This is a genomic window from Zooshikella harenae (genome assembly GCF_018837975.1).
GTDB lineage: Bacteria > Pseudomonadota > Gammaproteobacteria > Pseudomonadales > Zooshikellaceae > Zooshikella > Zooshikella harenae.
The window spans coordinates 1-57,671 of record NZ_JAGSOY010000030.1; the positions used below are offsets into that span (position 1 = coordinate 1).

45 protein-coding genes (1 of these 45 running past the window's edge) are annotated in these 57,671 nt (G+C 41.1%); 16 read left to right on the forward strand and 29 right to left on the reverse strand.

The window, feature by feature from the left end; all coding sequences use genetic code 11:
- Positions 1-231: 231 nt before the first annotated feature.
- The gene (locus KCG35_RS13400) at positions 232-579 is read right to left on the reverse strand and encodes a hypothetical protein (protein ID WP_215820278.1); all 348 of its coding nucleotides are present in this window, start codon (positions 577-579) and stop codon (positions 232-234) included.
- Between the two features lie 639 nt (positions 580-1,218).
- Here KCG35_RS13400 and KCG35_RS13405 point away from each other — a divergent pair.
- Positions 1,219-1,989, forward strand: a complete 771-nt coding sequence (locus tag KCG35_RS13405) for a substrate-binding periplasmic protein (protein ID WP_215820280.1) — start codon at positions 1,219-1,221, stop codon at positions 1,987-1,989.
- A gap of 216 nt (positions 1,990-2,205) precedes the next feature.
- On the opposite strand, the gene KCG35_RS13410 is transcribed toward KCG35_RS13405, so the two are convergent.
- Positions 2,206-2,787 (reverse strand): HD domain-containing protein, encoded by a 582-nt coding sequence (locus tag KCG35_RS13410; protein WP_215820282.1) that lies wholly within the window; start codon positions 2,785-2,787, stop codon positions 2,206-2,208.
- 1,152 nt (positions 2,788-3,939) lie between these two features.
- Between KCG35_RS13410 and KCG35_RS27090 the strand changes: the two genes are divergently transcribed.
- The 5 genes from KCG35_RS27090 (at position 3,940) to KCG35_RS13435 (ending at position 9,393) form a co-directional block, all read left to right on the forward strand.
- Positions 3,940-4,041, forward strand: a complete 102-nt coding sequence (locus KCG35_RS27090) for a DDE-type integrase/transposase/recombinase (RefSeq protein WP_373687353.1) — start codon at positions 3,940-3,942, stop codon at positions 4,039-4,041.
- A 140-nt stretch (positions 4,042-4,181) separates the two neighbouring features.
- Positions 4,182-5,360, forward strand: a complete 1,179-nt coding sequence (locus KCG35_RS13420; RefSeq protein WP_215820283.1) for an efflux RND transporter periplasmic adaptor subunit — start codon at positions 4,182-4,184, stop codon at positions 5,358-5,360.
- A 9-nt stretch (positions 5,361-5,369) separates the two neighbouring features.
- Complete coding sequence (locus tag KCG35_RS13425) at positions 5,370-7,334, forward strand: MacB family efflux pump subunit (protein WP_215820284.1); 1,965 nt, start codon at positions 5,370-5,372, stop codon at positions 7,332-7,334.
- Positions 7,335-7,382: 48 nt separating this feature from the next.
- The gene (locus KCG35_RS13430) at positions 7,383-8,774 is read left to right on the forward strand and encodes an efflux transporter outer membrane subunit (RefSeq protein WP_230409181.1); all 1,392 of its coding nucleotides are present in this window, start codon (positions 7,383-7,385) and stop codon (positions 8,772-8,774) included.
- 199 nt (positions 8,775-8,973) lie between these two features.
- The gene (locus tag KCG35_RS13435; protein ID WP_215820286.1) at positions 8,974-9,393 is read left to right on the forward strand and encodes a DUF1801 domain-containing protein; all 420 of its coding nucleotides are present in this window, start codon (positions 8,974-8,976) and stop codon (positions 9,391-9,393) included.
- 6 nt (positions 9,394-9,399) lie between these two features.
- Here KCG35_RS13435 and KCG35_RS13440 read toward each other — a convergent pair whose 3' ends face one another.
- Together KCG35_RS13440 and KCG35_RS13445 are read right to left on the reverse strand one after the other, a co-directional pair.
- Positions 9,400-11,337 carry a hybrid sensor histidine kinase/response regulator gene (locus tag KCG35_RS13440; protein ID WP_215820287.1) on the reverse strand — a complete coding sequence of 646 codons (1,938 nt, stop codon included), beginning with the start codon at positions 11,335-11,337 and terminating at the stop codon, positions 9,400-9,402.
- Positions 11,327-12,853: an ABC transporter substrate-binding protein gene (locus tag KCG35_RS13445; protein ID WP_215820289.1), complete on the reverse strand. Its 1,527-nt coding sequence runs from the start codon at positions 12,851-12,853 to the stop codon at positions 11,327-11,329. The genes KCG35_RS13440 and KCG35_RS13445 overlap by 11 nt, the downstream gene beginning before the upstream one ends.
- A 761-nt stretch (positions 12,854-13,614) precedes the next feature.
- On the opposite strand from KCG35_RS13445, the gene def reads away from it, so the two are divergent.
- Positions 13,615-14,205: a peptide deformylase gene (gene def, locus KCG35_RS13450; RefSeq protein ID WP_215820291.1), complete on the forward strand. Its 591-nt coding sequence runs from the start codon at positions 13,615-13,617 to the stop codon at positions 14,203-14,205.
- A gap of 38 nt (positions 14,206-14,243) precedes the next feature.
- Here def and KCG35_RS13455 read toward each other — a convergent pair whose 3' ends face one another.
- Positions 14,244-14,801 carry a hypothetical protein gene (locus KCG35_RS13455; RefSeq protein WP_215820292.1) on the reverse strand — a complete coding sequence of 186 codons (558 nt, stop codon included), beginning with the start codon at positions 14,799-14,801 and terminating at the stop codon, positions 14,244-14,246.
- 365 nt (positions 14,802-15,166) lie between these two features.
- Here KCG35_RS13455 and KCG35_RS13460 point away from each other — a divergent pair, with 365 nt between their 5' ends.
- Positions 15,167-15,703 carry an RNA 2'-phosphotransferase gene (locus KCG35_RS13460; RefSeq protein WP_215820294.1) on the forward strand — a complete coding sequence of 179 codons (537 nt, stop codon included), beginning with the start codon at positions 15,167-15,169 and terminating at the stop codon, positions 15,701-15,703.
- Positions 15,704-15,716: 13 nt separating this feature from the next.
- Here KCG35_RS13460 and KCG35_RS13465 read toward each other — a convergent pair whose 3' ends face one another.
- Positions 15,717-16,424: a pentapeptide repeat-containing protein gene (locus KCG35_RS13465; protein ID WP_507236965.1), complete on the reverse strand. Its 708-nt coding sequence runs from the start codon at positions 16,422-16,424 to the stop codon at positions 15,717-15,719.
- A 784-nt stretch (positions 16,425-17,208) separates the two neighbouring features.
- Here KCG35_RS13465 and KCG35_RS13470 point away from each other — a divergent pair.
- On the forward strand, positions 17,209-17,643 hold the full coding sequence (locus tag KCG35_RS13470; protein ID WP_215820298.1) for a SitI3 family protein: 435 nt from the start codon (positions 17,209-17,211) through the stop codon (positions 17,641-17,643).
- An 18-nt stretch (positions 17,644-17,661) separates the two neighbouring features.
- Here the strand turns inward: KCG35_RS13470 and KCG35_RS13475 are convergent, their stop codons facing one another.
- From KCG35_RS13475 to KCG35_RS13540, 14 genes are all read right to left on the reverse strand, one after another.
- Entirely contained in the window at positions 17,662-18,096 is a 435-nt protein-coding gene (locus tag KCG35_RS13475) for a hypothetical protein (protein WP_215820300.1), read from the reverse strand.
- Positions 18,097-18,131: 35 nt separating this feature from the next.
- Complete coding sequence (locus tag KCG35_RS13480) at positions 18,132-19,454, reverse strand: hypothetical protein (protein WP_215820302.1); 1,323 nt, start codon at positions 19,452-19,454, stop codon at positions 18,132-18,134.
- Between the two features lie 7 nt (positions 19,455-19,461).
- The gene (locus KCG35_RS13485; protein WP_215820304.1) at positions 19,462-20,328 is read right to left on the reverse strand and encodes an outer membrane lipoprotein-sorting protein; all 867 of its coding nucleotides are present in this window, start codon (positions 20,326-20,328) and stop codon (positions 19,462-19,464) included.
- Entirely contained in the window at positions 20,315-22,672 is a 2,358-nt protein-coding gene (locus KCG35_RS13490) for an efflux RND transporter permease subunit (protein WP_215820306.1), read from the reverse strand. The genes KCG35_RS13485 and KCG35_RS13490 overlap by 14 nt, the downstream gene beginning before the upstream one ends.
- Before the next feature lie 12 nt (positions 22,673-22,684).
- The gene (locus KCG35_RS13495; RefSeq protein WP_215820307.1) at positions 22,685-23,887 is read right to left on the reverse strand and encodes a CDP-alcohol phosphatidyltransferase family protein; all 1,203 of its coding nucleotides are present in this window, start codon (positions 23,885-23,887) and stop codon (positions 22,685-22,687) included.
- A gap of 21 nt (positions 23,888-23,908) precedes the next feature.
- A complete protein-coding gene (locus tag KCG35_RS13500; RefSeq protein ID WP_215820309.1) occupies positions 23,909-25,507 on the reverse strand; it encodes an AMP-binding protein in 1,599 nt (532 codons plus the stop codon).
- A 4-nt stretch (positions 25,508-25,511) separates the two neighbouring features.
- Positions 25,512-26,780 carry a GNAT family N-acetyltransferase gene (locus tag KCG35_RS13505; protein ID WP_215820311.1) on the reverse strand — a complete coding sequence of 423 codons (1,269 nt, stop codon included), beginning with the start codon at positions 26,778-26,780 and terminating at the stop codon, positions 25,512-25,514.
- Complete coding sequence (locus tag KCG35_RS13510; protein WP_215820313.1) at positions 26,777-29,620, reverse strand: PEP/pyruvate-binding domain-containing protein; 2,844 nt, start codon at positions 29,618-29,620, stop codon at positions 26,777-26,779. The genes KCG35_RS13505 and KCG35_RS13510 overlap by 4 nt, the downstream gene beginning before the upstream one ends.
- On the reverse strand, positions 29,617-32,043 hold the full coding sequence (locus KCG35_RS13515) for a hydroxymethylglutaryl-coenzyme A reductase family protein (protein ID WP_215820315.1): 2,427 nt from the start codon (positions 32,041-32,043) through the stop codon (positions 29,617-29,619). The genes KCG35_RS13510 and KCG35_RS13515 overlap by 4 nt, the downstream gene beginning before the upstream one ends.
- A 313-nt stretch (positions 32,044-32,356) precedes the next feature.
- Positions 32,357-33,289, reverse strand: coding sequence for a UbiA prenyltransferase family protein (locus KCG35_RS13520; protein ID WP_215820317.1), 933 nt, complete (start codon positions 33,287-33,289; stop codon positions 32,357-32,359).
- Between the two features lie 806 nt (positions 33,290-34,095).
- A complete protein-coding gene (phoR, locus tag KCG35_RS13525) occupies positions 34,096-35,382 on the reverse strand; it encodes a phosphate regulon sensor histidine kinase PhoR (protein WP_215820319.1) in 1,287 nt (428 codons plus the stop codon).
- Between the two features lie 20 nt (positions 35,383-35,402).
- The gene (phoB, locus tag KCG35_RS13530) at positions 35,403-36,092 is read right to left on the reverse strand and encodes a phosphate regulon transcriptional regulator PhoB (RefSeq protein WP_027707294.1); all 690 of its coding nucleotides are present in this window, start codon (positions 36,090-36,092) and stop codon (positions 35,403-35,405) included.
- Positions 36,093-36,225: 133 nt separating this feature from the next.
- The gene (gene ubiA / locus KCG35_RS13535; RefSeq protein WP_215820321.1) at positions 36,226-37,095 is read right to left on the reverse strand and encodes a 4-hydroxybenzoate octaprenyltransferase; all 870 of its coding nucleotides are present in this window, start codon (positions 37,093-37,095) and stop codon (positions 36,226-36,228) included.
- Between the two features lie 12 nt (positions 37,096-37,107).
- Positions 37,108-37,752: a chorismate--pyruvate lyase family protein gene (locus KCG35_RS13540; RefSeq protein WP_215820323.1), complete on the reverse strand. Its 645-nt coding sequence runs from the start codon at positions 37,750-37,752 to the stop codon at positions 37,108-37,110.
- 186 nt (positions 37,753-37,938) lie between these two features.
- Between KCG35_RS13540 and KCG35_RS13545 the strand changes: the two genes are divergently transcribed.
- The 4 genes from KCG35_RS13545 (at position 37,939) to KCG35_RS13560 (ending at position 40,074) form a co-directional block, all read left to right on the forward strand.
- Positions 37,939-38,115 (forward strand): rubredoxin, encoded by a 177-nt coding sequence (locus tag KCG35_RS13545; protein ID WP_215820346.1) that lies wholly within the window; start codon positions 37,939-37,941, stop codon positions 38,113-38,115.
- Positions 38,116-38,168: 53 nt separating this feature from the next.
- Complete coding sequence (locus KCG35_RS13550) at positions 38,169-39,293, forward strand: FAD-dependent oxidoreductase (RefSeq protein WP_215820325.1); 1,125 nt, start codon at positions 38,169-38,171, stop codon at positions 39,291-39,293.
- Between the two features lie 130 nt (positions 39,294-39,423).
- Entirely contained in the window at positions 39,424-39,699 is a 276-nt protein-coding gene (locus KCG35_RS13555; protein WP_215820327.1) for an HU family DNA-binding protein, read from the forward strand.
- A gap of 6 nt (positions 39,700-39,705) precedes the next feature.
- Complete coding sequence (locus KCG35_RS13560) at positions 39,706-40,074, forward strand: helicase (protein ID WP_215820329.1); 369 nt, start codon at positions 39,706-39,708, stop codon at positions 40,072-40,074.
- Here the strand turns inward: KCG35_RS13560 and KCG35_RS13565 are convergent, their stop codons facing one another.
- From KCG35_RS13565 to KCG35_RS13580, 4 genes are all read right to left on the reverse strand, one after another.
- Positions 40,075-41,457 carry an HDOD domain-containing protein gene (locus KCG35_RS13565; protein WP_215820331.1) on the reverse strand — a complete coding sequence of 461 codons (1,383 nt, stop codon included), beginning with the start codon at positions 41,455-41,457 and terminating at the stop codon, positions 40,075-40,077.
- Positions 41,458-41,666: 209 nt separating this feature from the next.
- On the reverse strand, positions 41,667-42,875 hold the full coding sequence (locus KCG35_RS13570) for a serine protease (protein ID WP_215820333.1): 1,209 nt from the start codon (positions 42,873-42,875) through the stop codon (positions 41,667-41,669).
- A 434-nt stretch (positions 42,876-43,309) separates the two neighbouring features.
- Positions 43,310-45,418 carry an ATP-dependent DNA helicase RecG gene (gene recG, locus KCG35_RS13575; protein WP_215820334.1) on the reverse strand — a complete coding sequence of 703 codons (2,109 nt, stop codon included), beginning with the start codon at positions 45,416-45,418 and terminating at the stop codon, positions 43,310-43,312.
- Between the two features lie 15 nt (positions 45,419-45,433).
- A complete protein-coding gene (locus tag KCG35_RS13580; protein ID WP_215820336.1) occupies positions 45,434-46,426 on the reverse strand; it encodes a hydrogen peroxide-inducible genes activator in 993 nt (330 codons plus the stop codon).
- Between the two features lie 210 nt (positions 46,427-46,636).
- Between KCG35_RS13580 and KCG35_RS13585 the strand changes: the two genes are divergently transcribed.
- Positions 46,637-47,485: an SDR family oxidoreductase gene (locus KCG35_RS13585; protein WP_215820337.1), complete on the forward strand. Its 849-nt coding sequence runs from the start codon at positions 46,637-46,639 to the stop codon at positions 47,483-47,485.
- 3 nt (positions 47,486-47,488) lie between these two features.
- On the opposite strand, the gene KCG35_RS13590 is transcribed toward KCG35_RS13585, so the two are convergent.
- The 5 genes from KCG35_RS13590 to gmk form a co-directional block, all read right to left on the reverse strand.
- On the reverse strand, positions 47,489-48,220 hold the full coding sequence (locus KCG35_RS13590; protein ID WP_215820338.1) for a substrate-binding periplasmic protein: 732 nt from the start codon (positions 48,218-48,220) through the stop codon (positions 47,489-47,491).
- A 244-nt stretch (positions 48,221-48,464) separates the two neighbouring features.
- The gene (gene ridA, locus KCG35_RS13595) at positions 48,465-48,857 is read right to left on the reverse strand and encodes a deaminase RidA (RefSeq protein WP_215820339.1); all 393 of its coding nucleotides are present in this window, start codon (positions 48,855-48,857) and stop codon (positions 48,465-48,467) included.
- Positions 48,858-48,915: 58 nt separating this feature from the next.
- On the reverse strand, positions 48,916-51,036 hold the full coding sequence (gene spoT / locus KCG35_RS13600; RefSeq protein WP_215820340.1) for a bifunctional GTP diphosphokinase/guanosine-3',5'-bis pyrophosphate 3'-pyrophosphohydrolase: 2,121 nt from the start codon (positions 51,034-51,036) through the stop codon (positions 48,916-48,918).
- Between the two features lie 208 nt (positions 51,037-51,244).
- On the reverse strand, positions 51,245-51,493 hold the full coding sequence (rpoZ, locus tag KCG35_RS13605; protein ID WP_215820341.1) for a DNA-directed RNA polymerase subunit omega: 249 nt from the start codon (positions 51,491-51,493) through the stop codon (positions 51,245-51,247).
- Between the two features lie 201 nt (positions 51,494-51,694).
- Positions 51,695-52,312, reverse strand: coding sequence for a guanylate kinase (gmk, locus tag KCG35_RS13610; RefSeq protein WP_215820342.1), 618 nt, complete (start codon positions 52,310-52,312; stop codon positions 51,695-51,697).
- 399 nt (positions 52,313-52,711) lie between these two features.
- Between gmk and tssI the strand changes: the two genes are divergently transcribed.
- Positions 52,712-57,004, forward strand: a complete 4,293-nt coding sequence (gene tssI / locus KCG35_RS13615) for a type VI secretion system tip protein TssI/VgrG (RefSeq protein ID WP_215820343.1) — start codon at positions 52,712-52,714, stop codon at positions 57,002-57,004.
- Positions 56,988-57,671, forward strand: part of the annotated coding region (locus tag KCG35_RS13620; protein WP_215820344.1) for a hypothetical protein (this coding region is incomplete at its 3' end). 6 nt of the annotated region lie beyond the right edge of the window; 684 of its 690 annotated nt are in view. The genes tssI and KCG35_RS13620, both read left to right, overlap by 17 nt.

Below are 57,671 nucleotides of genomic sequence, written 5' to 3' on the forward strand. Positions count from 1 at the left end.
ATACTCTATGAGAGTGTTGAAAAAAAATGACAAGAGATACTACGAATCCTACACCAAATAAAAGAAATAAATATTTTGTTATTGCTAGTTCGATCTCAGGAGGTTTGGGGATATAAGATAATCCAATGCCTAAGAGAATAGGTACTGCAAAAGTAGCCAAGAAGGCAAACCCACTCGTTTTATCAAATTTTGTTTCGTGGTAAGCATTTTCATTTAAGTATTGACCATGTATTAAAAATGGTTTCCTAACTGAAGAGAAACGTTTGAATTTTTTTTTAAGCTTTCATCCGCATGCCCTAACTTAGGATTAGTTATTCGTATAAGATCTTCTATCTGTTCATTGTCCTTCTTATCGATTGTTTCGTAATCAGTGATTTCAATGCTAAACTTCTTATTGCAGGAAGTACATGTTCCGTATGCTTCGACAAACTGTCCTCTACCAACAGGTACCCAGAAAAAATGACCTGTTAAACCAATCCGGTGAACTGATACTTTATTAACTGAGTTGCACTCAGGGCATATTTCAGCGACAAATCCAAGTTTTTGATCCGTTGGTTTAGTTCCCCAGATTAAAATCATGATCTTGCCTCCTATTTATCACCAATTTGCCCTAATGTCTGCTACACCGAGTGACTTGGAGTGTTGCGAAGATTAGGGAAAAAACAAATATCATGGAATAAGCTAACGAAATGGATAAAAATATTCATCTCTAGTCCACGTATATTACATCCATACCCCTCAAAATGCCTCATCGTTAATACTCAAAAAAGGAGTCGTATGCGTTAGTAGCGTATGTAGATATCTGTGCCGTAGGCCTGACTTATATCAGGTGGTTTAATGAATGAACATACATACTATTATCAGGCCTTATATCGTTTAAAAATAATTTCGTTAAGATAATTAAAAAAACACAACAAAACACGAGCCCATAATGAACGACTAAGCAGCAACTCTTTAAGAGTGCCAGATAAGGCTTCTCAGAAATCTATACCTCTTCCGTAAGCAAGCGCAACCAGACTAAGCTATAAGTATAGATACTACTTTTAGCAGTATATTAGGCTTTTGAAAAAAATCTAACGAATGAGCTTTTTTGTTAATATTTTCTTTGCAGTGTAAATAAAATGGAGCGCATACTATAATTAATGAAATTTACCGTGTTTAGAGTACAGCTTAGAAAAGTGTTACTGAATGATTTTTAGTTAACTATCAGGTAAAAAAATGCCTTTAGTGATCACCTGTTTTTGCATTACATTTCTGAGCTTAGTTTCAGTAGTGACTTTCTGCGCTGAAAGAAAAAATTTATTAATTGCTACAGGAGACTATCCACCCTGGACGTCTGAAGTAAGTAGAGGGCAGGGCTTTGTTAATCATGTCATTACAGAAGCCTTTGCACACCGAGGCTTTACGGTCTACTATCATTTTTTACCATGGGCAAGAAGTTACGGTGACACAGAAAGAGGAAAATTTTCTGCCCTTTCGTACTGGGCCTGTTCAAAGAAAACCCAAAAGACATTCTATTGTAGTGATCCTATGCACACAGAGTCCTATGTATTTTTTCATGAAAAAAACATCCATTTTCCTAAATGGAAGAAACTATCTGATTTAAAAGCATTTAGAATAGGTGCAACCCGCGGCTATACTTATACTAAAGCATTTTGGCAGGCCTATAAAAATAAAACCTTGGATATTATTGTTAATAATGACGATGAAACTAGCTTTAAAATGTTGCTTAAAGGCCGCTTAGATGCGGTTGCCGTATCCTCTATTACAGGGCTTCTAATACTTAACCAAAAATTTGGCTACAAAATTGCCAACACAATAACATTTAATAGTAAACCTATTGTAGAAAATACTGCACACTTATTATTTCCTAAAAGTCGAAAAGAATCACTGCACTTATTAAAGGTGTTCAATCAAGGACTAATGAAAATTAAAGAGGATGGTACATATGATCAGTATTTTGATGACCTTATAATGGGTAAATATTAACGAAAAAAATCTGAAAAATTAGAAAACACTATGTATGAGAAAGGAAAAAGAATGCGTGTTAGGTTATGTCATAACTGGTTGTTTTTTTAGCGGTAAACGGGGTTGTGGATTATTTTTGGCAAAATTAGTTAACCATATATGATCGCTTACACTTATTTTTATAGCTAAATAATAATTTTTACGACATAACCTAAAATATCTAGGTTAGATGACTAATTAGCTACCATAACGAGCAGTATATTCATGATCAACTTTTTTAGGATTGGTAAAGAAACGTCGAATCATTGGCTCAAAAAAGGATAATGGCTCCCAGTCGTAGTTGGGATCAAAGCAGTTTTGATCATATTCCTCACAGAAATGCACACAATCTTCAAACCAGGGAGAGTCACGAAACGCATCACGAGTATTGGGGTCTCCACCACAGTGATGAGCATAATAATAAAGCTGAAATACACCATGATGTTTGATAATCCAATAGATTTTATCTGATACAAAAGGTCGAAGGATTGCAGCCGCCATTTCACTATGAGACCAAGGAGCAAGGTCATCGCCAATATCATGAATCAGTGCAGCTATAACCATTTCTTCAGTTTCACCATTACGAAAAGCTCGGGTTGCTGACTGCAACGAGTGCTCCAATCGATTAATCTGGTATCCTCCCAAGGTATGCTCTAGTCGTTTAAGTGCCTTTATTATTCGATCAGGCAAACCTGCTCGAAACTTCTCTTCTAAGCTATCCAGATACTCAAGCTCTTCTTTGGTACTATCGCTCAAGCGCGTAAAGTTAACAGTTTGCATGGTGACTCCATCTTTCTTTTATCATTATTGGTTTGTTGTGTTATTACTAAGAAAACACATATTGGGCCCTTTAGTTGTATCACAAAAATTATTTTGCCATAAAATAAGCGTTCATCAAGACTCATAGTGACTACAAAACAACCAAAGCATTAGCAGAAGTGGAAAAGGCTATCATGATGGGTAAAACTTTGTGACACAACCCTCCATAGCGCTTTGAATCTCCCATCTATTTAACAAATAATAACAAACTATACATATAAAACAAATAAAATATATTTTACTTGTATAAATATTAATATATCAATTAACTAACTTCACCAGAAGCAACTGTAGTCAAAAAACTTAAAGACATAATACTTTCAATGAATAACCTGATTTTAAAATGAAAATATTGTATATACGCTACAGTTGAATTGGTTTTTTATTGATACATTTTAATACACCTACGTAATAGCTTGTGCTTAATCATATCAGTTACAATTATTGCAACTTAAATGTCTTGAAAAGTAGCGCAGTAATACTGTTTATATACATGATTTTTAACATAATCATGTGTTTTTATCAAAGAAATAACTTAGTATTTTAATATCCGTTGATTATTCTAGCAATCAACAGCGGTAGGCCATTTTTAAAACAGAAACACAGCATAATGATAGTTATATAGTACTAAAAAAGATTCAACTAGTAATAGTTAGTAGCAAAGAATTTTTACCTCTCAAGTTATCCCTTGAGATACATGATAGTTATAATCATCTTAGTCGTCTGTACAAAAGCCCTTTTCTTTTAATTACAAGTGAAACGGCCGATAGTCTGTAACTCAGGACTTCACCGCTTAACTATTTATATGAAGTAAATAAATCACCTTATAATAAGGTGATTTTGCTGGCGCTTTCGTAAAAATTATTTAGCTTAAAAATAAACTTATTTTGGATAAATTTAATCTGTTAAAACCCCACTGGGGTGTGTCGTAACGTTTTAACCATGGTGATAGCCTTTTCCACTTCTGCTAATGCTTTGGTTGTTTTGTAGTCACTATGAGTCTTGATGAACGCTTCAAAAGTTGTCATTTACCCAAGTGTCAAGTGTGTTGTACTGCAAGCGCTGTATTATTACTTTCTGTTTGCACTGAGCTACTGAGATATTGAAGAGTTCCTGCAAGACTGGAATGTCCCTGTTGGTCTTAGCTGGTTTATGGATGAAACCTATATCAAAGTGAAAGACCAGTGGTATTACCTGTACAGAACCGTCAAATAGGGGATGACCCGAAGGTAGAGGTGAATAATTTTTATAGTTACGTCCAGGCTGAGAAGTTCACTTGTGAGTTGCTGTCGTACATTTGATGTGCGACAACTTCAGCATACCTGTATTCATTAATTATATTTTGTGTAATTCCTATGACTAAAAAAACGCGTCGTCTTGCTGTGCTGGGAGTACTCATTTCTGTTGTTTTAGCTACTGTGGGCTGGAACGCTCTTAGTTGGTTCAAACCTGAGCCTGTTGAATATATCACCGCTCCTGTGGAAAAACGGGATATAGAAGAAAAAGTTTTAGCCACTGGCGTATTGGAAGGCGCCAAGCAGGTTGCGGTGGGTGCTCAGGTTACTGGACAGTTGAAGTCTATGAACGTATCTGTCGGTGACAGGGTGACAAAAGGTCAATTGCTGGCGGAAATCGACCCAGTTTTGCCACGCAACAATTTGAAGCGGGCGATGGCGGAGCTGAAAAACATTAGGGCTTCGCGTCGCGCCAGTGAAGCCATGCTGCGTTATAACGAGTTGAATTTCAAACGCCAACGTGAAATGAGTGCAGAGGACGCGGCATCGGTGGCTGATTTGGAAAACGCTCGCGCCCAGATGGAAAAAGAAAGAGCAAACATTGAAGCGCTGGACGCTCAAATCACTAAGGCGGAAATTCAGGTGGAGACTGAAAAGGCTAATCTCGGATTCACCAAGATTGTCGCGCCAATGGATGGTGTGGTGATCGCCACGAAGTTTGAAGAAGGACAAACTCTGGTATCGAGTCAAGAAGCACCGACGCTGTTGGTTTTGGCAAAGCTGGATACGATGACGGTGAAAGCGAAAATATCTGAGGCTGATGTCTCTAAGGTAAAGCCGGGCCTTGAAGCAAACTTTACGGTTTTAGGGAATCAAGACCGTCTTTACAAAGGCATGTTGCGCATCATTAAGCTAGCGCCAGACAACATTTTCGATAAGGCGTCTGCCGGTGATTCAAATAAAGCTGTTTACTACAGTGGCTTGTTAGAAGTACCAAACCTTGATCACTCTTTGCGAGTGGCTATGACGGCACAAGTATCCATCATTATTAATCGGCAGTCGCAAGTGCTGAGTATTCCTATCTCTGCTTTGGACCCTAGTCAGAAAATCAGTGGTTCACAACATAAGGTTCGCGTGCTGGTCAATGGTTTTCCAGAAGAAAGGACGATTAAAACGGGCATTCGTGACAATGTTTATGTGCAGGTGCTCACTGGCCTGAATGATGGAGACAGTGTAATTCTCGGTGACAGTCTATCGGTTAATACGGACGCTGAAACATCCGTCGTTATTGGGGGGTAAGGTCGTTTTATGAAGGAGCCATTGATTGAAATAAATGACCTTAACAGGTTTTTCCTGGCTGGGGAGCAGCAAGTTGCTGTGCTGAAGGACATTGACCTGAAGATTTATCCAGGTGAAATGGTCGCTATTATGGGAACGTCTGGCTCTGGAAAGTCGACGCTGATGAATATCCTGGGGTGCCTGGATCGCCCGAGCAGCGGTAGCTATAAAATCAGTGGCCGGGAAACGAAGGAGCTGGATGCTGACGAGCTGGCCACACTGCGGCGTAACCACTTTGGGTTTATCTTTCAGCGCTATCATTTACTGTCGCATCTGGATGCTTTGGGCAATACGGAGTTGGCAGCAGTCTATGCTGGTGTTGCCAAAGATTCGCGCCGTGAACGAGCGCATATGTTGTTATCGCGCCTGGGGTTGGAGGAGCGTTGCGAGCATAAGCCCAGTCAGCTATCTGGAGGTCAACAGCAGCGGGTGAGTATCGCCAGAGCCCTGATGAACGGTGGTGAAGTGATTTTGGCGGATGAGCCCACTGGTGCGCTGGATACCCGAAGTGGGCAGGAAGTCATGACAGTGCTTCGGGAACTGCATCAGCAGGGGCACACTGTCATTATTGTTACACATGACCCTCAAGTGGCAGCCAAAGCGGAGCGGATCATCGAAATTCAGGATGGTGAAATTATCGCTGACCGTGTGAACGTTGCTTTGGAGTCAGAGCAACTAGCATCATCTGCGGCGGACTCTAGTTCAGCGACAAGTCACAAGGAATTGCGGGGTGCTTGGCTGGGACGTTTCACCGAAGCTTTTAAAATGGCCTGGATCGCCATGACCTCGAATCGATTGCGAACGCTTTTGACCATGCTTGGCATCATTATTGGCATCACAGCGGTGGTGAGCATTGTCGCCATTGGTGAGGGCGCAAAGCAACAAGTCATCAGTGACATTAATGCCATTGGCGTTAACACCATTGAGATTTTTCCTGGTAAGGATTGGGGGGACGAAAGAGCTGCTTCCATCGATACCCTGGTGGCGGCGGATGTGGAAGCTTTGCAGGCTCAACCCTTTGTAGACAGCGTGACGCCCAGCATAACTAGTGGGCAACAGCTGCGTTATTACAATGTTGCTGTCAATGTGAGTGTTAATGCAGTCGGTGAGCAGTATTTCAGAGTGAAAGGGCTAATTGTTGCAGAAGGTCGGCCGTTGCTGCGAGAAGATATTCGTACTCAGGCGCAGGTGGTGGTGATTGACAGTAATACCCGCAAAAAACTGTTCACTAGTGGTGAAGATCCTATTGGTAAAGTGCTTTTAATCGGGGACTCACCTTGGACAGTTATTGGTGTAGCGGAGGATAAAAGTAACCCCTTTGATAGCGGTGGCAACCTGTCGGTGTGGATGCCACACAGTTCTGTCACGACACGCCTGGTAGGCAGAAAGAATTTCAGTTCTATCATTGTCCGCACGCCAGATGGGATGACCAGCATGGTGGCAGAACAAAGCATCGTTCGCTTGTTGACTACACGGCACGGTATAAAGGATTTTTTCACATTCAGCACTGATAGTATTTTGAAGGCGGTTGAAAAAACTACCACCACCTTGACGTTATTGGTGTCCTCTATTGCGGTTATTTCTTTGATCGTCGGCGGCATAGGCGTCATGAATATTATGCTGGTGTCGGTCACTGAGCGCACCCGGGAAATTGGTATCCGTATGGCCGTTGGTGCACGGCAAAGTGACATATTGCAGCAGTTCTTGATTGAAGCGGTGATGGTTTGCCTAATCGGCGGTGGTATTGGCATTTTGCTGTCTTTTGGTGTGAGTGCTTTGTTCTCACTGTTGGTTCCGGATATGCAAATGTTATTTTCCGTTACTGCCATTGTGGCGGCCGTGGTTTGCTCCTCACTGATTGGGGTGTTGTTTGGTTTCTTGCCTGCGCGAAATGCGGCGCGACTTGATCCGATTGAAGCATTAGCGCGGGAGTGATTGATGAGCGGTAACCCTATGAAGTTTGCAGTAAAATGGGTGAGTTTTATGGGCGTGAGAGGGAGAAAAAACATAGCACTTTTATTGCTGTGCTCGACGTTGTTGGCTGGGTGCGAAAGTTTGGTGCGCACGCAATATTCTCGGCCTCAATTGGAACTTCCTGCCTCTTGGTCCTATGCGGCAGTGAATGGAGAACAGGCATTGGCGTCAGAGCAATGGTGGCGAGCGTTTAAGGACGAGGCATTGGACTGCTTAATTGAGCGGGCGTTGAAGAGTAATAGTGACATGGCTCTGGCAGCGTTAAAAGTGCAGCAGGCGCAACTGCGAGCGGGTATTGCTGACGGCAACCTGACACCTGATGCAAGCGCACAGCTCAGCGCTTCCCGAGTGCGTGATATGAATACTCACACCAGCAGGAAGTCCTCTGGCGCTTCTCTTGAATTGAGTTATGAGCTTGATCTCTGGGGAAAGCTATCTAGCGCACGTGACAAAGCGCATTGGGAAGCTATGGCAACTGAGCAGGATAGAGCCGGTGCAGCACTGGCATTGATCGGCACGACAGCGAACCTCTATTGGCGTCTTGCATATTTGAACGAGTCCATCGCCGCTAGTGAGGCTTCATTGGGTTATACGGCAAAAGCCTTGAAGCTCGCTCAAGTTAAACGTCGTAGCGGTGCAGTCTCCAACCTTGACTTGATCCAGGCTGAGCAAAACTTGGCAAGTCAGCGTGCCTCGTTGACCACTTTGCTGCAGGAAAAAGTGGAAGTGCAAAATGCACTGGCTATTTTGTTTGATCAGGCACCAGAGAATTCGGTATCTGATCCACAAACCTTACCTGTCATGCGGATGCCAACCTTGCCTGTGGCCACTCCAGCGGCGTTACTGGCACGCAGGCCAGATATGCAGGCGGCTGAAATGCGTTTACGCAGTGTCCTGGCGGATACAGACCATACACGCGCCAGTTATTACCCCAGCTTTAGCTTAACCGGATCCATGGCGACAGGTGATTCAGTGTTGGCGAATATATTGCGCAATCCAGTTGCCACTTTGGGAGCAGGCCTAAGTCTACCTTTTTTGCAGTGGCGGCAGATGCAGTTGAGTATCCAGGCGTCCGAGGCTGATTATGAGCAGGCAGTGATTGAATTCAGACAGAAGTTGTATTCGGCGTTAGCTGAGGTGGAAAACAAACTTTCTGCCAGAGCACAGCTGATGGTTCAGGAAGAAGCATTGCGCAAGTCTTTCTCGTTGGCATCTGAGGCAGAGCGCTTGTCAGAGGTGCGTTATCGGTCTGGGGCCACTGACGTGAAGACATGGTTGGATCAACAAGAAATACGGCGTAAGGCACAGTTGCAACTCACTGAAAATCGTCTAGCCCAGTTGCAAAATATGATGGCTCTGTATCAAGCTCTGGGCGGAGGTTTTGCTGAACGTCTGGATTAGTCTGAGACCTAGGTACTGGGTAAAAAGAACAGCCAGATTACTCCGACCGAACCTTCTTTAAGCGTAACAACTGTTGAAAATAGATTATCAAGGATTTATACAACACTCACGTATAATAGCCAGTGGGATACAGAAAAACGATGTTTCACAAGGTACTATTATAGATGATAGTTCTAAGGGCGCCTAAGATGTGGAACCAATGAATAAAATAATTAACACTCAGGTTGCAGAAAAGTTTGAATCATATCCTCCTGATATCCGGCAGAAGCTGCTTGAATTGCGAGCATTAATTTTAGAGACTGCATATGAAATAGATAAAGCTTTGGTACTTGATGAAAGTCTGAAATGGGGAGAGCCTAGCTATACTATAAAAGGTGGTAGCACGATTAGAATTGATTGGAAGGAAAAAAGTCCAGATTACTGTGGGGTCTACTTCAACTGTAAAACTACACTGGTAAGTACCTTTAAGGTTCTTTATCAGGATATATTTCATTTTGAAGGTAACCGAGCGATTATGCTTAATATAAAAGACTCGGTTCCAGTTGAACCCTTAAAACATTGTATCTCGATGGCTTTAAGATATCATCGTATAAAGCATTTACCCATGCTTGGTGGCTAGCTAACATTACACGGCATTTTTTTTTATAAGTGAATCAATTATTTTTAAAAGATGTATTTTTAGAAGAGGTTTGGGTAAAAAGCCTTGAGCCCCTACGGCATGCACTTTACTACTATAGTCCAGTGTTACACGATTTGAATGAATAATAATTTTGGCCATTGATCCTTCAGATCTTAGCTTTGTTACGGTATCAAATCCATCCACATTATCCTCTCCAAGGTCTATATCCATGATAATGATATGGAAATTATATTGTTTATCAAGAGAAACAGATTCTTGGCATGATGCAGCAAAACATAGTTCAATTTTGTTTGCCAGTAGTGAGTTTTCAGAAAAATGTTTACGAATTATATTTCTATATAGTGGTTCATCATCAGTAACAAGGATTTTTATTTTATTATTTATTGGGGAATTAATGATTTTTTGTTCAAGTGAATATTCCTCACTGCTATTTTCTCTATTATATCTATAGGCACTGGAAGTATGTCTGGTTTGTCTTATCTCGTATGCCGAGGCTGGGAGATTATGCTTAGCATCAAGTTCATTATTTTCACCAATAGGTAGTGTAAAGATAAACTCGGTACCAATTTCCTGGCTTGATTTGCAAACTATGCTTCCATCATGATCCTCAACAATTTTTTTGGCAATGGCCAGGCCCAAACCAGTACCACCTTTCTTACCTTTTGTAAAAAAAGCGTCAAAAATACGGTGGCGGTCTTCATCTGAAATATAACTGTTATTATTCCCAATAGTAATCTTAATGAAGTTATTAATTTGTTCTGAATAAAACCATAGTTTGCCTTCATTATTCATTGCTTGTATAGCATTGCCAATAATATTAGAAAACATACGGTGTACTTTTAAAGTGTCAATTTTTAATTTATTTGTGTGGTAGAGCTGATAAAAAATGGCTATATTAGCTTGTTCGTTATACCTTAAGTTTTCGATAAGCGCATTTTCGATGAGTGCTCTCAGGTTTGACTCTTCTGTATTTAAAGTTGTGTCTGTTCCTACTTCCATAACATCTTGAATCATACCATTAACAGAAGCTATTGCTCTTCTGATGTCTGGGATGGCTTTATTGGCAATTTCCTTTGCTTGCCAAGGATCTTCAAGCGTATCGATTACATCCAAAGTGCCTTGCAACATTGAGAAGGGCTTACGAATGTCATGTGCTAATATTTGACTGGTTCTTGCAACGGCTTTATATTGAGCCGTTTTAACAACTTCTTTTTGATATTCAAGCATTCTTCTTATTAATATTTCACTGCCCTCGTACAGGATACTGACTTCTTTGATAATTTTTCTGAACCAACTATTTGGTAAGTTGGGAATTATCGTTTGATCGGAAATCGTTGAGAGATCTGAATGGGTAAATACTGCAGAAAGTTTATTAATGGGGTTAAATGATAAGCAAGAAACAACTATCAAAAAAAATGTACTTATAGTAATGCTGAAAAACAAAGAATTTCTTATAGTACTGCTGTATTCAGCATAAATGTCTTTGACAATGTCAGTTGAAAAACCTACAGAAATTGTTGCGGCAATAGTTTCAGGTGAGGCGGTGATTTCATTGAAAAAAATACTGCTGGTGATGACCATGCTGTTCGATTGAATATTTTTACTAAGGTTACATAGTTTTCTTCCTTCAGTTGATAGAATATTAATTTTAGTTATAGACTCATCATAAAGTAAAAAAGCATGGCACTTTTGGTTTACACCTTCTTCATTGCCGGAAAGAACATCATTTCTGATGTTATTGGCAAAGAAGTCTAGTGCATTCTTATTTCTTGTTTTTAGCGTCGATTCAACGGCTGTCTCTAACCGGGGTTGCCCCCAGTTAAGAAAAAGTAGAAAAGAAGTGATATTAACAAGAGATACCATAATAGAAATAAAAATATAGAATGGTATCTTCTTGTGGTTGTTTCTTTCTTTATTTGTCATGTGATATTTTCCAGATTTCAGCGACAAATCTGAACTCACTATTTGGTAGTTTTATATCTTTTGCATGAATGATTGGTACGTAAAACCGAAAGAGAGGAATTGAACCCCAGCTATCTTCATATTTTGAAATGACCGAATCATAGGCTTCAGTTCGATCTATGCTTGATTTGAAAGGCCTTTTACTATCAATTTCATCGGATATCCACTTAGTATTGAACACACCATAGTGTAAGGGAGACTCTTCGGAAATTGAATTTAGAAAACCTTCTGGGTCAGAGAATCCAGCCATAAATCGACCGCCAATGATGTCATAATCAGGATTTTTAAGGTAATGCATAAGTTCTTGATCATTGCATAACACCAGATCGACACTTAATCCTAAGCTTTCAAGTTCATACTTGAGAGAAGATACAAATTCACTGGCAAAGGCTCTTTTCATTAAGACTATTTTTATTGTTTTACCTTTTAGTCTATTTCCCCATTTTTGTAGAAGTAAAGATTTATTTAAGGCGTTAAATTTATGTGAGTTATAGTAGTTATATGAAAGAACGCCTCTTGGTAGGAAGTAGGGACTGAACTTGGTTAGCATATTGCTATGTTTTTTGGCCTCACTTTGAATGAAACGTCCAAAATCTTCTCGAAACGTACTATCAGTAAAGAGAGGTTGGGTTGTATTGTAATACATATGTGACGTAGCTAAGCTGTTAACTTTGCTAATCCTTAACCCATTACTTAAGCTCTCATCCAGTACATCACTTACAGAAAACCCTAACATCAGTTGTATTTTATTATTTTTGAGTAAAGAGTATGTTTGTGGGAAATTATTACTTTGTAGTACTAAAATTTTATTTTTTCTTTTACTATCTCTATGGGTTAACTCCCACCCTCTTAAATCGGTTTCTTCATCTGTATAGGATTTTGGAATCATTGGACCAGAAAATACTAACTTGCCATTGACATTTTTATATACTGAAAAATTACCCATGGCTAACACCTTTAAGAAAGGTGGGAAAGGATTTTCCAGGTTAACTTGTAATGTGTTTTTATCAATTATTTTTAAATTACTTAAAATATTATCGTCAAATGTTGGGGTAGCTCCGAATGCTTCCTTGAGATATCGTTTGACAATTGATTTTGTATCTGGATAAAAATGTTGAGATAGACTCAGTGCAACGTCTCTTGCAGTAATAGGGGTTCCATCATGAAAGGTAGCATGTTTATCAAGATAAAAAGTATATTTTTTACCATTTTCTATGTGCCATCTAGTGGCCAAGTCACCTTGAAAGCTTCCTTTTTCATCAATACGGATGAGTGACTGACTTACCGCTTGTACAATGAGTAAATGTTCGACCAACCAGCAATGGGTTGGATTTAGCGATTGTGGAAGTTGATAGAAAACCATTTTCATTGGAGAGTACATGCCTTGTGTGCTTTTGGATTCGATAGATGAGTCGTTTGTGGAGGCATAGCTTTTTATTGTCAACAAACATATTATTATGAATCGTCCAATATTCATTTTTAAAAACTTTGTTTAATATTTAATAATGGTTTTTTACTGTAATCTAGCTCAAAGGCGTGAATTACTGGTAGTTTGTTTTTTATACGTATCTAATATGCTTGGATATACCCTTCACAAATCATTTTTAGGGTTTGTTGTCGGCGTTCTTGACGAATAAGGATGTTGGGAATGCAGTTCATGCAGGAGCTTTTAACTGCCACCCCTAAAAACCCTTCGTTTTGGATATATTTCTCTGGTAAGTTCATAACGAAAGACTCTAGTACATCAATAAACTAATTTTTAGTTATTAAAACTCGTTATTTCCAAAGTACTTATTTCATCTTATGAAAAGCTATACTCTTTGTAATGGTCTCTATTGTTAGAGGACCCCTTAAAAAATAACTATCGTTATGACCTTTTTGCGTGCTCCCTCACATCATATAAGTATCTCACTTTAAATAAGCTTTGCTCTTTATAGAGTGATTTCCAATATGGGGTAGTGGCAAGATAAGCGTTAACTTATTTCTAGAAATATGGCCTAAGTTTATGACCTGATATTTTCCCTGAAAACCAGTCATTTTGGATCGATATGAATACTGTTACCAATAGCCAGAGGCTAGTAGGCGTGTCATATTAGATGATAAAACATGAAGCTAAAAAACTTTACATGACTATATTTTGTTTTTTATACTGTGTCAATTAAAGTCAGTTGTCGTAGAAAAACTTTTGTTATGTCTATCTGTAAATTGGCAAGAATGCTGATAATAGGGCTGTGTGTTATGAGTCAAGGATGCATTGAACAAGGTATTGAAAGTAGTGGGGATACTAACCAAAGTAACAAACCACTATTTAACCATCCTGAACTATTTACCCACACTCGATCTGTTGTTCAAAATAAGGTTTTACGTGCTGAAAATCAGCCAATTCAACCAGAGGCGATTCCTGCTGAGCTTGTGGATAAGATGAAACGCATTTTGCAAGAGTCTGGTGGTATTGGTATAGCAGCACCCCAAATAGGTATCAATAAACAAGCTATCATCATAGTCAGAACCGATAAACCTGATAGCCCTATGCAAGCCTATTTTAACCCAAGGTTGACATGGGTAAGCAAAACGTTAAGTAAGGATTATGAGGGTTGTTTGTCTGTACCTGAGGGTGTGGGGTTGGTTGAAAGACCATCAGATATTACGGTTCGTTACCTTAATGAGGCTGGTGAAGCGCAAGAAGAAACGCTTTCAGGAATCATAGCAAGGGTTTTTCAGCATGAGATAGACCACCTTAATGGTATATTGTTTATCGACAAGAAGTTAGACCAGCCTTTATTATCGGTTGAAGAGTATCTAAAAATGAAGGCAGAGAAAAAACAATAATACAGTGTGTGTTGTATATATATAACACTACGTAGTTTTTACGTAGTGGGTTCAGTGCTGTTTATAAGGATATGTATTGGGAAGTCCTTCCCAACAATCTCTTTTATACAAGGTATCTCTTCAAGTTCAGACGCTAGACTGCCTGTTGATAAATATAAGTCAGTATATCCATGCTGGAACAAAGTCCTTGCAATTTCAAACCCATCTTTTGTACTGTTTGGCAATTGTATGTCAATAAAGATTGGAGTTGCTTTATCTACACTAGGCAGTGTTTTCTCTAATTCTTGATATGTATTAAGAAATAAGCCTTTTAAACCATGCTTTTCTGCTTTCACTTCCCATAATGTTCTTATAATGAACTCGTCTTCTATCTGAATAAAATCAGGAGATGTTTTTTGTATATCACGCTTAAAAGGCTCATGCTGACTTTTTGCCTTTGGGCTGGGATGTACTGATTCTTGCTGAGTGTTACTAACACTTCTATCTGAAACGTCATCCAAATGATATTTGCTGCCTCTTGATTGCAGGTCATGTTGTTTACGGCAAGCAGGTGATGACAGGAAAAACTGCCGTAATCTGGCTAGAACCTTTTGCATATTAACTGAACTAAACATAACATGGGTATTTTGAATATTGGTGATGTTATTGAATTTGATTTTGCCTTATTCACCACAGTTTTACTATCTATTCATTTCAAGCAGTGTTTGTTAGAAAAAAAGCTGACAAATTTATCAAATGAAATGTTTAAGTTTGTATCTGTATGTAACTTTTATAAATTTATTAGACCAGTTGTTCAAATTTTATCAAGTAACTTGTTCATTAAATACAAGCTTGTCTAAGTTAATATAGCTTTCGCTACTGGTTTAGTTACCTCAAGCTTACTAGATACTCTTGATGGTAGTGTTTTGCGCTATTCGAAGAGCAGTAGTTAACCTAATACTCTTATTAAAAAGTCCCTCCTATGGATAAGCAGCTGAAAAAAGTATCAAAATATTTAAGTTTTTTATTACGCCATAAACCTGACTCGATTGGTCTTATCCTTGATGAGCAAGGTTGGGCTTCTATTGCAGCGTTAATCGAGCTTACTACAGACGTTGAGTTAAGCCGAGAAATTATAGAGGTCGTTGTTGAAACAAATGATAAGCAGCGTTTTAGTATTAGCGAGGATGGAACTAAAATCAGGGCAAATCAAGGACATTCAATTGCTATAGACTTAAATTTAGCGCCTATTGAGCCTCCTGGATGTTTGTATCATGGAACGGCTACTCGCTTTTTAGCGAGCATTATGGAAAAGGGCATAACAAAACAGCAACGGCATCATGTACATCTAACAGAGTCTATAGCTGTAGGTAAGGCTGTTGGTGGACGATATGGTAAACCTGTTATTTTAGTCATTGATGCTCAGGCAATGTTTCAAGATGGGTTTGTCTTTTTTAAAACGGCTAATAATGTATGGTTAGTTGAAGAGGTTCCTCCAGCCTATATAAGGGCCTGTTGATAGGCCCAAAGACTTAGGGGCAAAATCCAGGGTCTTGATCAAATTTACAGAGAGGGTGATCAAAACACTCATCATTTTTCATTTCTTTTATTTGCTCAGCTAAAATAGTTGCGCCTAGCAAGCTTGTACAATGTAAGTCTGCTTGATTAAGGTTGGCTGTCGTAAAATCAGCATTTGGAAAATAAGTACTCAGTACTGTTGTATTGTGTAGATTAGTGCCTGCTAGGTTAGTGTTTGAAAACCGGTAACCAAATAATTCTGCATGGCTCAAATCTGTGCCTGTTAGATTGACCGTATCCGCTAATTTATTTTGAGTCAGTTGAGCATGTTGCATATTGGCGGCAGTTAAATTAACCCTGTTAAGAGATACATGCCCCCAGTAGGTTTGCGATAGGTTTACTCCTGTCATATTCGTATTATCAAAGTAAACTTCAATAAGTTGTGTGTTACTCAGGTTGCTGTGAGTAAGATCAACATTGATGATCGTGCTGTAGCTAATGCTAGCGCCTGCCAGATTTGCATTCATCAGAGCAGTGTCCTGAAGTTTCAGTGATTCGAAACTTAAACCCGATAAATCACAAAAGGAAAGATTACAATTGACGCATTTATTTGTTTCTAGCAGTTTTTGTTTATCTTTTTCATTGCACGATGCGGATAGAGACAGGTTGTGAATACTGAGTATGCTGACAAATATTACTGAATAAATTTTGTACGTTCTCATTAGAATTTCCTTATAAGTTTATCCGTGTTATGCAACTGGTCATTGCTGGTTAAGTTATACACTCGTCAATCTAATCCACAGCCAGCTTCAATATAAAACTTTGCTATATATCCTTTTGTTTGAGTGAGCATTTTTAGAGGTGTCCCTAAGCCTACTAGTGTGGCAAGTATGTTTGCTGTGTTAGATCAAATGCAGCTTAAGTACAATCATTGTAGCGGCTACAATCCTCACTCACCTGTCAGACGAATTTTGCTAAATACCTGTTGGTATGAGTAATTTATATGAAAGTCAGGTGATACCGCTTTTTGAATCTATAGTGATAAAGCTTAGTATGTGACTTTGTTTATTCAGTTTACTTATGGGTACCTCTAAACATGCACTTTTTCCGTGAAAGCTGTGTCAGCGCTGTACTCGGATCCTCATGTATGCCTTATACACTGCGGTCCTCTGTGCAGTGCTTCCTTGCTCTCACAAAAAAAATCACTATTTTTAGAGGTACCCTTATGAAAAGTTGAAATATTTCCAGCTTGAGCACGATATTAGTGACTAATAATATACGGTTTTATTGAGTGCCAATTTGCGCTTTTGGGAATCCAGGTTTAACTTTTATAAAAAAAGCAGTCTCTAAAGAATGAGGTGGCTTAAGATATTTTCAGTTAAACGTGGAACCATAAAGTAGCCTTTAAGAATCATTTTGCTGTCTTTGAAAATTAGATGACGATGAGTGATTCTTATAGGATTTAAATTAATCTTTCAGTCAATAAGTAAGCTAAGGGGGAAGTCCATGACACCTTCTTTTGATTTCTTTATCAAGGGAGCAGGAAAGGAAGCCATTACCCAGCTGATCGATGAACACTATTTACAATTATCGCAAGATAAAAGAGAGCTCATTTCATTTGCTGTTGAGCATAAAAGTGAAGATGAGTTCATGGGTGAGGAAGACTCATGGGCTTGTATGATTCAGGAGGATTATGGCTTTTTACCTGACATACAGGTTATTTTCTATCCAAAAGAGGATCAGTTAGATGAAGCAGCAATCATTGCTGTTTATCTAATCAAACAAATACTAAACCATTTCGATGGAGATGCCGTCCTAATTCATGACTTTGATGCAGATATGTTAATTCGACGTAATGGCGAAATTAATCTGGCATCAGAAGATGAATGCTGGTCTGAATCGCTATTAAATGCGCTTACTCAGGATACAAGAGCAGCCTGATTTTTGCTGTCTGTTGGCCTAAAAAACAAGCACATTTGCAATAGGTTGATGCCAATTGATTAAAACCAACAGAGTACCCAGCATCGAAAGGGGGATAAAGACTATCCCTCGTTTAATGGGTAGTAGGGTTATCAAGGAGCCAAGTGTTGAGCATTTAATCATATAGGTGACGAGATTAGTCATGATATCGGGGGTGAGTTCAATCCATATACCTTGACTTTGTGCTGCTTTGGCTAATAAAAGGAACGTACCAAGCACCATTACAAACAAACAGCAACTGACAGCAACTATCAAGCGTTGAAGTGCGCCTGAAACATAAGCGGTAAATCCCTGCTTAAGCTTGTTTGTTGTTTCTGAATCTACCTTGCCAAGCTTAATTGCACCTTCTTTAGTGTGGTTTGGCTTTATAACATTTAGTTTTACGTCACAGGGCTTCGCAATATTTACTTTCATGATGCTTGTTATCCATTAACTGGTTGAGTCCCTGTTTAAAAATACCAGCTAATTTCCGCTCTTAAATAGTCCTCCTGTTGTAAAAATGAAAGTTTGTGACTAGGGTCCTGGTTTAAGGTGTTAAGCCAATCCCATCCGCTTTTTGGCATGCTTTGTCTTTGAGAAAACCAGCGACTCTCTATTGTGAGTAGAAGGTTTGGGGTAAGCCTATGTTCAACTTCCAGGCTCCAGTTTTTACTGTTGTCATCAATGATTACTCCCAATAAAGCTTGTGTGCTGGCAAAGTTGTTCATTGTCCAACGCGTACCCAGAAACCAGCCGTTACTCATACGATCAATAGGAGCATTATCACCTCGGTCATCAAATAGCCACTCGACTAACACACCCATATCAATACCTGTGTTAAATGCATTCACCTCTGTGTATTCAAAACCTGTGGTGACAGCAGTATTTCGGTCCCAAGGACCAATGCCTGAGTCACTGAGTAGCTCCAGTTTAAATGCCCAGCTTTGCCAAAGATATTGTGCTTCTAATCCGGTTAAGTCAGTAATGTCGTAGACAGGCCGGATTTTTGGTGAGTAGTAAGCGTTATTTCTGGTGGTGTGGCTAAGAGTAGAGAGCAAAGGTTGAGGTGTTTCCAGTTCAAACCAGGGATCACGACTCGTGCCGTGAAAGTGAAAGAGTCCGAGGTCAAGCTGACCTAATGTTTGCTGCCAGCGAATGGCCCAGTCGATGTGTTTGCTTTCTGCACCTGACTGAAAATGTGCGTCACCCATTTTAATAGGCATACGTAAACGGCCTTTGCGTCCTGGAAAGGTTCTTTCCCGAAAGCCAGGTAATACATAGCCATTAATAGCTCCAGAAGGATAAAAGTAAGCGAGATTTAGCATGGGCTGGCCTAACTTATCTTCACCATCAATGTTTTCAACCAAATCAGTTTGATTTAACACTGCTAAGAGATGCCTACTCTCAGTCACCCCCCAAAATTGTTGAAGAATGCCAGCACGGAGCAGCCATTGATCTGAGGGTTGATAGTCCCAACTTAGCTCTCGGATATCCCAGTGAGTACGCTTTTTATCCACAGCATCATAACGAGCAAAGAGATCAAGACGCAGCGGGCTAGAGGCTTGAGCTAAAGTGTGTTGGGCCTTAAGTTGCCCACAGAATGAGAGGTTCGAGTTCTCCTGTTCAGGGTAACCCGTATTAGGAAAATAACTCAGTTCGATACCAAACTCTGGATCCCAAAGGGTATCCATTTCATGGGCTGATGCGGCTGTGGATAAGTATAGTCCAGAGCAGAGCAGTGAAATGATTGCACTGAGTAATGAGGCGCTGATGATACTGCCGTTAGACATCATGTTACGCTCAGTGGGCTTGGCTACGTAGTTGATACTGACTGAACTGCGCTGTAGTTAGGCCGGTTTTGAAGCGATAATCACTGTATTCCAGAATCGTTTTTTTCCCTGTTTGATAGTTTTCCATAATACTGCGAAGAGGGCGCCAGTAAGCATTAGCATATTGCTGGTAACCCTCAAAAAAGAGGGTTTTTAATAAGGTATTCTTGCGGTCATAAAAATCAATGCGCCAAATCCGGTAGGCTTGTTTGTCTAGCCAAACATGCTGCTTACTGTATCCAGAGTGAATATCTTTAGGTGTTCGTTCTAGTAGCCAGGCTGGTTTGTCTTCAAATTGAGTGCTTTTTAATAGTCGATAACTGTAATCATCGACTTCTTGGCGAATCATATCTTCATAGGCAAACTCACTACCCACAAAAGGACCAGATCGATCATTAGCAGTGATTCGTTTCACTCGACGCAAGGCAGGTAAGTAGAGCCATTGATCATCATTCGCTTGAGGGTGGGCATGTGTGAGTAGAACCGTACCCTTCTGATCACGAGGTGAAAGAAATAGAGTTAAGCTTCTGTCCCCATCCTTAGTCATTTCCAATGTATTGACCGCTAATGAGCGTTCTGCACGCCGGCCCATAGCATCAAGCAATATCATTTTTACATTTACCTGCATATCGCTGTACCCAAGGTCCTGTAAATCCGCATTTTCAGCAATTTCATAGCCGCGCTTTTTAGCCTCTGCTAAAGCCTGAGGGACTTGCTGATTGCTTGCCGTTGATGCTTGAGAGGTATGAGTGACAATTAAGGTGCTGGCTATAACAGAGAAGCTAAAGGTGAGCCAATAGACTGTTTGTCTACAGGAGATTTTATTAATGAGGTGCATGCTCTACTTCCTTGATAACTGAAAGGTGCGTTAATCGTTGGTCTAAAAGGAACAGCAGTGGAGGTAGCAATAACAGGTCGATAACCAGCGCAAAGATAATGGTAATAGCAGTTAATAAACCAAGCTGAGCATTGGGGGTGTAGTGGCTGGCGGCTAACACTGCAAAGCTGGCAGCAAGGACAATACTGGTTGTCACAATAGCCACACCACTACTCTCTAATGTGGTGGTTAATGCCTGGGAGGGGGTGAGGCCTTGATGTCTTCTGGCATGAAGATACCGATGTAAAAAGTGAACGGTATCATCCACCACTAACCCTAACGTCAGGCTGGCGACAACGGAGATACTGAGGCCAACTTGTCCTGATAGCCACCCCCATAAGCCAAATGCCATCGTGATAGGGAATAGATTAGTGAGCATGCCCAAACTGCCCACTTTTAAGGAGCGAAGAGCACCAATAATGATGAAGGATATTAATAAGAGTGCCACTAAGGTGCCGTAATACATCGCAGGAATATTATTCAGTGCGATATGGGCAAACATCATGTCGATACCAATACCCTGGCTAATTAACCCCGCTTTTTGCTGTGTCTGTACAATATCGGGAGCATGTAGCTCAAGCCAGTTTTGCACCCGTTGATCAAAAGCCAGAATAGCTGCAGAGTCTGTTAGCCAAAGTCTAACCGTCAAACGTGTAGCATCATGGTTGAAACTGATTCGATTGTTCAGGTCATGCCCGTAAGGTAGGGACAACTCATACAACAACTGATACTGTGCAATCAACTCAGCTTTGTCAGGAATAGTGTATTTAGCGGGCTTATCAGCATGTAAAGCTTGGTTAAGACGTTTGATGATATCGCTATAGGTTTCAACATGAGCAACTTCTGGTTGCTGTCTTAACCAGTGACTGAATTTAGCCAAGGTCTGTTGATAGCTGGGCTGAAATATTCCCTCTGCTTTATCAGTTGGCAAAATATAGTCAATGCGATGTAAGCCTGTTAAGTGATGATCAATAGCCTCCGCGTTTTGCCGAAATTCAAAGCTGTTATCAAAAAATGCAATGAAGGTTTCGTTAATCTTATTTTGGCTAATACCTACTATCAGTAAGAGAGATAAGAGCAGGCTACTTGTTAAAAATACATATGGGTATTGGGCCAGCTTTTTAGCCAGGTAAGGCATGAAACGACTAATCACTGATGCATTAGCTGTGACTGGAATAGGTTTTATTAACAAGAAGGCCGGTAGCATCACTAATGCTAATAACAGTGCAGCACCAACACCTATCGCAACTACATTGCCTAAGTCATGAAATGCTGGAGAAGAACTGAAATTCATTGCCAAAAAGCCGATTATCGTGGTCACACTGGTTAAGATAACGGGCCGGCTGTTGAGGCGAAGTGATTCAATAACAGCGGCAGATGGGGTTAATCCCTGTCGGCGGTGATACATAAAACCATTTAGCAGGTGAATACAATCAGCAACCGCAATAATCATAATCATGCTGGGTGCAAATGCGGTTACGGGAGAAATAACTGGGTTTATCCAGCCCTTGATACCAAAAGCAATGGTCACAGAGAGTGTGACCAAAGTGAGCACCAGCAGCATTGCCCGTGTACTGCGAAGTAAGATCACAAGAAAGACAATGAGTACGGCATAGCTTAAGGGAATCAGTGTCAGTAGATCTTGCTCAGTCGCTACCGCAAAAACTTCATCCGCAAAGACTGAACCACTGGCAAAGAATTGAAAGTGTGGATAGCGTTGCTTGAAGTCAGTCAGCATGTTGCGGATGTATTGAGTAACCTGGCGTGTTTCAGCAATAGGGTTGTCTGGCAAATGCAAGCCAACATTTACCGCTGTCATGATTTGATCTTTGCCAAGTAGAAGTTGGTTAACGGCAGGTTCTTGTTGTAAACGCTGTAAAGCAACCTTTATTTCAGCAGAGGACAGTGAGACAGGATTATCTAGTAATGGTGCAACTTGGATGTCATCGCCTTGCGCCTGAATGTATTTATAGTTGGTGACTGATGTGACACGTTGGGAAAATGGAATTTGCCAAGCTGCTTGTGTGAGTTCGTAAAGTGCCTGTATTGCTTCTGGCGTTGTTGCGTTTTCTTTGGAGTTTTTATTTCGAATGACTAAATAGGCATTTTGGGTTTTACCGTACTGACTTTCTAAGCTATTCAATGCCAAGCGGTAGGGATCATCATTAGCGTAATACACCTGATAATCAATCGATATCCATAGTTTAGCTAAACCACTACAGCTGATTAAAACCAGTAATAAACAACCCACCAGAGCAGTTTTGGGATAGCACAATAGCCAGTGAGTGAGCGAAAGTTTTCGCATGTTCATTCCCTCCTAGAACTGGCTACTTTTAAGTTGTTTACGATAAAGCCAGCGTTTAACAAGCAATGCTGTTAGCGGACCAGCAATAAAGATAATAATGCAGGTGCTAACCGGTAAACCAAGCACTAAACCAGTGAACAGGCAGATGCCAAGGGTGGAATCCAGTTGGTCAAGGCCAATGAAGAGCCAGCGATATGAGCTGGTTTGGTCAGCAGCACCACCAGGTGGGATATTACAACGCCGTTTTAACCAGGAATTAGGCAGTTCAGCCAGGGTATAAGCAAGGCCAAGTTCGCAGCCGATAACCGCAAAAGTAAGGCTATCCCAAGGCGGTGTAAGATTAAACACAGTCCATAGCGGGTAGCTTAGCCAGGCTGCGCCCCCGGTATAGGCTGACATCAGTACCACACCACGCCAGGTTTTATTGGCACCGAACCACTTGCTATGAATTGGCTTGGTGAGATTCGGTAGATGCTGCCGTTTAACACTCCACATATGACCAATGCCACCAATGACAACAGGTAAGATAAGTTGGAGTGGCCATAACAGGAGAGTTGAAAGTGTTAACTGCTGTTGATAAGTGGACAGAGTTTGGTGCTGGTAGATATCCACCAAAAGCAAAACGAATGCACTTCCTCCTAATACGGCCAACATAAGTTTGGCATTGCGAAACTTATGAAAGGTATAGCGGCTGACCATTGCCAGAGACATTGCCAGGAGTAGCAAGGCAAGTATGTTAAAGGGCGCATTGCCAAACCATAGGTAAAGAGGGTAGACCACCAACAGGAGCAGTACACTCCAAAAGACGGGCAAGCCTAGATAGGCAAGTGATTGCTCTGCATTTTTAACATTACCTATCTCATTAAAAACAGCCAGACGAACGATGCCCGCAGCAATAAAGGTAATAATGGCGATGACATGAAATGGGTGAGAAAACCCCAGTAAGTAGAGAAACAGCATGGGGGCCACCAGGTAATCCAGTATGTCAACAAAACCATCAAGGTAGCGGCCAAAAGGACGTTCTGTTTTGAGCCGGCGAGCCAGTAGCCCATCAAAAGCATCGCAAAGCATGGCCAGACACATACAGCTCAATGCCAGCGCAAAGTGTCCAGAAAGCATGAGTCCAATACTTAAGCTGATCCAGACAACACCTGATAGGGTCAACCAGTCAACAGCATTCAGACGGACCAGAAAAAAAGGATGAGGGCTGTCCATGGGCAAAACTCCTTTGCTTCGCTAGCTCAGTTGTTGGCGTAATAACTGGCGATCGACTTTGCTATGGTGACGATTATCAAGAGGCAGTTGATTAACCCAGCATAACCTGGGTAGAGGAACCTCAAGCTGCTGGCAAATACGTTGTACTTCATCAGTAATGTGCTGTCGATCTGCTTTGGCGGAGGTCACCAAGGCCAGTGTTGCTTTGCCTCGGCAGGCAATCAGTACACTGTTAATAACACCTGGAAGCATTTCTACTCGGCATTCAAGCGGGTAGGGGTAAATGGTCATGTTGGCCAGTTCGATGATGTCTTTGATACGGCCTGTCAGCCATAACCGGCCACGGCCATCGAAATAGCCACTATCTCCTGTACGGTGCCATACCTGACCATCAGTGGTTGGAATCTTAAGTGATTGAGTTAACTCATCGTTATCAACATATTGCTTAATAACGTGTGGCCCTTTTACCAGTACCTCACCAATCACTCCTGGGGGAAGTTTTCGAGCTAATAAAGTCCCCTCATCCAGTCCTTTGGCTGAGTCCATAGTGGGGACAATTAAGACTTCAGCGACGGAAGCGGGTTTACCCACCAGATAACCATTTGGCATGCTTTCGTTAATAATTTCATCAATAGAAGCGCTACTAATAGGTTCAGCTTCAGTTGCACCATAAATGACTTCAATACGTGCATTAGGAAAGGCCAGCTTCATTTGTCGGCATAACCTGACTGAAACACTACTACCTCCAATGGCGATGTAATTAATCTCCGTCCAAATTTGTTCTTTGGCGAGTAACTCACGTGTGAGTATTTCGACAAGTTTGGGAAAGCCAATAATCCTAGTGACTTGTTGTTGCTTGGCTTTTTGTACAAGCAATTGCAGTTGATTTGGCGTAAGTAGATTACCGTTGAGATTAACAAAAAAGGTACTGACGCCACTGCTTAGAAAGTGCAGAGCCATGACGGGTAGCTGAGTCATGACGGTAGTGCCAGATTGGTCTCGCCACAGTTTTTCTAAGGCTTGATGCTGGGTAATCAGGCTCTGGTGAGTACGAGCTGCACCCTTTGGCAAACCAGTGCTACCCGATGTATAGGTAATAAGCGCATTATCACTGTCTGTGCAGTCTCTGTAAGAAGTGGTATGGCTTTGATGTGCGGGTTGCTGAGGCTGCAGTAATTCCTCAATACTCACCGCAGGAATTTGCCACAGTGTAGGCATTAGCCATCGCCAACGCAGTAACCGGCGTCCGCCAATAATGGCTTTACATTGGCTTTTTCGGAGTGTTTGCCCAATGCGCTTACTGCCCATTTTAGGGTCGATAAATACAACAACCAGCCCCAAACTGAGTAATGCAATTAGCAGTGCATAAAGGTTAATACTGGGTCTTAGTAAAACAACAATGCGGTCTCCGGCTTTAAACCCCGATTGAGTGAGAGCGTGCTGAAGTTGTTGAATATGTTGATTTAGTTGTCCATAACTTATGGCTTTATTGCCTTTCTTGGAGTCATCCAGTTTATTAAGTAACAGTAAAGCCGTTTGTTCTGGAAATTGTGCCATCGTTTGTAATGGCAACTGTGCCGCATTCGTTATTTTTGTATTGGCAATAGGTGCTGCTGACATAGCCTTACTCCTTGGTAGTCATGCAGGGTGGAATTTGACAGGGATGGAGTGACTTGCAGAACAAGCCATACTGATGCGTTTCACAATCAGGTCCATCACATAGCAGGCTGGCTAGTTTTGCTGATGCATTGTCATCTCTAATCAGGACGGCTCCCATACCATGATAGTGTTGGCGAATAGCATGCGCTGCCGTCAGACATAACCAGGCAGCAATGCCTCGATGCTGATGATTGGGTAAAACGCCAGCCGTTTTAATCAGGCAAACAGGATCATTTAGTAGCGATGTGTGTTGGGGGTAGTTCAATTGCTGTTGATTGAGCGGTTTCCTGTCAGGATGGTTACGTTGGTAGTCCTGATTCAGAATGGGTCCATAATCGGGGGTGCATACCACAAAACCAACTACCTCTCCATTCCTTTTATCTGTAGCCAGCCACGAGGAATGAGGGCAGAGCCGGCTGGCTAAAGGTTGCAAAATGTGCGATTTAAATAGCTGAGGGTTGATTGAGGTATAAGCCAGGTTGTGAGAGAACGTATGCTCAACTAAAGGGTATAACCTGTCTTGTAATTGATGTAAGCGCTCACTCGTCAGTGGACTGAGTTGAAAGCGGGATGATAAACGTTTATTTAGCTTCTCTCTGAGCTGTTCATTTTGTTGTGCATTAAACTGCAGCTGATGGGTAAATTTACTGTGATAGGTCGTGTGTTGTTTAAAGCCAAGCTCTGTGAGTAAAGGAGCGTAATAATAGGGATTCCAGGGCTCACTTGGAAAATAGGATGTATCAAAATGAGATAAGCGCAGTCGATAACGGCCAAAGGTTGAGAAGTTAATAGGTCCTAATAACTGCGTTGCCCCTTGTGCTTTAGCCCAGACCTCCAGTTGGTCAAATAAGGCCTCATTAGTATGCAACTGTTCTGTGGTTTCCCAAAAGCCGAAATACGCCGTTGGTTGTCCATCAACGACTTGCTGAGGGTGATAAAAACCTGCCAAACGACTTTCATTAGGCATAACACCAAGCCATGCCTGACCAGCCTGAAAATAAGGATTTTTAATAGAAAATAGTTGTTGTATGTAGGCTTGCTGCTCAGGAATCCAGTAAGGCTCTTTTTGATATATGTGGTTGGGCAGAGAGAGGAAGGCTTCGGGTAGTGGTTGGTCTGCTAACCAAGGTTTAGCATAGAGAGCTTTGCCAGTAATTTCAAAAGCAGTATCCGTTAGACTAAAAGGCAGCGCCTGGTTAGTAGAAGCTAGAGAATCTGTTGTAGTATTAATCATACTGACGTCTCCTCTAGCACTGCTTTAGCTTTATTTGTTTTCTGGTCTGCGTCTTCTGACTGTGTGTTAAGTTCAGCATGTATTTGCTTGGTGGTGAGTGGGCTTTGCTGCAGCTGAATGTGGCCTGTTGTGCCATCCATCGTGACCCACTGCCCCGTTTCAAGTTGTTGAGTAAGGCCTGGAATATTAACAATGGCGGGTATACCCAGTTCTCGGGCAACAACAGCAGAGTGGGACAACGTTGAGCCTCGCTCTACGAGTATGCCTGCTGCGGTAGGAAATAGCGGCGCCCAACCAGGGTCAGTACGCACTGTACAGAGGATATGCCCTTGTAAATCCAAGTCATCGTTAGGGCTGAATATTTTTTTGATAGGGGCAGTAACCACGCCAGGATAGCAGCCAATACCTTTTAATTGCTGGTTTTCTGATGAAGCGTTTGCACCATGAGGTACTGCTTTATCAAAGCTCGATAGTGTCTTTGCTTTAAATTCATTATGTAAGTAAACAGGTCCTACAGTTTGAAAGTGGTGGGGTAAATCCTGCTGCTGGTATTCGCTGTATTCTGCTTTTCGTGTGGTTACCAGTGACTGCCACTGAGTCTGTACTGTTGTACCTTGCATGTACTGTTCTAACTCAGTAACGGTTAAATAAAAAATATCCTCAGGCTCAGCAATCACACCATAAAAAGCAAGCTGCTGGCCTATTTCACGATAAATGTCACGTATTAGTCCTATCGCGCGGGTTCTTGCAAGCCGCATACTTTCTCGATTTTTTACCGCTTTTCGCCATAAATTAAGTAGTTTCCAAATGCGGTGATAACGCCAGCGATATTTACCTAGAGGCTGCAACATAAGTTGTTGGCGAAGGGTTGATTCTGCTTGCGTTCGTAGATTTCGCTCGGTTTTGCCCAGTGTTGATAAGTTAAGGTTTGGGTTAGCGGTGTAGTTTTTTAGCAGAGCGACTAAGAAGTGCGGGTCTTGGCGGAGGGTGGTTGATTCTAGTTTCAGCTCACCCATGCAACGGTCGCCAAATGCTTCTATATAGTCCTGACAACGTTTATAAAATTCAGGATAACAGTATTGAATGGCAGGCATCACTTCATCATTGGCTAATCCCGTTAGCAGTCGAGCCAATCCTGGCTTGTTACGGATGTAGTCACATAACTTCATGAGATGCTTGGTAGGCTCAGTACTGGCAAGGGTTTCACCAGCAAGCAAATTGTTTTGTAATGCCTCTGCATTGTCGATTCCCAATGCTTGCAACTGGCGGTGCAAGCGGCCATTGGTCATCATCACCATAAAGTCATTGATTATGGGTGCTTGCCAGTTATCTAGCAGCTGGCGTTGTAGCCACTCTGCTTGTGCCATCAGCTCTGCAATGGGCTGGGTGTGCAGTAACGCTCGATTGACTTGTTGATAAGTGCTTTTAAAGTGAGATTCAAAGTCTCTGACGCGTTTATCCATAGTCATAAAGCCCCAGCATAACCTGCTGAGTGCATGTAGGCTGTCTGGTAAGCGGGTCAGGCGCTGGCGCCAATTGTCTGGTTGGCTTTCAATAAAATCCACTGGGTCTTGTAGACCCATCATCCGTTCCATATCCGCTTTATTGGTTTTGAAGCCTGGTAGAATCTGGAGAGCGGCATACCAGTGGTTGATATTGTAATAAACCCGTCCTTGTATCAGACCCAACATATTACTTAAGGCGGGCTGTAGCGCTTGTAGCTTGCTTTTGGATACGCCTAATAACTGAAAAGTTTGCTGATAGACGGTTTGATAGGCACGTAATGCGAAGGTAAAGGTGAGTGGTAGCGTGATACCACAGTAACTTTCCTGGATATTTGAGTTATCCCAAACCTGCCTTTTTCCAATGGGTTGTTCTGGTGCAGGAAGTGAAGTAATAGGTCGTGTCTGCAACCAATAGAGCTGATCATGAACAATAGTCCACTCTAAGTCTTGTGGACGGCCCAGTTGCTGAGCAACCTGAAACCCTTGCTGCTTAATGAGCTGAATTTGTTGAGGTGATAAACAGGGTTTTTCTTGCAATACCTCGGGGACGCTGGTGCGTTCGGTGCCTTGACCTATCGTTTGGGCATAGACAATTTGGAACTGTTTTTGATGGATCTGAGGTTTGATCTCCTCACTGAATAAGTCGACAGTAAACTCATCACAATCCGCAGTACCTGCTACTACGCCTTCAGCTAAGCCATGGCAAGCTGAAATAAGCCCTTGCTTGCGGCTGCCATTTATTGGGTGTGCAGTAAAGAAAACACCAGAGTACTCCCCTTCGACCATAGTTTGCACAATGACAGCGAGCGTTGTTTGGGAAAGAGACCGCTGATGCTGTTGACGATAGCGAACAGCACGCTCACCAAAGCCACTTACCATGACATTAATAACGGCCTTAGCGATATCTGGATAGTCTTCCAGGCAAATAAAAGAATCTAACTGACCTGCAAATGATAAAGTGGTTGAGTCCTCATCTGCGGCAGAAGAGCGAACGGCTAATCGGCCTTTAGGTAGCTCAGCTAAATAATGTTTGAGTTTTGATGCTAAATTAGGTGCAAGGTTTGAGGCAGCAAGTTTTTGTCGTATGAGAGCACATTGCTCTCGCTGTTCAGTCGGTGATAGCTGATCTAAAGCGCGGACCTGGTCAGTGAGCTGGCAATAGGCAAGTTGTTGCTCAAAAGAGGTGGTTGTTAATACGATCCATGCTGGCACTTGATACTGATTACGGGTTAGCCAAGCCAGGTTATAAGCTTTGCCTCCCAGCAGGTTTTTATCCGCACTGCAAGCTGCTTGCGCATCCATGACCATATGCTCATAGGTCGTATTAACCATCATGATGCATTCCCCCAAGCTTGAGTTGCAGTAGATTCCAATGCATTGATCATGGCTAAGGTCGTTGCCGTCAGGCGGGTCATAAATGGATAATCCTGCAGGGTATTTGCCAGCCAGTAGTGAGCAAGCCGGTTAACAGTAAAATCCAATAAACTGTAATGAAAACCCAAGTGCCACTGGGTTTTATCTAGAGTCATCTTTGTAGCTTGTTCCAGTTGCTGGCGGTGGAATTCACTGAACTTCAGTAAATAGGCTGGCGTTACCTGTTCTGGTTTTAAGGTAAATGCTAACAGCTCAACGCAGTCACGTTGTGGTAAGTGCCAGGTGGCTAACTCCCAGTCCCAAGCACATAGCTTCAGTTGGTTGCTGGTTTCACGAAACGCTAAATTGCGTGGATTAAAATCACCATGAATAAGTGTTTTGGGTTGTCGATCTAAAATGCCCCACCACATAGGCAGGTTTTCTAAGATAAGTTTTAGCTGTTGCTGATCTTGCTCAGTAAACCACTCGGGAAACTCATTAAATCCATGGTTTTGCAATAGCCGCCAAAGAGGCTGAAGCTGTACCATTTTTGTTTGGTTCATTACGCAGAGATTGAACTGTTCGAAAACCTGCTGTTCTTGTCCTAGAAATAAGCCGTGAAACTCAGCGATATCTTTGATTGCAGTCGTGATATGTGCCTCATGCCAGCCAGCCAGGTCATCAACGGTATTCATCAGTGTTAATGAATCCAACCATTCCAGTACCAATAGGTAAATTTCTCGCTCTTGGTTTTGGTATTGACCAAAGCATTGGGGGGCTATATCTGTAAAACAAGAGTCGTTGAGCTGATAAAGTTGCATTTCCCGCTGGTGACAGCCTTTGAAGAAAGTAGTACCACCCGCACGTTTTATTTCTTCTGCCAAGCGTGGATCACAGAATTGAGCCAAGGTCTGAAGCGTGTGAATAGCTTCTTCATCAGTCGGCTTAATTTTCAACATGACCTGAAGTGGCTGGTGTTGGTGCTGGAAATATAAACTGGCAGGTAATAAACCAAGAAACTTAGTGGTATGTTCTGATGTTAAGCGGCAGACAATACTTTCTGCATGACAGGGAGTTTCGCTAATTTTTATATGTTCTAACGCTTTGAAATGCTCTCCCATATGCGCTTGAAAAAAAGAAGGCGTTAGTTCTTCTTTTCGTAAGAATTTTATCGGACGATTTCTGCCTAAACGATCATGTGCTGCAGCAAACTGACCACTGGCGATAGCCGACAGTGTTGAAAGGTCAAGTGACAGACAAAACCCTGCAATGATCTCAGCAAAGCGCGCTGACTGGTGACTTCCTGCACAGCCTAATAGTGCAAGACACTCTTGTTGATGAGGTAGGCCAGTACCACCACCCACAGTACCCACCACCAAGCCTGGTAATAACATGCAGGCATAAATCCCTTGTTCCGTTTGTTCAATATGAAGGTGTGCCAGGCTGGACTCATGAACGCACGCAATATCTTGTCCAGTGGCTGTGAAAATAGCAGCAATAATATTGGCTACGTTAGCATTAACACCTGGAATACCTGCTTGTATGCTACCAGTGACGCCAGCTTGATAAGCTGAAACTAAATCCTTGGCTGAAACTTTTAATATTCGTTGTAAGACAGTTTCTGGAATATGAGCTTCAGCAATAACGCGTGTGCCTCGTCCAGACAAAAAACTTTGATAAGATGTTTTTTTATCACTGGCTAAGTTAGCTTCAATAAAAAATTGTTCGATAGTATGGCGGGGCTGATACTCTTGCAAAATCCACTGGCATGCATGCCAAGTGCAACTGGTTGTCATGTTTTGCCCAGAGGCATCACCTGTTTGATAGATAAAATTTAAATGAATAATACGCCCTAAAATTAATGGCTTTAATTCTATTAGTTCGGCATGTCGAGAACGTTGGCGTGTTTTTTCTTTAATGGCAATAAAATGTTTTCTAAGCCACTCCGAAAAATGTAAGGCACTTGTCAGACAGTCAAACTTAAAAAAAGGTGTGCGGATCATTCGTTGAGACAATACGGCAGTGCTAACACCACCGCTTTTAGAAATGGCGGTAGCTCCACGCGTAGCTGAAGCAACAAGAGCACCCTCTGTCGTTGCTAATGGTGTGTAAATAGTGCCTGTTGCATGCTGTCCATTAAATAAAAGTGGACCAGCAAGCCCAATAGGTACTTCTACTGAGCCAACAAAATTTTCTATATTAAACCTTAGTTGATCTGCTCTTAAGGACGTTTTTCCTACTCTATTAAACAGCTGTCCTGACTTTTCTTTTAGGAAGTCTAAACGAGTTTGTCTTGCTTCTTCAGTATAACGGCCACGCGCAGGAATTCTTTCTAATGAGTGTGTGCTAGTTAGCTCTAAAGGTTCTTCGGACGTTTTTGGTATTACAATTTTGGGTGCAGTCATACATCCTTTCCTGCTATTTTATACCCTACCTAGAGTATTCTTACGTTATTTTTTCTCACAAAAAGCTATATGTTTTGATATGATTTTATGGGTTTTTTACCAGTAAAAGAATTTGCAATTCTTTCATTAAGTTATATGTAAAAGATATTGTTTAATATCGTAGTTTACTGCTATCAGCTTGTTTTGTTGAGTAAAACACCTTATAGCAGGAATACTGTTAAACAATCAAAAGTAGGTTTTCTCCATAATAACTTATATAGCTCATTGCATACTTAGTTGCTGAGATTAGCTATTAATGTATTGTATTATTACCTTAACTAGTCAGACTTGAAATTATGATCATCCATAAGCTACAAAGAATATGAATGCCTACGGCAGCTTCATTGTATCGACGAGCTTGTATACTTGGTGAGATTAAAAATCGGGTAAGAGACAATAAGCATAGTAGGGATGTACCAATAATAATAGTGTAAACCCACCAATGATTTGTTAAAAAGTAATAAATCAACAGTATAGCAAAGAGACTTACAGCAAATACGCAGCAGACAACTAAAGTGATAGCTTGCGATATACCTAAAACGGATGAGTAAGTTGGAATGTTTTTATTTTCTTCTTCACTTGGTTTTGTTTTCCGAACAAATTCGAATGAAAAACCTGAAAAGAAGAAGAGGAACATAATTAGAGAAATTAAACTTAAGTTAGTTGAGCTATAACCTGCTAGAAAATAAAACCACAAGCCAATAAGAGGCATAATTAGCATATGTGAAAAACTATAGCTAATGAGGTGTTGGTTAAGCCACTTAGAGCTGAAAAACTCAAATGTCATCAGTGTTAACCAGCCAAGCATTAATAACCAGGACTGTAAAGAGTATAAATCATTGCTTTCTACAACTAAGGTTGATAAGCCAGTGATAATAAACGCAATAACACCAAGTACTTTTAGATGATATAAGCTAATATACCCTTGTTGTAGAACACGATCAGCATGGAAGGTATTATCGATTTTATAGTCTTTATGTTCATCAAGAATTCGCAATAATAAAAAAATACTTACCGCTGCAAAACAATTGGTAATATCATGCCATATTGGTATCGCGTCTGATGAGCTGTGTTTGGCTATAGCTGAAATTGCTAAGTATAGTGATATTGCTAATAAGGCGTTGGCTAATGGAAAGCGCTCTTTTGCCCAGGCATATAGTCGATTAAGCAAAGGGGAGTCGTGAGAAAGTGTGTTTGCCTGTGCCATATAAAGATCTCCTGTTTCCCTACGATAAATGTGTGGAGATTACTCCTGTTGTATCAGCATGTGTTCTCCCTCCTCGTGTGCTTTTATTATCTTATAAAGCTATTTGAGTACTCTGCCCAAAGCTTATTTTTTTATTATTAGCTGTTATCTTTTTGGATCACTTTAGGGTTTTATGTATATAGATAATTATTTAGTTGACAATGATTTTTAGGGCATATGATTTACCTTCTTCATTATTATCACCCTTATAAATCATTTGTTGTAGCTGTATGCCTCCTATATACACTAAGCAGGTTTATTAATAACGTGCTACATCTAACAGTTGATTTTGGATAGCGGTTATTGCAAGGTCATGTTGTATTGTTAACATACCTGATAACATTGGTTAAATGTATACCCAGATCAACATATCATGACTTCAGATCCAATTGTCATTATATAAATATTTAAAATGTATACAACATGTTTGTTATTGTTTTTTTGTGTTAATTAGTTTGTTAGACAATATGGCTGAAAGGATACTCTTAGTTTGTTTTATCTAGGGGCGTTTTAAGATAGATAGAGTTGAATGGAATGAAAATATCTTAATAAAAAGTAGGTATGGCATGATTGGGTGATTGTCTAACAAGCAAAGGCTATAGGTTGGTATTATCTAAATTTTATGCATACTTATTGACAACTTAACCTCTCCGTTTGCCATAAACAAATAACTGTCTTCTATTGCATGTTAAGTAAAGGGTGATACTAATTAAGGTGATCTGTAAAGGATAATAAGTAGGGTCACTTCTTTAATCAGAATGAGACTTTCAAGCTGCATTTTCCATCAAGTGTTGAGGGGAAAAATGACAGGTGAATGTGCTGCCTTTACTTAATTCACTGATGATTTCAAGACGTCCATAATGTCGCAGTAGAACATGCTTGACTATCGCGAGTCCCAATCCCGTTCCTCCGGTCATTTTCGATCGACTGGCATCTGCCCGATAAAAGCGTTCTGTCAGGCGTGGAATATGTTTGGGGTCGATACCAACACCATCATCCATCACTGATAGGTGTGCTCCTTTTTCATCTTCCCACCAGTACACATTGATAGCACCTTTAGGCGGTGTGTATTTGACAGCATTGAAAATCAAGTTAGAAAATGCACTATGAAGCTCTCGTTCGTACCCCATTAAAATAGCATTTGGATTACAGACAAAACTGATTTTATGCTGTTTTTCACCACTAAGGGCTTTAGCATCATTGATAATATTAGTGAGTAGTTTTTCTATATTGACTTCTTGAGGGTCACTAATTTTATCACTGGTTTCTAAACGAGATAACAGTAATAAATCACTAACCAGATTTTCCATCCGATCAGATTGCTGTTGCATTTGGTGAATTGCTCGGAGCCATCGTTCAGGCAGGCTATCAGCATTATCTGCAAAAGTTTCTAAATAACCGCGGATAACTGTCAGAGGTGTACGTAATTCATGAGATACATTGGCGACAAAGTCTTTACGCATTTGCTCAAGGTTATGTAATCGTGTGATATCCCGCGCTAACAGTAACCTATCATTTCGACCAAATAGTGTAATCGTAAAGAGTAGGTGGATTTGCTCTGTGATAGGTGAAGGTATCTCTAATGGATCTGCATAGCGCTTTTCTTCAAAGTATTTACAAAATACAGGATCACGAATCAGATTGGTGATGAGCTGACCACGGTCTACAGGTGAACGAAATCCTAATAGCTTTTCAGCGGCATGGTTCCACCACTCCAAATTACCATGGCTGTCAATCATAACTACTGCATCAGAGAGTGCTGCCGTTGAGTCTTGTACTCTATCAATAACCGCTTGTAAGCGAGCACGGGACTTTTGATGGCTCCGTTGGAGTCGGTAGATAGCATCAAAGATTTCTCCCCAGATACCTCGACTTTCTGGTGGTTCATTATTGGTGAGCTCACTTTCCTGAAGCCAATGGTTTAATTTATAAACCTGTACTAGGGTCCAGAAGAGATAACTACTCAAAGTTACAACTAGGGTCCAAGCAAGCTCATCAATGGCAAGCCCAAAGATGACTACAATGACTGCCCCAAAAAACAATCGTTGTGGCATGGTTTACCAATCTATACTGACTAACCTTTGGTGGAAAAACGATAACCCGTACCACGTACCGTTTGTATCAAGCGGTCATGGCCATTACCTAATGCTTTACGCAGGCGGCGGATATGGACATCAACAGTACGCTCCTCAACATAAACATTGCCTCCCCATACTTGATCAAGCAGTTGACTACGGGTATAGGCACGTTCTTGATGAGTCATAAAAAATTGTAGCAGGCGATATTCAGTGGGACCCATATCAGTAGGTTTGCCATTGATTGTTACTCGGTGGCTGACAGGGTCAAGCTCAAGTCCTTCAACTCGAATGGGTTCTTGTGGTTCTTGAGCACCTGAACGGCGTAAGACTGCTTTTAGGCGAGCAACGAGTTCGCGTGGTGAGAATGGTTTAGTGATATAGTCATCTGCACCAACCTCTAAGCCTTGTATTTTATTATCTTCTTCTCCTTTAGCGGTCAGCATAATGATAGGAATGCCAGCCGTCATTTCGTCCCTTCGTAAGCGCCGAGCCAATTCTATTCCACTGGTACCAGGTAACATCCAGTCCAGCAGAATTAGGTCTGGCTTTTTGTCAATGATAATACCGTGCGCATCTTGTGTATTGTCTGCTTCCAGACATTCATAGCCAGCCATTTCTAGGGCGACTGCAATCATTTCCCTGATTGGGGCTTCATCATCAACAATAAGTATTTTTTTGCCAACCATGTTCAAGCCTTCTCTTCGCTCTACGGGTCAGCAACTCATTACACAGACTGTTTGTTACAATTAAATGACAATTAAAAGGCTATTGATTGAAACCTTTTAGGCATTTAACAGATATGCCAAATGGTCCTAACTGTTACCAAAAAGCAGTCATAGTGCCCAGGAAAATGAGTAATCCGACCCAATGATTATTCAAGAACGCAAGAAAACAACGCTCTCTGTTACGTCCATGTGTCAAGTAGTGCTGGTAAATAAATAGCAAACTAGCAGCAATAAGACCAGTATAGAATGGCCAGTCAAGCTGTTGGATAATGCCTACAATAACCATTAACAGTAATGCAAGCAGCTGTAAAATGGCAATAATCAGATTATCCGCATGACCAAACAATATTGCAGTGGACTTTATACCGATTTGCAAATCATCATCACGATCAACCATAGCGTACTGGGTATCATAGGCTACTGTCCATGACAAATTCGCGGCATAAAGCAACCAGGTAGTCACTGATAATTCACCTGTTTGTGCAGAAAATGCCATTGGAATGCTCCAAGAGAACGCTGCTCCCAGCACAACTTGCGGGAAGTGGGTATATCGCTTCATAAATGGGTAGCAGGTTGCAAGTGCAAGCGCACCAAATGAGAGCAGTATGGTATAGGCGTTAGTTTGCAAAACCAGTAGAAATGAAAGTAGTACTAAAACAAAAAATAGCCAAATTGCTTCTGTTGCTGAGGCTTTTCCAGTAATCAATGGGCGTAGCTGAGTTCGCTTTACATGCCCATCCAAGTGTCGATCAGCAAAGTCATTGATGACACAGCCTGCACTGCGCATTAAAAAAACACCTAATGAAAAAATAATGATCAGGTCGATATTGGGAAATCCCTGTGCGGCAATCCAGAGACTCCATAGTGTGGGCCAAAGTAAAAGGTAGGTACCAATAGGGCGGTTTAGCCGCATAAGTTGACTATAAGCCCATAGGCGGGGCCACTGTTGCTGGATTACACGCATATTGACGTTGTTTTAATGATCATTAGAAGGCGATGAGGAGGTTAGTATATCACTTGCAGCGGGGTTGCCAATTTGTTCATTTTGGATGCTGTGAAGCAAAAAGGGTAAGAAATACTCAGTGATCATCAGTGGTTGTTGACCAAGTAAAAACTTCGACCGGCGGCCCCACACTTGTTCAGGGGGTAATGGTAGGTTGTGGGAAATGGGTAACTCAGTGGTATTCACCCTTGTCAGCTCAAATTGTGGTAAACGTTTAATACTGGTTTTACTAAACAAAAAATGGCCTAGAGGCTGCTCATTTAAGGTAAGTAGTTCTTGGTAATCATCACTTAGGGTTTCTTTAGGAATAACAGTACGCGCCAATATACAAGGCTGCTGTCTGACAAAAAGCGTAATTTCTCGAATATTGGTTAACGTGTCAGGTTTTATACCCAGATACTGCTGTTCTTCTTCAGATGCTGTCATCCACTGTTGGTTAAGCAGATGAACAGTGGTCTTGCTATTAAAGTGGTTAGTCAGTCGATCCGTCAATGAACCAGGATGATTTAACCAGTATTTAAGACGTGGGCATAATGGATCTTGAGCATGCCATACGTGGGTAGGGTGCCATAAACGTTCACTAATAAACTGCATTTTAGGGTAGTGATTGAAGTTCATAATTCGCAGCAGGATGCTTGAATATGATTGATGTTGCAAGGTGTAAACCGTAGAAAGTTAATTTTCCTGTTGGCATTGGTTAATTACGTGACAATAGAGTCATTGGTTTCATCTGGAACCACTACAAACCATACGTTATTCTGGCTTTAGCCATCAATAATGGTTTAGAGAGGTACTTGTGTGAGCATGGAAGCATTTCGTAAGTGGCAGTGTACAGTCTGTGGCTTTGTTTATGATGAGGCGGATGGTTGGCCCGATGATGATATTCCCCCTGGAACACGATGGGAAGATATATCTGAAGACTGGGTTTGTCCTGACTGTGGTGTAAGCAAACAAGACTTTGAAATGATTCTTCTTGAATAATATTGGGAAGTGTTAATTATTAAAAAATAATAAAACAACAGGTCAAACTTGCCATGGAACCGCTCATTATTATCGGAACTGGGTTAGCGGGTTATACTCTTGCAAAAGAATTCAGAAAGCATGATCCCCATTCGCCGCTTACATTAATCACAGCTGACGATGGTCGCTATTACTCTAAGCCAATGCTGTCTATCGGTATGAGCCGGAAACAAATTGATTCGGCAGATGCTAATGAAATGGCAGAACAGTTAAATGCTTCTATCCTGACCAATACCCGTGTGACGGCCATTGATCCACAACATCATCTGATCAAAATAGGAAGAGATGAACTACGTTATCGACAATTAGTTTTAGCGTGGGGGGCTGATGTATTTCAGCTTGAAGTTGAAGGGGATGGGATTGAGGAAATTTACTCTGTTAACAATTTGCAGACCTATGAGGTTTTTCGTAAGGCGATATCCGGTAAAAAGCGTGTTGCTATTGTGGGTAGTGGTTTAGTGGGGTGTGAGTTTGCAAATGATTTAGCTGCCTCTGAGCATCATGTGGAGATGATTTCTCAAAGTCATACTCTGATGCCAAAGCTTTTACCACCCGATGTGGCTGCGCCATTGCAAGTTTGTCTGCAAGCGCTAGGTGTACACTTTCATTTTGGAATAGGCTTGGCAGAAGTTAATCGCACGGATGGCGGGCTTGAGTTAGTCCTTAATAGCGGCAAGCTTGTTCATGTGGATGTGGTGTTATCCGCTATAGGTATTAAGCCACATATTTCTATGGCATTGGAAGCAGGGTTAACTGTCAATGAGGGCATTCAGGTGAATCATTTATTGGAAACATCTGAGCCTGATGTATTTGCATTGGGGGACTGTGCAGAGGTAGATGGACATGTATTGTTGTATGTCGCACCTCTCATGGCATGTGCCAAAACGTTAGCACGTACCTTAGCAGGCCATCCGACTCCGTTACGTTATGGGCCTATGCCTGTGGGGGTTAAAACACCTATTTGCCCTGTTGTGGTATGTCCACCGCCTAAAGGTAGTTTGGGACAATGGCAGATTCATGGTGAAGGCTTGGACTTAAGAGCTTGCTTTGTGCAAGAAGAAAAATTATTAGGATATGCATTAACAGGGCAATATGTAAAAGAAAAATATGCATTAAATAAAAAACTATCAACGAGTTAATTAATACCTTGAGTGCTTCATTTTTGGAAATAACAACGTCGAAAGAATAGCTATAGCAAAAGGTATATCTTCATCAAACTAAATCAGCACCTCTTAATAAATGGCGCTTAAAAATAGTGGGGGATAACGTGTGCATAAGCCAGAATTAATTTCTGAAATTGCCGATCAGACGTCAATGACGAAAGAGCAAGCATCTCAAGTATTGACCACAATACTTGATGAAATTTTATTAGCGCTTAGCCGAGAAGAAGATGTTGTTCTCATTGGCTTTGGTTCTTTTTCCAGGAAGCATCGAAAGGCACGGATTGGAAAAAATCCACAAACAGGCCAACCTATTGACATTCCTGCAACAAATACAGTGAGTTTTAAAGCAGGTAAACAATTAAAAGAAACAGTGAATGAGTGAAATAATATGATAAAGCTGAAATTGTTGTTATGGATAATGGGGTTATTAATGGGGCGTGCCAGCAAGCGTAATGAAAAATTACGCAATAAATTAGACGATAAACAATTAACGGTGCAATTTCAGACAGATGACCAACGTGTTGCTCGCCATTTTATTATTGAAAATCAGCAAATTTTGAGTAAGTCAGGTGTAGCTGATCAACATGACTTTGCTATTTCTTTCAAGGATGCAGGAACGGGGCTTGCCGTATTAACCGCCAAAAATGCTCAGCTTGCTTTTATGCAAGCTATTCAAGAAAAACAATTAATTGTGACGGGCGATCTTAGTCAGGTTATGTGGTTTCAGGGAATCGCTAAATATTGGATACCTCGATAATTAGGCTGATTTAAAAAACTGACTAAGTTGTTCAATTTCACTTTCACACTCAACAATTGAAGCAACAGCATTAGCTGCATTTGCAGGATTTAGCTCTAAATACTCATATAATTGAGGAATAATGCCTTCATCAGGAGCATCACCTATACCATGCTGACGTAAAAGCCGCCCAGTGATATTTAATAAATGTGGATATTCCTGATGATCACGAGAGTACTCGGCTTCGTTTTGATAACGGATTGCGGTGCAAACTTCCTCAGGCATGTCCCAAATCTGCATTAACCAGCCACCGATTTGGTCCCGAGACACGCCAATGATATGTCGCTCAATATCAACATGATTAATATGTGGGTTGGCTTCGATATGGCGACAAATCAGTGAAAAATAAGGTGGAAAAACATAGGCTAACACTAAATAGCCAAAATTATGGAGCAGACCACATAGATATGAAAGTCCAAGCTCTGGACGTTTTTTTAAGGGAATTTGACGTACCAGAGATTCAACGGCTGTTGCTGTAAAGGCGGCCTGATGCCAATAAGGAGTGAAACCATGAGGGTGATCTTTTGGAGGTTGTAAGGCCTTGCCTAGCGATAGACCAATCGCCAGATTAATCACTAAATCAAAACCAAGAACCCTAATAATTGCATCTTCAATAGAGCGGACCCTGCCAGGTGCGGCATAGTAAGGAGAGGAGGCCCAGCTTACGACTTGTGCTGCGAGACTTGGATCGCGTTCAACAATATCAACAAGGTCTTTAACGGCTGCATTTGGGTCGACGCGAAGTTTAATAATTCGTTGTGCCGTTTCAGGTAATGGTGGAATTTCTATGGTTTGTTCCAGCCGTTGCTTGATCCGAAGCGAAGTAAAATTTTCTACGGCTAAGGTTAATTCTTTAACATCGGTATTTGCATCAGTAGTAAGTGGCCTATTAGGAAGTTTTTCTGTTACTTGCATGGGGGTCGCATTTTGCAGGATTTGTTTAAAATCAGCCATTCTTATTTTGATAAAGTGACCTAGCTGGCCCGACTCTAAATAAAGCTCGTTATGCTCGAATAAACGATCATCAACAATCGTTGCAAAACCCGTTAATTGTGGAATACCTGGTAATGCATCAACCCCTTGGCTTTGCAGAATATGTTGTAGTTTTTCTGGAGCAATGGCTGTCAGGTTACGACCCAAACGCTCATTTAATGTGTTTAAGTCAATGAGGTGATCATGAGGAAAGATAAGTTGTAGTTTCCCTTCTTCATCCTCTAACACAACAGACACTGCGACATTAGGTGGGAGGGTGTTAGCTGGCCTCATAATTTGCTCATGTCCTGTAATACCATATGAAATATGCTCACTTTCCAGCAGTTTTTGAACTTGCTCAGGAATAGGCATTGGACTAGTACCTTTCCGACTAAACGATTAAATCTTTCAATTAGTGTAGTCAAAGAGCTACTGATCGTAGTAAAGAATGGCAAAAAACTATGTAACCCTTTGACCTTTTAATTAAATAAGTGGGTATTTAAGTATGAACAGCCTTGTTACTGTGAAATCAGAGAAAGTAAGAGGAAGAACCCCAGAGTGAAACTCTGGGGAGGGTAAGATTAAAAATAGGATGGAGGAGGTGGTGGTGGCGGTAAGTCATCATCACCAGGAGGCGAGGGTGGTACGGGAATATCTGGATCATCGCCATCACCAGGCGGTGTAGGTGGTACGGGAATATCTGGGTCATTTGGGTTATCAGGATCCGGCCAGCCAGGACCATCGGGATCGTTGGGGTCACTTGGATCTGGCCAGTCTGGACCATCCGGGTCATTGGGATCGCTTGGGTCGTTAGGATCTGGCCAGTCTGGACTATCTGGGTCATTAGGATCACTTGGGTCGTTAGGATCTGGCCAGTCTGGACCATCTGGGTCATTAGGATCACTTGGATCGTTAGGGTCCGGTTTATTAGGATCGTCAGGATCATTTGGGTCAGGTGTACCTGGGTCTGGGGTGGTATCCAGGTCTACGTACTTTTTAATCCAGTCATTATAATTTGCGACCTTGGTGTAAACACCTGGATAGCCTGGTCGTGCACAACCAGAACCAAAACTGACGACACCTACTTGGTATAAGGTGTTATACCACTTCACAAAGAGAGGCCCACCACTATCACCTTGACAAGAATCCTTTCTATAGCCTGCACAGACCATGTTGTCGGTAAGTCCATAGTAAGCCTGCTGACATTCTTGTTGAGAAACAATAGGAACATCAACTTCACGTAACTTGTTGGGAAGTGCTCTTCTAAAATTGGCTTGGGTACTGTCCCAGCCAGAAACGGTAGTGGTTGCACCAGGTTGAGCTGCTGAGTGATGGATATTGGTATCTGCCAGTTTTATTGTGCTTACATCAGCTTGAATTGGGCGACTTAATTTTACCAAAGCAATGTCATTATTCGATGAGCGACTGTTATATTGGGGGTGGGTAATAAATCGCTCAATAGGAATGATTTCTCCATCTCGGCTATTGGTACGGTCAAAGCGACCTACTGTAGCTTGTCGAACGCCTTGACAGTGTGCAGCTGTTAAAATCCATTCCTTGTTAAGAATACTGCCGCCACAACCTCCAAGCCATGCCATAAATTTACGTTCTTCAAAGTTTGATTCGCGTCCACCCACAATTTCCTGAGTAGGCTTTGAATTTTTAGCATATTGATAGCTGGGGTTAATAACCAGCTTGTCAGGAGCAGCATGTACGACACTTGCTACTGCAATAAATAATGTGGATAAAGAAAGTTGTATTGTCTTTATTGGTGGTGACTTATCTTTCATTGGCTAAGCCCTGTTATATGGGTGTAAATCTCGCTTTTCTCATTTGTGCACCTCTAATTAATATTCTTAGAAGTACATGTATTTACTCTTCATTAAATGCCTTGCTGGGTTAACGTTACTACTGGAATAAGTTCACAGTAGTATGGTGAAAAAAATGAAGAGTGTATTTTATGGGCACCTATTTTAGAGGTGCCCTTATGTTTATAATTAATTTGTTTTTTTAGATTAGTTTTATTTAAGGTAAGAAAATATTAACTATTACACTAAAGAGGAATGTTTTTAGTAAAGGCGAGAGGAATTTTATTTTTTTAGTTTGCTCTCAAAGTAGATATGTATAAGAGTAGGATTTTATTCTGTGGCTTTTTTCCAATATCCCCTCTGTAGGTATTTTGAGGAAACATAAAAAAGAAGGCAGGTTTGTAATGAGGGTAAATTTAAACTCGTGCGTAGTTTATGGTGTCTTGGTCTAACCAACGTTCGATAATCATATCCACATATTCGGGATAACGCGTTAATAATTTTTTGGCGATTTGCTGTGCTACAGGTAATAAGGCCTGGTCTCGTTGAATATCGGCAATTTTTAGATTGGCGACACCTGTTTGACGTGTACCTAATACTTCTCCTGGCCCTCTTATTTGTAAGTCTCTTTCAGCAATTAAAAAACCATCATTGGTTTCACGCATAATACTTAAACGTTCACGACTTTGTTGTGATAGAGGATGGTGATAAAGCAACACACAATGGCTGGCAGTGGAACCACGGCCAACCCGTCCACGTAATTGATGAAGTTGGGCCAGCCCTAAACGCTCAGGATTTTCAATTATCATCAAACTGGCGTTAGGTACATTTACTCCGACTTCTATAACGGTCGTGGCGACTAATAAATCAAGATTACCGTCTTTAAAGGCAGCCATGACAGAGGCTTTTTCAATGGCTTTCATGCGGCCATGAATTAATCCTATACGTATTTCTGGTAACTGTTCTTTAAGATGCTCAGTGGTTTCTTCTGCGGCCTGACTCTCGATGGCTTCTGATGTTTCGATTAGTGTGCAAACCCAGTAAACCTGTCGTCCTTCTTGGATAGCATGCTGCACACGTTGTATGACCATTGGCCTACGTGTGTCAGGTATAGCGACAGTATTAACGGGTGTTCGACCTGGAGGCAGTTCATCAATGACTGAGCAATTTAAATCTGCATAAGCACTCATGGCGAGTGTTCTGGGGATGGGGGTTGCAGTCATGATAAGCTGGTGGGGAGTATATAGATTACTTTCGCCTTTTTGTGTTAATGCCAGGCGTTGATGAACACCAAAACGATGTTGCTCATCAATAATAACCAGTGCGAGTTGATTAAATAATACTTGCTCTTGAAAAAGAGCATGAGTTCCCACTATGAGCTGTGCCTGGCCTGATTGAATGGCTTCAAGAGCCGTATTTCTCTCTTTGGCAGACATTTTCCCCGTAAGCCAACAGACGTTTATTCCCAGTGGTGTAAACCAGTTTGAGAAACTCTCCAGATGCTGTTCAGCAAGTATTTCAGTAGGGGCCATAATGGCAGCTTGTTGGCCATTAGCAATGGCATGTAACGCAGTCAGTGCTGCTACCACCGTTTTACCAGAACCCACATCACCCTGTACTAAACGAAGCATAGGACGATGTTGAGCCAAGTCAGTGGCTATTTCATCGTATACCCGCTGTTGGGCTGTGGTAAGCGCAAAGGGTAAGCAACTTAAAAAGCCAGGAATATATTGGGTGTCAGCGGGCAGTGGTGAACTCTGCAACTGTCGTTTGGTAAAACGTAACTTCAATAAATTAAGTTGATGAGCAAGGAGTTCTTCCAAACACAAGCGTTGTTGAGCTGGATGGCTATTTTGCTCAAGCTGGTAAAGATTTGTGGATGGAGATGGAGTGTGCAGCAGTGTAATTGCTTGGGCCAAAGGCATTAGCTGTAACTGGGCTGTGACCTCATCTGGTATTAACTCTTTAAGGTAAGCTAAGTGCTTGAGTGCTTGCTGGCAATACTGACGAATTTTTTTTTGAGTCAGTCCTTCTGTTGCTGGGTAAACAGGTGTAAGCGTTGTCTGATCAGCTGAGTCTGTAGAAGGTGAGGTAGATGTACTGATAAACTCGTACTCAGGATGAATTAATTCAAGTCCCTGTCGTCCACGTCTAACCTCACCAAAACACAGCACAAGCCGTCCTGATTTAAACTGCTGTTTTTGTGCTGCAGCAAAATGAAAAAAACGGAGTTGTAGGCTACTTCCGGACTCATCCTTTATTTGAACAATTAAGCTCCGGCGTTTGCCTGGTGTTAAGTTGGCATTATGAATAGTGCCTTGAACAACAACTTCAGCTCCAGGGTGTAATTGGCGAATAGGTGTAATCTGTGTTCTATCTTGATAGCGAAAGGGTAAATGGAATAGCAAGTCTTGAACAGAGTTTATCCCTAAGCGCTGTAGTTTAGCTGCGGTACTACCTCCGATACCCGTGAGGATGCTGAGAGGCAATTGGTGTAATGGTACTTGTGAAGCTTTGCTGTCCATTGTTGACCACGATGACTAAATGGATGCTTTGTCTTTGCTGTTGCCTTTGTCTATGGATGATGCTTTGCCACTGGTTTCATCATTAGTAGTACAGTGACCTTTCACTGCACACTGACGAATAGCTTGTGACAACACATCAATGGCTTTAGGCCGTGGAAAGCTAACACGCCAGGCTAATGCAATTGTACGGAAAGGTGCTGGAGAGGCAAAAGGTCGTGTGGTTAAAATACCATCAGCATAGTGACTGTTATCAGCTGCAGATAATGGCAGGACAGTAATTCCCATTCCTGAGGCGACCATGTGTCGTATTGTTTCTAGTGAACTCGCCTCAATATCTGTTTGTAAGCCTTTAGTGTTGTTAACGCGTTTTTGTGTTAACGCAGGACAGGCTTCCAGAATTTGGTCGCGGAAACAATGTCCTTCCCCCAGTAGCAGTAATTTATTTTCTGATAGCTGATCCCGTGAGATTTCCTGCTGTTTAGTTAATGCGTGTTCTGCAGGTAATAACACCGTAAATGGTTCATCGAATAAGGAAAGTGTTACGACATCAGGTTCTGTAAAAGGTAACGCAATGATAATGACATCAAGCTCACCTTTGCGTAATTTTTGGCGTAGTACAGCAGTAAAGTTTTCCTCAATGTAGAGAGGCATTGAGGGTGTCAGTTCGTGGAGCTGAGGAATTAAGTGTGGAAATAAATAAGGTCCCACAGTGTAGATTGCCCCCATGCGTAAAGGGGTTGTAAGTTGATCCTTACCTGCTGTTGATATTTCTTTAATCGTCGCTGCTTCTTCAAGTACTTTTTGGGCTTGCTCAACAATACGTTCACCGATTGGTGTAACACGTACGGCATTTTTGGTGCGTTCAAAAATGGCAATACCCAGCTCATCTTCAAGTTTTTTAACACCCACACTTAGTGTAGGCTGACTAACAAAACAGCGTTCGGCTGCACGTCCAAAGTGTTGCTCTTGAGCAAGGGTCACAATGTAGCGGAGTTCTGTTAGTGTCATAGCAGTTACTGTACTTGATCTAAATTATATTCACATTACTGACAACTTAGTGTAGTCATTGCGTTTTTTTATCCACAGGGGCAGCAAAATAAGAAAAGTACTTTTACTTTGTTGTGGAGTAGTGGGAAGTTACTCACTACAGATATTTGATTGATAAAATTAATTAGCTACTTATCTATAGTAGGTAATTTTAAGCTATTTGGACCTGATATGCATCGTAAATCTATCATAATTGTGGGCTGTGGCGACCTTGGCACTCGTTTAGGTATTCAACTCAGTGAACTGGGACATGAGGTTTATGGGGTACGACGGTCTAAACATGCCCTTCCGGAGCCACTGAAGGCTATCATAGGGGACGTAAGTTGTATGACGTCACTTGCTTCGTGTTGGCCAGAGAAAGCTTTCGATTATGTCATTTATTGTCTAGCTGCATCTGAATACTCTGAGGAAGGTTATAAGTCTGCTTATGTGACTGGTTTACAAAACGTGCTAAAGAAGTTGCAGGATAAGCACCCGAAACGTGTTTTCTTTGTTTCTAGTACCAGCGTGTATGAGCAGAGTGAGGGTGAAATTGTATCTGAATCAACACCCGTTGAACCTCAACGTTTTGCTGGAGCGGTTATGTTGAAAGCGGAACAATTACTTGAGGCAGCTTCTTACCCGGCAACAGTTGTTCGTTTTGCGGGTATTTATGGTCCTGGCCGAGAGCGATTAATCAAAAAAGTACGGGCGGGGGACGTCTGTAGTAAAGATAGTAATCCAATAAGTAATCGGATTCATATTGAAGACTGTGTTGGCCTGTTAGCACATTTGATCAAGCTCGACTGTATGGGACAACCCCTAAAGGATTGTTATATTGGGGTGGATAATGAGCCTGCGCCATTACGTGAGGTGACTTTGTGGTTAGCTAAACAGCTAGGGGTAAGACCCGTTAAAGAAGTGCCTATGGGGCGAGGTGGAAGTAAGAAATGCAGCAGTCAGCGAATTATCAACAGTGGGTATCAGTTTAAGTATCCAAGTTATCGTGACGGCTATCAGGCATTACTTGAGAATGATTAATGACTAGCCATCATTGTGCGTTTGCTGTTTTGGTATACTTTCTTCATTAAAATAAGATTGCCAAATAGCGTCGTATTTTCCGTTATTTTTTATAGCGATTAAACCGGCATTAAATTGATCACGTAATTTTTCCATTCGAAAAGCCGCTTGGTACACTGAGGTTTTAGGAAAAATTTGATGAATACTATAATCAAACCTGTCTTCTTCAGGTAGCTTTAACCAATACCAACGGAAAATATTTCGGTCAATAATAAGTGCATCTGTCCTATTAGTGAGTAACATGCTGATTTGCTGAGCTTGGGCATTTACTTCATGATAGTCAGCGAGTGCCCCCTGGCTTTGATGAATGAGACTTTGTAGTTCAGAGCCCAGTAAATGAGATGCCCCTTGCCAGCCACTCACATGTAGCCCTGCTAAGTCAGCAACATGGTTGGCAGTAATTTTTCTGTCGACTTTGGTTACCAATACATTAAAAAAGACAAGGTAAGGTACAGAATAAAATAAACCATCATTTTCTTTTTGCGTAAGAGCAGATGCGCCATCAAGTCGTTTTTTTACTTGTTGGTAGAGCATTTTCCTCGGAAATAGGCGTATAACAACTTCTGTATTTTGCGTGGCAAATGCGGCTCTTACCAAGTCGATTTCCAAACCACTTTCTTCATTAATGACATAGGGTGGCTTATCTTGGCCAAACCCTATGTATACGATTTCAAATGCGTGGCTGTTAGTATTCAATAACAAACAACCGATGATTTTAACGATAAAACCAGTGAGTAATTCGTTAAGGTTACTCCTAAGCATTCTCAAATAATGGCACTGCATGTGGAGATTAATGACAAATAACAAAGGATTTTAAATAGAGTAGCCTGCACTTGCAAAATAAGCTAAACGTCTAAGAGACTAGAGAGAAGAGAAAAAGGAGATGTTTACGACAGATAAGAAACTGCTGCTTTTTTAGCAGCAGTTACAGAAAATGTTACTACTCGACAAGTTCCATAATACCATCCATTTCTACCATAACGCCTTTAGGGAGTTCGGCAACACCAATAGCTGCACGAGCTGGATAAGGTGCTTGGAAGTATTTCGCCATAATTTCATTCACTGTGGCAAAGTTGCTCAGGTCTGTCATGAAGATATTAAGTTTAACAATATCATTGATTGATCCGCCTGAGGCTTCCGTGACCGCTTTCAGGTTATCAAAAACCTGTGTGGCCTGAGCAGCAAAGTCATCGTTGCTTACGACTTCCATTGTGGTTGGGTCTAGTGGAATCTGGCCAGATAAATACACAGTTGTTCCAATTTTTACCGCTTGCGAGTAAGTCCCAATGGCGGCAGGTGCTTTTTCCGTAGTGATGACTTGCTTGTTGCTCATAGAAAATCCTTCTGTTTGAACCGATAAGATAAAGGTAATAGTAGGAAAAAGAGGTCAGTTAACCTTTTATTCGTATGATGGAAGAGACCCCTTTAATCGTCCGCAGACGTTTAATGGTTCTGGCTAAATGTACCCGGTCACGCACACTGATAAGTATGTGAATGACACTGAAACGTGCATCTCGCTCTTCCATACTGATTTTTTCGATACTGGCATCTGTGGCATTCACCGTGGTTGCCAAGGTAGCTACAATACCACGTTGGTGCTCTAGCTCTACTCTCAGTTCAACAGAAAACTCACCAGACACATTTTTATCCCACGCAACCTCAAGGCATTTCTCCGGGTTGTGTCTGATATCGCTGATATTGCGGCAGGACTCAGTATGAATAACCATGCCACGACCAGCGCTGACATGTCCGACAACAGGGTCACCTGGAATAGGGTGACAACATTTGGCAAAAGACACAACCATACCTTCGGTACCACGAATGGTCAGTGGTTGATTACTGGTATCAGATACGGTTTCTGTTTCAGGAGGAGCAATTTCACTCACCAAATGCCTGGCAACCAAATAGCTCATGCGATTGCCTAAACCAATTTCTTCCAGTAATTGACTGAATGAAGGTAGCTTTAATTGGGATAGTGCATTTTGTTTTTGCTCATCTGATAGTTTATCAACCGTGTGGTTGTATCCTGATAGCGCCTTGTTAAGCAAACGCTTCCCAAGTTCAACAGATTCTGAGTGTCGTTGGTTTTTCAGGAAGTGACGAATATTAGACCGAGCTTTTCCTGTTGCGACAAAATTTAACCAGGCAGGATTAGGGCGGGCGCCAGGTGCAGTAATGATTTCGATGGTTTGACCACTTTGCAGTAGCTGACTAAGGGAAGCTAGCTGACGATCAATACGACAGGCTACGCATGTACTACCCACATCGGTATGAACGGCATAAGCAAAATCAACAGGTGTACAGCCCTTGGGCAATTCCATGATATTGCCTTTAGGAGTGAAAACATAAATCTCATCGGGGAATAAATCAATTTTAACGTTTTCAATAAACTCTAATGAGTCTCCAGCATTCTTTTGTAGTTCCAGCACGCCTTTTAACCATTGACGGGTACGGGCGTGACTGCCAAGTAGTGCCTCTTCACCTGATTTATACAGCCAGTGAGCAGCAATGCCTTTATTCGCCATATCATCCATTTCTTGAGTTCGGATTTGAATCTCAATAGGTACACCATGCATACCAAACAACGTGGTATGCAAGGACTGATAACCATTGGCTTTGGGAATAGCGATATAGTCTTTAAAGCGGCCAGGAAAAGGTTTATAAAGATTATGTACGACACCTAGTGCGCGATAGCAGCTATCAACGGTATCGACAATGATACGGAAGGCGTATACATCCATGATTTCAGAGAATGACTTCCGCTGGTTACGCATTTTTTTATAAATGCTGTAAAGGTGCTTTTCCCGACCGAGCACACGGCCTTGCAAGCCATGATCTTCAAGGTGTTTAGCAATGGCCAACTGAATTTTATTAACGATTTCCTTGCGATTACCCCGTGCCTTGATGACTGCTTCTCGAATTAAACCTGCACGCATGGGGTACATGGAAGAAAAGCCCAGCTCTTCAAACTCAACACGGATATTATTCATACCCAGGCGATTGGAGATAGGCGCGTAAATTTCCAGCGTCTCTTTGGCAATACGTCGTCGCTTATCTGGGCGTAAAACACCAAGAGTACGCATATTGTGCAGACGGTCAGCCAGTTTAACCAATATAACGCGAATGTCCTTAGCCATGGCTAGGGCCATTTTCTGGAAGTTCTCTGCTTGCTGTTCTGCTTTTGATTCAAACGGAATCTGGGTCAGTTTACTGACGCCGTCAACTAGCTGCGCTACGGTATCACCAAATTGTTCAGAGATTGCGGCTTTATCAACACTGGTGTCTTCTAATACATCATGCAACATCGCAGCCATTAGGCTGTGATGGTCCATATGCATTTCGGCTAAAATGGTCGCAACAGCCAATGGGTGAGTGATATAAGGCTCTCCACTCCGACGTCGTTGACCATCGTGCGCTTGTTCTGCGTAATAGTAGGCGCGACGAACCTGATTGACCTGTTGGTGTGAAAGATAAGATTGGAGCTTGTGCGCTAAGTTTACGATGGAAGACAAAGCCCGCCTCCTGTATTAAAACTGTATCCATGATGGAATGAGTTTTTTGTCTGGGAAAGCGGGGCGAGTTCCTTCTGCGAATTCTTGGGGAAGTTGATTTCAAAAGAAGAAATCAACTGATTGATATATGCTCGCTCTCTGAGCTGAAATGCACAGGCAAAACACCCTAAAAATAATCCGTGAAGGGTATACATCTGGGTTATCCCAATTAAGCACCTCCTGAAAGTGAAAAGGCTACATCCTGATCATCTTCTTTCGGTTCATCTAAAATACTTGGACTAACGTAACCAGCAGCGATTTCCCGTAGTGCCATTACAGTGGGTTTATCATCTTCCCACTCCAGCTTGGAATCTTTACCACCTGTAGCCAGTTGGCGTGCACGCTTAGTTGCTACCATAACCAACTGAAAGCGGTTATCAACATTATCTAAGCAATCTTCTACAGTCACTCGAGCCATCAAGGATCTCCATAAGCGAGGTATACCCTTCACGAATCATTTTTAGGGTTTGTTGTCGGCGATCTTCATCCCAGTCACTTATTAATATAAGCTCCTGGAATTTCATCACTTGACGGCCGCTCCTAAAAACCCCTCGTTGTGGGTATCATTCAGTATTTCTGGCGGTCTAAGGGACCAGACAGTTTACTTAATCACCATTGTCTATGACAAGAGTTTTTGCAATAGCTGTTCATGTTTGAGCTGTTGTTTGTCTACTTTTAATCTTTGACTTTTTACAATGGTCTCAAGTTCGCTAAGTGCTTGCGAAAACTCATCATTAATTATCAGATAGTCATATTCCACAAAGTGAGCCATTTCTCTCTCAGCTTCTGCCATACGCTTGGTGATTACTTCGTCATTATCTTGCCCACGCGTATTTAAGCGTTCTAACAGCGTTTCGCGGCTGGGAGGTACAATAAAAATACAGATTGCATCAGGACGTAAGCGTCGAATTTGCTGGGCGCCTTGCCAATCAATTTCCAGAATAACATCAGTGCCATTAGCTAACTGCGCATTGACCCATTGTTCAGAGGTCCCATAGTAATTGCCAAATACTTCTGCCTGCTCAAGAAATGCTCCATCAGTCAGCATTTGCTGAAACTCCGCCTGAGTGATGAAGTTATAGTTAACCCCATCCTCTTCTCCAGGCCGTTTAGCGCGTGTAGTGTAGGATACGGACACACAAATCTGGGCTACGCTCTTAACCAAGGCTGCAACCAAGCTGCTTTTGCCAGCACCAGACGGCGCAGAAATGATATACAAGGAACCTTGAGTGTTCATGATACTCCTAACAAAGTCGTGTCACTTTTTTTAATGCTTTAAATGCCTTTAGCGAGTTAGCGTTTGTACTCACTGTAGGTATAAACCTAGCAAATAACCGCGTCAGGTTGGTTGCATTTACCTGAAATTTCGAGCTTACTCACTATGAGTTACTTTATAAGTCTAGCGTCTAATTATGCAAGATTTTAACTATTAATGGTATATATGGTCATAGAGATAGTTTGATTACAGCAAAATACATACAACAGAAGTGAGTAATCAAAGTAATATTCAACAAAATATGTGATTTTTTTTCCAGCTTTTTCGATAACCACTTTTAAGCACATCAGTATATGTATTTTTACCTATAATTGAGAGATGTAACTAAGCCTCTTAGAGTTCTCTTAATAGGTAGATTTGATGTCATTAGCGGCAAACGAAAGCATTTTCTATCTTACCGTTCCTTCATTAAACGATACGTTGAATGTTACCTCATTTATTGGGCATGAAGGTATTTCTCAGCTATTTCATTACTCAATAAATGCGGTAAGTATTAACGATAATATTGATCCCGTTGGCATGTTGCTACAGCCTGTTACGTTGACGATCGTAGGGGAGGATTTTGAGCGGCAGGTAAATGGTATTATTAATCAGTTTACCCAAGGGGAAACCGCGGATAAATATACCGAATACTCATTCGATTTTATACCAAAGCTATGGTATTTGACGAAAAGAGCAGACTGTCGAATATTTCAATCGTTAACGATTCCAGAGATTGTAAAACAAGTATTAGAAGCGGCTGAATTTACAGAAAAAGAAGACTTTATTCAAAAACTCACAGGTAACTATCAACCACATGATTATATTGTCCAATATAACGAAACAGACTTTAATTTTGTTTCTCGATTACTAGAGCAAGAAGGTATTTTTTACTTTTTTGAGCATCAGATTGATAGCCACTGTCTTATTATTTCCGACCACAATACGGCTTTTGGACCCATTGCAGGAGAGTCTGTAGACTTTCATGGCAAAACAGGGTTGGTGCCAGATTATGAAGTTGTTGACGAGTTACACTACACCTGCCAACGAACTATCGGTAAAGTAGAACTGGATGATTATAACTTTACCAAGCCTAACCTGGATTTATACGTAACGGCCAGTCAGGGGGATGAATCACTCGTTGATTACCAATTTCCGGGTGGTTATCAGCTACCAGAGCAAGGACAACGTTACGCTCAGCTACGTTTAGAAGCATTTAATACCTTTGCGGAAAAAATCAATGCGAAAAGTACCTGCCGTCGTTTGCTTCCTGGCTATAAGGTTGACTTGGTACGTCATCCTCGAACGGCATTAAATCAATCGTACATTATCTGTCAGGTGATGCATGAGGGTGAACAACCTCAGGGACAAGATGAATATGCAATGTCGGAAGAAGGTAGCTGGTACCGAAATCATGGACTATGGATTCCAAAAAGTACCCCTTTTAGACCACCTTTAAAAGCCAAAGCCCCCAAAATGCCTGGTAAACAGTCTGCTGTGGTGACAGGGCCTGAAGGTGAAGAAATCTATACAGAGCGCTTCGGTTGTATCAAAGCGCAGTTTCATTGGGATCGGCTAGGTCAAAATAATGAGCACTCATCCCGTTGGATGCGGGTGATGCAAACCTGGGCTGGTAAGCAGTGGGGCGCTTTAATAATTCCCCGTATAGGACAGGAAGTTACCATTGATTACCTGCATGGTGATGTGAACCAGCCAGTGGTGACAGGTGTCGTCTACAATGGACGTAAAAATCCTCCTTACTCATTGCCAAAACAGAAAACACGTTCTGGCTTTCGTTCAGACTCCACAATTGGCAGTGGCGGTTACAATGAGCTGAGTTTTGAAGATAAACAGGGTTCAGAACAAATACGCATTCATGGTGAAAAAGACAGTGATCTTCGTGTCAAAAATGACAGTCGTGAAGAAGTAGTGGAAATGCGTCACCATGAAATTGTTGATAATCATTATTTAAATATAAAACAGGACAATCATCTAAAAGTTGACCAGCACCACGAACGCGTAGTGAAAGGGGATATTCATCATCAGGTCGGTGATACTCAACATAGCCAAATAAATGGTGATCATTTACTTGATGCAGGGCAAGAATGGCAAGTAAAAAGCGGCCAAAAAATTGTTATTGAATCAGATCGGGAAGTTGTTTTTTACGCTGGTGGAAGTTTTATAAAAATTGATCACAGTGGCGTTTATATTAAAGGTCCAAGTTACAACTTGGGGGGTGGATCAGTAACAGGTGCTAAGCAAGCTGCCTCAAATAGTCCTGCAGCCCCAATGGAAGCAGATAAAGACTTTTCAGGTAACTTTTCACTGAATCGAGCCAAATTAACTGCGCAAAAAGCAAAACATTTTCAAGGTGAAGGTTTAAAAAAATTAGAGCCTGAAATTTATGATGAAGAAGCGAAGCAGCGCTGGATAAAAATACGTGTCGTTGATGAACAAAATGAACCCTATAAAGGAGTTTATTATCAGCTCTTGAGTGCAAACCAAAAGCAGTTGTTTGAAGATTTTATTCCTTCTGATGGTATTATTTATAAAACCAAATTGGTTGATACAAGTTATAAGTTAACACTAAAAGTCTGGGATTTAATTTGTGCCCGACGTTTGAAAAAAGAGGCAGGTACCGAACCTGTACGTGAATGGTTGGAAAACCGACCTGCCTCATGGCAATACCAGTTTCATGCTTATCCTGATGATATAAAAAATGCGTTATTGGCTGATATAGCCGATGGTGGCCTTGAGGCAAAAAAATTTATTACTAAAACTGCGGATGAATACTTTGGTGGTATAAATACAGAAATTGATGGGTTAGCCGTTTGCCAGAGGCACTGTATTGAAATTGAATCTCTAGTGTCTTATGTACCAATACTGGTGGATAGCCGGGACTACCATTATGTGAATGCCTATAACATAGGTATGGGATGTTTATGGGTATATTCCGACTGGGCAATTAACGAAGAAGAAAGTAAAGTAGGCTCATTGCAGGATGTAATAACAAAATGTGCGCGACACCAAAAAACAGAGTTAGTCAATACGCAGCAATATAATTTTTTATTGGAAACAGTTCCATTTGCTGATCGCATGATCTTTCCTCGTTTATTTATAAATAAAGATGTTGGTTCTGAAGCATTAATCCTTTGTCAAGGGAAGAGGGTGTTAATCCTAGTAAGAGGAACAGAAGGTGGGGAGTGGAATGTTGATGAGCTGGAGCAATTATGGCAGCAGCCAATAAATAAAGAATTAGCGCTAAAAATAGCACCTGGTATTGCTGTACGTTATTTGTTAAGTATTAATCAAGAGGAGACAGTTGTTGAGTCGATAAATATAATAGCCAAATCTCAAGGTTTTAAGGATGTAATAACAGATGGAGATGCTGAGCAAGTACCATTTGTTCCAGCTCAGTCTCAAAAAGATAAATTGCTAGATGACTGGGTTCCTCTTATTGATAGTGATGCTCCAAGAGTTCATCGTGGATTTAATCATTTTTTTGGTGCTATTTGGAAGTTTATTAAGCAGTATTTAGTAATCCATAAAGAGCAAGTTCGTTTTTATTTTATTGGAGGACACAGTCTAGGTGGAGCTGCAGCAACACTTATGGCTGCGATTATACAGGAAACAAAATTATTTAATCAGCCTGTATTATATACTTATGGCAGTCCTAGAGTGGGTACTAAACGTTTTGTAGAGCACTATCAATCTATTCCTCATTTTCGACATGTGAATAATAGAGATATAGTACCAATGGTACCTTTTCAACGTATTAGTGGAGGGCTATCTGATATAATCAATTTTGCTGGAAGGCAAAAATTAATTTTACAGCACTTTGTAATAAATAGTATAAGTAATCCTGTTTCAATTCCAACTGTTGCTTTATCCAGTATGATGTTAACCACCATGTCATCAGGTAAAACAATACTTGAAATGAGTGATATGGATGAAGATCACTATTTACACCATGGTCAATTACAACAAATACTGACTATTAATAATAGTAATTTTATTATTGGACTACAAAGTTTAGGTTTAACTCATCAGGGGTTGGCAACACTAATGTATTATCTTGCACATCAACAACATGGACAGGATTTGCGTATTGATGGTGATAATTTGGCTGAGGAAGGTATAAATGCTGCAAATAAGTTTTTTGGTCAGGGAGCTGGTTCTCACTTTTTAGTTATGAGTGAGGATACTTTAAAAAAACTAGATTTAGATCCATTGAATGAACTTTTTGCGTCAGGCTTAAATCATAGTATGCCAGATGGTTATATAGCAAATATAAAATATGCTTTGGAGAAGCTTCTTAAACAGGGGGAGGAATATAAACAAGATTTGAAATTTGCAATAAATACTTTAGAGAAAAGTAAAAGAATGCTCGTAGATTTTGTAAATAAAATTAAAAGTATGGGTGAATTAAATATTAGTGCATTACGTGCATCATTAAGAAGCCCACATACTATTGATTATCGCTCACAACTACGAAAGGATCTTGAGGAAAAAAAACTGTTATTGGCTTCAGAAATGAGCTTCTACAGAACACAAATTCATAAAGTTGAATCCGATATTGCACTCTTCAGTAAGCTGTTAAATGGAAATATTCCCCAAGATATGCTGGAAGTTCCTAATATTGATAGAGAATCAATTTATGATCAGCTTAAGTAAGATTAAGAATCTTAAATTATTCTGGTGGAGTCTTGTAGTAATTATTATTGTCATTTCTTGTATAATAGGCTGGTTTGGTGAGGCAATAAAGTTCTGGTGGACCAAGGGTATACCAGAAGACTATTATCGTAATGGGAATATTTACATTGATAAATTAGACGAAAAAATTTGGGGTATTGACTTAAAAAATAATTTACTAACAGTCAAAGGCAAAAAACCAAAAGGTTGGTATGTAAAAGCATATGTAAAGTGGTCATCTTCTGGGAGAAAGTGTTTGGCTCGTAAAGATTGGAGTGGAAATCCAAAAATGATCCCTAGACGATATGAGGTTGAATATTATGGAATTGATTTAGGGAAGGAGTATATTATTAGTGTTCCTCAACAAGTTGATCATAATATCAATCGTTGTAGTGACACTATTTATAGCTTAAGTATTAGATTTTATGATAGGGAAATTAGCGCAGGAGGCTTTACAATAAACTATTTCGATCGAGAATTTGAGAGTGGTCAAAAGTTTGGTTACCCAAACCCAAATCGGGTAAGCCACTGTTGGAAAGAGCCTGTATATGACAACAATAGTGATGTGTATGTTGGATTTTGTAAAGCTGAAGTAAATGCTCCTTCCCCACATTATGTATATCATGACCAAATAAAACCATATACCATT

Excerpts from the sequence above, each read along its gene's own strand:
- KCG35_RS13400 (WP_215820278.1), bottom strand. The coding sequence starts at position 579 with ATGATTTTAATCTGGGGAACTAAACCAACGGATCAAAAACTTGGATTT.
- KCG35_RS13405 (WP_215820280.1), top strand. The coding sequence starts at position 1,219 with ATGCCTTTAGTGATCACCTGTTTTTGCATTACATTTCTGAGCTTAGTT.
- KCG35_RS13410 (WP_215820282.1), bottom strand. The coding sequence starts at position 2,787 with ATGCAAACTGTTAACTTTACGCGCTTGAGCGATAGTACCAAAGAAGAG.
- KCG35_RS13420 (WP_215820283.1), top strand. The coding sequence starts at position 4,182 with ATGACTAAAAAAACGCGTCGTCTTGCTGTGCTGGGAGTACTCATTTCT.
- KCG35_RS13425 (WP_215820284.1), top strand. The coding sequence starts at position 5,370 with ATGAAGGAGCCATTGATTGAAATAAATGACCTTAACAGGTTTTTCCTG.
- KCG35_RS13430 (WP_230409181.1), top strand. The coding sequence starts at position 7,383 with ATGGGCGTGAGAGGGAGAAAAAACATAGCACTTTTATTGCTGTGCTCG.
- KCG35_RS13435 (WP_215820286.1), top strand. The coding sequence starts at position 8,974 with ATGAATAAAATAATTAACACTCAGGTTGCAGAAAAGTTTGAATCATAT.
- KCG35_RS13440 (WP_215820287.1), bottom strand. The coding sequence starts at position 11,337 with ATGACAAATAAAGAAAGAAACAACCACAAGAAGATACCATTCTATATT.
- KCG35_RS13445 (WP_215820289.1), bottom strand. The coding sequence starts at position 12,853 with ATGAATATTGGACGATTCATAATAATATGTTTGTTGACAATAAAAAGC.
- def (WP_215820291.1), top strand. The coding sequence starts at position 13,615 with ATGAGTCAAGGATGCATTGAACAAGGTATTGAAAGTAGTGGGGATACT.
- KCG35_RS13455 (WP_215820292.1), bottom strand. The coding sequence starts at position 14,801 with ATGCAAAAGGTTCTAGCCAGATTACGGCAGTTTTTCCTGTCATCACCT.
- KCG35_RS13460 (WP_215820294.1), top strand. The coding sequence starts at position 15,167 with ATGGATAAGCAGCTGAAAAAAGTATCAAAATATTTAAGTTTTTTATTA.
- KCG35_RS13465 (WP_507236965.1), bottom strand. The coding sequence starts at position 16,424 with ATGAGAACGTACAAAATTTATTCAGTAATATTTGTCAGCATACTCAGT.
- KCG35_RS13470 (WP_215820298.1), top strand. The coding sequence starts at position 17,209 with ATGACACCTTCTTTTGATTTCTTTATCAAGGGAGCAGGAAAGGAAGCC.
- KCG35_RS13475 (WP_215820300.1), bottom strand. The coding sequence starts at position 18,096 with ATGAAAGTAAATATTGCGAAGCCCTGTGACGTAAAACTAAATGTTATA.
- KCG35_RS13480 (WP_215820302.1), bottom strand. The coding sequence starts at position 19,454 with ATGATGTCTAACGGCAGTATCATCAGCGCCTCATTACTCAGTGCAATC.
- KCG35_RS13485 (WP_215820304.1), bottom strand. The coding sequence starts at position 20,328 with ATGCACCTCATTAATAAAATCTCCTGTAGACAAACAGTCTATTGGCTC.
- KCG35_RS13490 (WP_215820306.1), bottom strand. The coding sequence starts at position 22,672 with ATGCGAAAACTTTCGCTCACTCACTGGCTATTGTGCTATCCCAAAACT.
- KCG35_RS13495 (WP_215820307.1), bottom strand. The coding sequence starts at position 23,887 with ATGGACAGCCCTCATCCTTTTTTTCTGGTCCGTCTGAATGCTGTTGAC.
- KCG35_RS13500 (WP_215820309.1), bottom strand. The coding sequence starts at position 25,507 with ATGTCAGCAGCACCTATTGCCAATACAAAAATAACGAATGCGGCACAG.
- KCG35_RS13505 (WP_215820311.1), bottom strand. The coding sequence starts at position 26,780 with ATGATTAATACTACAACAGATTCTCTAGCTTCTACTAACCAGGCGCTG.
- KCG35_RS13510 (WP_215820313.1), bottom strand. The coding sequence starts at position 29,620 with ATGATGGTTAATACGACCTATGAGCATATGGTCATGGATGCGCAAGCA.
- KCG35_RS13515 (WP_215820315.1), bottom strand. The coding sequence starts at position 32,043 with ATGACTGCACCCAAAATTGTAATACCAAAAACGTCCGAAGAACCTTTA.
- KCG35_RS13520 (WP_215820317.1), bottom strand. The coding sequence starts at position 33,289 with ATGGCACAGGCAAACACACTTTCTCACGACTCCCCTTTGCTTAATCGA.
- phoR (WP_215820319.1), bottom strand. The coding sequence starts at position 35,382 with ATGCCACAACGATTGTTTTTTGGGGCAGTCATTGTAGTCATCTTTGGG.
- phoB (WP_027707294.1), bottom strand. The coding sequence starts at position 36,092 with ATGGTTGGCAAAAAAATACTTATTGTTGATGATGAAGCCCCAATCAGG.
- ubiA (WP_215820321.1), bottom strand. The coding sequence starts at position 37,095 with ATGCGTGTAATCCAGCAACAGTGGCCCCGCCTATGGGCTTATAGTCAA.
- KCG35_RS13540 (WP_215820323.1), bottom strand. The coding sequence starts at position 37,752 with ATGAACTTCAATCACTACCCTAAAATGCAGTTTATTAGTGAACGTTTA.
- KCG35_RS13545 (WP_215820346.1), top strand. The coding sequence starts at position 37,939 with ATGGAAGCATTTCGTAAGTGGCAGTGTACAGTCTGTGGCTTTGTTTAT.
- KCG35_RS13550 (WP_215820325.1), top strand. The coding sequence starts at position 38,169 with ATGGAACCGCTCATTATTATCGGAACTGGGTTAGCGGGTTATACTCTT.
- KCG35_RS13560 (WP_215820329.1), top strand. The coding sequence starts at position 39,706 with ATGATAAAGCTGAAATTGTTGTTATGGATAATGGGGTTATTAATGGGG.
- KCG35_RS13565 (WP_215820331.1), bottom strand. The coding sequence starts at position 41,457 with ATGCCTATTCCTGAGCAAGTTCAAAAACTGCTGGAAAGTGAGCATATT.
- KCG35_RS13570 (WP_215820333.1), bottom strand. The coding sequence starts at position 42,875 with ATGAAAGATAAGTCACCACCAATAAAGACAATACAACTTTCTTTATCC.
- recG (WP_215820334.1), bottom strand. The coding sequence starts at position 45,418 with ATGGACAGCAAAGCTTCACAAGTACCATTACACCAATTGCCTCTCAGC.
- KCG35_RS13580 (WP_215820336.1), bottom strand. The coding sequence starts at position 46,426 with ATGACACTAACAGAACTCCGCTACATTGTGACCCTTGCTCAAGAGCAA.
- KCG35_RS13585 (WP_215820337.1), top strand. The coding sequence starts at position 46,637 with ATGCATCGTAAATCTATCATAATTGTGGGCTGTGGCGACCTTGGCACT.
- ridA (WP_215820339.1), bottom strand. The coding sequence starts at position 48,857 with ATGAGCAACAAGCAAGTCATCACTACGGAAAAAGCACCTGCCGCCATT.
- rpoZ (WP_215820341.1), bottom strand. The coding sequence starts at position 51,493 with ATGGCTCGAGTGACTGTAGAAGATTGCTTAGATAATGTTGATAACCGC.
- gmk (WP_215820342.1), bottom strand. The coding sequence starts at position 52,312 with ATGAACACTCAAGGTTCCTTGTATATCATTTCTGCGCCGTCTGGTGCT.
- tssI (WP_215820343.1), top strand. The coding sequence starts at position 52,712 with ATGTCATTAGCGGCAAACGAAAGCATTTTCTATCTTACCGTTCCTTCA.